The sequence below is a fragment of the Empedobacter tilapiae genome (assembly GCF_004785645.1).
Classification (GTDB): domain Bacteria; phylum Bacteroidota; class Bacteroidia; order Flavobacteriales; family Weeksellaceae; genus Empedobacter; species Empedobacter tilapiae.
The window spans coordinates 1-57,671 of the sequence record NZ_SRPE01000013.1; the positions used below are offsets into that span (position 1 = coordinate 1).

Below are 57,671 nucleotides of genomic sequence, written 5' to 3' on the forward strand. Positions count from 1 at the left end.
CTCGGAATCGGGTTGCAAAGGTAATACTTATTTCTAAACTCGCAAATTTTATTTTAAATAAATTTTTGTCGCTATATAAGCCCTTATGTCAACTACAATACTACTCGTCTTTCGTATTGGGATTGCAAATATACGGTTGGATTATTCGTTTTTCCAAACATACTTTACATTTATTTTACATTATTTCCTTAAGTGATTGGTATAACGCAAAATATTTTTTGAAAGTTTTATCAAATAGCTAAATTTTCCATACAAAAACTCAAGTTCAATCTAGTAAATGGATACTTTGTGGTTGTAAAATCAAGAAGAATTGTAGCGAAGCGAGAAGAGTTTATTCAAAAATAATTACAACTATTATATATACAACCAAAAAAAGGAGAACATTATGTTCTCCTTTTTTTGGTTGTATTTCATTAATGTGGTTCATCACCATTTTTATTTTTCTCTAAATCGGTATTCCAGATTTTGATTTTATCTGTCTTTTTCAATCCAGATTTTACTTGAACGTTAACACCATCTGTAATTCCAAGGGTAATGTATTTCTTTTCATACTTCGCATCTTGACCTTTACCAGAAATAAGAATCTCTACATATGGTTTTTGATTTTCGTCATAACGAACATGCGCCGATTTTACCAGCAACACATTTTTAGCTTCTTGCGTCACAACCTCAGCATTTGCAGAATATCCGGCACGAATAAAATTATCTGAATCTAATTGAACTGGTGCTTTGATCTCAAATTGTACTACTCCATTACTTGCAACTCCTTGAGGCGATATAAAATCAAGAATCGCTGTAAAAGTTTTATTTGGAATTGCACCAATTGATACATTAATTTTCATTCCTTCTTTTAATTTACCAACCTCAGCTTCATCAACTTTTCCTTGGAAAATCATTTTCTTTACATCTGCCATCGTAGCAATCGTTGTACCTGTAGAGAAATTATTAATCTCTTGTACCATATTTCCAACCTCAACAGGAATATCTAAAATCATTCCCGAAGTAGTTGCTGTAATACGCGTTGTAGCATAAGCTTCTAAACCAGGAGCAATACCTGTTTGCGCAACTTTGTAATCGTTTTCAGCTGCTTTTAATTGTTGTTGTGCTGATTTATATGTCGCATTTGCATTATCATAATCTGCACGAGGCAAAACACCTTGATTATATAAAGTTGACGTTCGATTGAAATTACGACGTTCTTGATCGACCGTAATTTGAGCAGCTTGAATAGACTGACGAGCTGCATTTAACGATTGAACATTTGGGACAACTTTCAGTTCACAAATCAATTGTCCTTTTTCTACATATTGTCCTTCAGCAACATTTATCGATTTTATAACACCTGAAATATTTGGCTTAATTTCAATTGTTTCCAACGGCTTTACTTCACCAGTTGCAACAGCTTTCACCTCGATATTTCCCATAAAAGGCGTTGTCGTTTCATAAACTTCATTGTCTTGGCTATTCTTTTTACCGAAATACGCAATCACACCGATTACAGCACCGATAAAAACGACAATCATCAAAATCTTTAGAAATTTTTTCATTCTTTTATATCTGTTAAGTTTTAGTTATTCATCTCTCAAAGCATCAATAGGTTTGATTTGAATTGCTCGTTGAGCAGGAATCAATCCTGCTAAAGTTGCCATAACCACCATCACCGCTAAAGCTGTAAAAAGTGTAAACAAATCGATTGACGCATTATATAAAGGTATGTTTTTATTTGATGGAATGATGACTTCGTTGAGAACCATTAGCAAAAGTGCTGCAAAAATAATTCCACCTAACCCTGCTATTAATGTTAAAACTACTGATTCTAACAAAATTTGTCCTCGAATTTGAGCAGGAATTGCACCTAATGCTCTTCGAATTCCAAATTCTTTTGTGCGTTCTGAAACTGTAATCAATAAAATACTTGCAATCGCAATAACTCCAGAAAATAATGTCATTCCTCCTACAACAATTGCTAAAAACTGCATGCCTTTTACGAATTTCATAATCTTTCCAAGCATTTCACCTAAATTAAAACCTCCAATTCCTTGGTCGTCTTCGGGTGCAATATTTTTAATCTGTTTCAGATATGTTTTTAATTCTTTTTCGAATGCAACAATATCATAATTATTAGGTAAACTCAAGCTTAAATATTGAATCGTTTCCCCTTGATTGTATATTTTTTGGAATGTTGTAAATGGAATAAACACTTGATCTTTACTCTCTACAGGCGAAGAAGGCGTGTCATAAACGCCGACAATTGTATAATAACTATCGCTAATTCTGATTTCTCTACCCAAAGGTTTTGGTTTATCACCAAAAAATTGTTCTGCAACTTCAATTCCGATGACACAAACTTTTGATTCGGTTTTAATATCATCTTCATTGATGAAACGACCTTGAATAATATCTTTTCCAAACATTCGGTTTTGGTCTGGATAATCTCCATTAACCGTGTAAAAATTATATTTTGTTCCGTAAGTTAATATTGAATTTGGTTTCGAATTTCGAGGTGCTAACAACGAAATTTGAGGAAAACGAGCCTGAATTTGACGAACATCGCTCATTTTCAATTCGATTGTACGACCTTTCTGAAATCCTTGATACGGCATTGATGTTGTTCCTCCCCAAACAAATAATGAATTGGTTGCAGCATCTGCTAAATTTCGGTCAAAACCATTTTGCAAACCACGTGTTACTCCTAACAATAATACAAATAAGAACATTCCCCATGCGACACCAATCATTGTCAAAATAGTGCGCAATTTATTTTTGCGAATTGCCGCGTAGACCTCGCTCCAAGCATCTGGATCAAAAACAAATTTTATAAAGTTCATTATTCGTCTCTTAAAGCATCAATAGGTTTAATACGCGCCGCATTCAAAGCTGGAATTAATCCAGAGACTGTACCTGCAACAAACAAAATAATACAAGCCATTACCAACGAATTGGTTTCTACGCCTGGATTATAAATAAAATACTCTTCTAAACTATCGCCAATATTTTCAACTAAAAGCGCAGCAAAAGCAATTCCGATAGCGCCAAAAATAATTGTAATCAAAATTGCTTCTTGTAAAATCAATCCCAAAACATTGGCTGGTGTAGCCCCCAAAGCCTTACGAATTCCAATTTCTTTCGTACGCTCTTTTACACTAAATACCATAATATTTCCGATACTTACGATTCCTGCAATCAAACTTCCTCCTCCAATTACAAATACAATAATTGTCAAAATCACGAAAAACTGATTGGTATCTTCCATTGCGTCAGCCGCATTTCGTACCCAAACTCCCCCATAATCTGTAGGAGCAACGTTATGTCGAACTCTCATATTGTATTCGATTGCATTAGCTAATTTAGAAATATCAGTTAAAGCCAATCCATCTTTTGGTGTTATAATAATAGACGAAACTTTATCCGTAGCATAAATCGTTCTAAACGTTGTAAAAGGTGCATATAAAGCACGCTCGGCATTATCACCACCATCTTTACTTTCGAAAACACCAACCACTTGATACATACTTGAACCTAATTGCAAATACTTACCGATTGCTATTTTATTTGGAAAAAAATCTTGCGCAACCAATCGTCCAATAACAATTGATTTAGACTGATTTTCCATATCTTTTTTATTGATAAATCGACCAAGCGTAACATTTTCATTAATCATTGATTCATACTCTGGATAAACTCCAGTAATCGAATAACTTCCTGAATTGGCTTCATTTCGAATCGTATCACTTTTTGAAATTGTACTTACAATCGATTTTATCTCATCTGGAAAAGAATGTTTTATAAAATTGGAATCTTTTACATCCAATTCTATTGTACGTCCTTGTTTAAAACCATTGTAAGGCTCTGTTGTTGTTCCTCCGTTAACAGTAATATTTAATGAATTTGCTTTGAAAAATTCTTGTTGAAATCCGTTCTGCAAACCATTTCCCAATCCATACAATGTAATAAACACAAAAAGCGCCAAAGCGATTGTCAAACCCGACAATGCTGTGCGCAATTTATTACTTGCAATGGACGACCATATTTCGCTCCAACGGTCTGTATCAAACATATTTAATATTTACAATTTTTGATTTAAAATTTCCAAAATTTGAAACTCGAAAATCACTAAACTCTTACTTGTTCTACTTTTTCGTCACTTACAATTACACCATCTTTCAGGCGAACAATACGTTTACACATATTTGCAATATCATCTTCGTGCGTCACCATTACAATTGTTTTACCTTCGTCATTAATCTCTTGAATCAAGTGCATTACTTCTTGTGAAGTTTTGGTATCCAATGCTCCTGTGGGCTCATCGGCTAATAACAATTTAGGTTTTGCAGCCAACGCTCGTGCAATTGCGACACGCTGTTTTTGTCCTCCCGAAAGTTCGTTTGGCATATGAGTAGCCCAAGGCTCCAACCCTACTCTTTCCAAATAACTAAGCGCTATTTTATTTCGATCCGAACGTTTTACTTTTTGATAATACAATGGCAAGGCAACATTTTCTAAAACATTTTTGAAACCAATTAAATTATACGATTGAAAAATAAATCCTAAAAATTTGTTTCGATAATTAGCCGCTTTAGTTTCGTTTAACTTCTCGATTCTAACACCGTCCAATTCATAAATGCCTGTATCATGCTCGTCCAACATTCCAATGATATTCAATAAAGTTGATTTCCCCGAACCCGAAGATCCCATAATCGCAACAAATTCACCTTCCGCAATCTCTAGGTTAATTCCTTTGAGTACGTGAAGTTTATTTTTTCCCATTATGTAGGATTTATTTAAATCTCGAATAGATATCATAGATTGTTGTAAATTTCAATAAAGATAACGGATAAGTCGAAATTATCAGAAAAATGTTACAAATAAAGATTAATGCAAAAAATGTAAACCTATATTATTTAAAGTAACATTAATAAATTGTTTAATTGTTAAGATTGACAATGTAATGAATATAACTTTTATGAATAATGGTAACTTGAATTTAAAAACAGAAAAATATTGATAGTAAAAAACATAAATATAAAAAAATGTAACTGCTATTGTTATGTATTTTATTGGATTTAAAAATATAGTAGGAGCAAATGTTAAAGCTACTTTTTGTATAAAATTAATTAATATCCAACCACCAACTAAATATGTATTCAAAACAAGATTCTCAGTATAATTTTGTTCACTTTTCCTGAAAATTAAATAACTACAAAATGCATAAAAAGGGATGGCTACGAAAGGAACAAATTTGGAGTAATCTTTCTGAAATTTATATAAACCTGTATAATCAGTTAAAAATACGTTTGTATCTACATGAAATAATTTCAAGAAAAAATATTCTATAGTCAAAATCAGAATAATCGTCGTAAAACTGTTAAAATGTTTCACTCTTTTTCCTTGAATATATTCTCGAATACTATGACCTGGTTGTGTAAAAAAGTTCTCTTATTGTAAAAATAAAACCTTTATCAAAATGAAAAATTCCATGAACAAAATCGTGAACAAAAAAATGTTTTAATGAAAATCGATGTGTTGATATGGATTGTCCACAATTCGAACAATAGTTCCCTTGTGTTTCTTTTTTACAATTCAGGCATTTGTTATTCATTTTACAGAAAAATAATTAGTTAAAATGTAGTTCATAATTAATTTTGTAAAACTAGAAATACATCTTAAAAAAGCAAACTTTATTTTCAGTTATTTAAAACTTTAAACGGGATCCACATCAACATCAATTCGTACCGAACGAAAAGCTGCTATCGTATGTAATTGATCTATTTTTGTTTGAATTAAGTCTTTTACTTTTTGAGGTGATTGATTTGGTCGAATTTTTATCATCACATCTGTAATATATAAATTATTGATTCGTCCAATCGAAGGCGCTTCTGGACCAAGTAAACATTTTGCATCAAAACTTGGTTTAAGCAAAACGACCAATTGAGCCGCTGTTTTATCCAAACGCTCTTTATTTTTATGCTTGAAACGTAACTTGATTAATCGCGAATAAGGCGGATACAAAAATTCTTTGCGCTCATACAAAATATCCTTCATCGTTGATGCATAACTGTAGGTTGTAACATTTTGCAAAATCTGATGTTCAGGTTGAAAAGATTGAATCAATACTCTTCCTTGTTCTTGACGACGACCTGCACGACCAGAAACTTGTGTTAACAATTGAAATGCTTTTTCGTGTGCTCTAAAATCAGGGAAATTTAATAAAGAATCTGCTCGAATAACACCAACAAAATTAACATTTCCGAAATCGAAACCTTTTGTAATCATCTGTGTTCCAATTAAAATATCAATTTCTTTGTTCTCAAAATCTTCAATTAATTTTTCATAAGCAAATTTCCCGCGCATCGAATCAACATCCATTCTTCGAACTTTTGCATCAGGAAAAATCGTTTGAACTTGCTGTTCTATCTGCTCCGTTCCCAAACCTTTTGTATTCAATTCGTGCGAACCACAACTTGGACAACGCAAAGGTTTCGCTTGCGCATAACCACAATAATGACATTTTAGTTGATTCGAAAATTTATGATACGTTAAACTGACATCGCAATTTGGACATTCGGGCGTATGACCACACGTATTACATTCCATAATCGGTGCATATCCACGACGATTCTGGAATAAAATGACTTGTTTTTTTTGATGCAATTGATCGAAAATTTCATCACGAAGTGTATGCGAAATATCTTCTGTAATTTCTTTTTCCTTTTGTGCTTTTTTGAGGTCAATCAAATTAATTTCGGGCAATTTTATATTCCCAAAACGCTCCGTTAATTCGACATAACCATATTTTTTATTTTTCGCATTATAATAACTTTCAGCCGAAGGTGTCGCCGAACCTAACAAAACTTTCGCGTTCATCATTCCTCCAAGCAACATCGCCATATCGCGTGCATGAAAAAATGGTTTCACATCCATTTGTTTATAAGACGATTCATGTTCTTCGTCGACGATAATCATTCCCAAATTATCAAAAGGCAAATAAAGCGCTGTTCGTGGACCAATGATAATATCGAAATCGCCATTCAAGGTTTTTTGCCATAATTCGACACGTTCATTTTGATTGAATTTTGAATGATAAACTCCTACTCTTTCTCCAAAATGCTTTTTAATGCGATGAACAATTTGCGTTGCCACAGAAATTTCTGGCAATAAATACAACACTTTATTTCCTTTTGCAATTACTTGCTCCATCAATTTCAGATAAATTTCTGTCTTTCCGCTTGACGTTACGCCATGTAACAAAACAGTAGATTTATCTTTAAAATCTTCTTTAATTTGATTTAGAGCTGCAGTTTGTTTCAATGTCAATTCAGAAATTTCAGTTACATCCTTTTCTTCTTCGTCTACACGAGACGTTTGATGTTGATAAATTTCGACAGCTCCTTTTTCTGCTAAAGATTTTAGTACTGCATTTGTCGCTCCTTGTTTTACAAATTCTGCAACTTTTAGCGGTTTTTCTTGTAATTGCGTTTCTAACGTAATCAATTGCAACAAGGTTTCGCGCTGTTTTGGCGCTTTATTTAATTGATTTAAAATCTCGATAAAAGCAGTTTCATTTCCTTTTAAATCTGGATGTAACCTGACATAATTATCAATTTTTGGCGTATATTTTTCGTTAAGTTTTTCATCTAAACGAATAATTCCTTTATCAATTAATAATTTAAGTGTTGGAATTGCTGATTTTTCATCCACAATTAAAGCAGCTTCTTCAACCGAAATGATTTCTCTTAATTTCAACGCTTCAAAAACTAAAAATTCATAATCATTTAATTCTTCAATTGTTTCGTAATTTGGATTAATTAATCGAACAAAAGTTTGAGATTCTAATTTTAACGCAGAAGGAAAAGCATTTCTGAAAACATCACCCAACGAACACATATAATAATTCGCCATCCACTCCCAAAAATTAATTTGCGTTTGCGTCACCAAAGGTTCGTCATCCAAAAAAGCATGAATTGCCTTTGTTTTGTATAACTCTGGTGCATTTTGATGAATAGAATGTACAATTCCTGTATATAATTTTTGCGTTCCGAAAGGCACGGAAACACGCTGACCAACTTTAATTTGCTGTAAATCAATTTCAGAAAGATGATACGTAAATGTTCCATTTAATGAAAGTGGTAAAATAATTTCGGCAAAATAATTAATTGTCATTCTATAATTTTAAACCAGCAAGTTAGTAAGATTTTTAAAAGAAATAAAAAGCTAATTTTGAAAATATTTTTGCATTTATTTAGCTATAATTAGGGATTTTATATCATTAATTAAAATCTTTAATTTAATTAAAAATAAAATCATGAACTCTTCTACCATATATAGTATCGAAAATAAATCGAAAACAAGAATGAATGAAACTATAACACAGTTAATCATTATAGCATTGATTATTTCTCTGATACTCATTATTTTTTCTACTTTCAGTCTTAAAATTTCAGGAATCATTGTTTTGTTTGTATGTTTATTATTTTGTGTTGCTATTTGTTTGATTGGAATCCCTTTTTATTTTTTACGTAAGAAATATGCAACTTCTATGATGGTAAATGAACTTGGGATTTTTACTTACAATAATAAAAATGAACCTGTTGAAACAATTTTGTACGAAAATATTCTAATAATACAATTATATGATGCGAGCGGAAGTGATAATTCTAACCCAAATCTTCGTATAAAAGTGAATAATAATGGAACTGCAATATGGAAAACCTTTCCAAAACTATACTACGTTGGATTAACAAATAAAAATGAGTTACACTTGCATTTCTTATTACAAGCGAAATCATCTCAAAAGAAAATAGAAATTGATCCAACTGCAATTATCTATTATCAATCATTAATTAAAGAATAAAATTTCACAAATTATTAATATTTCATTTTCAGATAGTTTGAAGAATTAATACTAATTTTAAGAGAATTCAAAAACTATCATTATGTTACATGCCATTTTAGATCAGATTTCGGAATCGGAAAAACCAATTATAAAAATCATTTTCAGAAATGATGATACGCGTGTTGTTGCTTTTGGACTGAAAAAAGGTTTGAAATTAATCGATCATCAATTACCTGTAAATGCAAAAATTTTGATGTTGAAAGGTGAAATAGAAATTGATTCGAAAATTGAGATTGTCAGTTTAAAAGAATTTGACGAATACATTCTTCCTCCAAAAGTTATTCATCAAGTGACCTCCTTACAAGATTCGATGATGTTGGTTATTCTAAATTTTAGTGAAAAAAGTTTTTAAATATTTTTATATATTTAAAAACTTTTTAAATATTAAAAACTTATGAAAAAATTTACTTATTTTTTAATGGTAACATTAGTTACTTTATTTACTTTTTCTTGTAGTAATGATGATGATTCTGGAAATGGAGATGTAAACAATCCTAAAAACTCTTACTTAAAAGCAACAATTGATGGTAAAGAAAAAACTTTTAATACAATTGTTGTAAATAAAAAATATATTGAATATAATGATGGTGAAAAAGTTACACTATTACAAGTAACAGCAAGTATTGATAATAATCCTACTGAAAAAATAACTTTTGCATTAAGAGAAGGTCAAATAGGTAGTGATGCATTAGGATATGACGGAGGAGATATGTTTGCTTACTACAAAGATAATATTCATTATACTAATATGGCAATTGGAGATTTTTCATATATTATAAATAAAAACTCTGATAATAAAATTGAAGGAACTTTTAGTGGTTTATTATATAATAATTACAACTCTTCTGATTTCAAAGAATTCACAAAAGGAGAATTTAAAATTCAATATTAATCTAATACTAATAAAAGCAATAAAAATACTATACTAAGAGAATTAATTCACTTTATATGAGAACACTATTTATATTAACTACTCTCTTTACCTTAGCGTTATCCTCTTGTAGTACAAGTATCAAACACGATCGATTATTTACAGGGACGATTGTGAGAGATTGTACAGGAACTTACATTCGTGTTGATGATAAAGAAGATTATTTGATTTGTAATGCTGAAATACTTTCTGAAAAAAAAGATGGTGAAGTGACAAGTGTTGTATATGATTATGAAAAAACATGCAAAGAGCTCGAAAATAAAGCAACTTGTATGATGTATCATGAACATAAAGGATTGATTAGAATCAAAAAAATACATTAAATAAAAAAAACCACTCGTTGAGTGGTTTTGTTTTAGTTCTTATTCTTATTAACAAAACGTGAATAAGAACAAAGCAATCTAACTTTTTCTGTAAGTATAGATCTTAGGTTCGGTTAAGTATATGTACTAAATTTATAAATATTTTTTTTTGAGAACAAATCTTTTTTAAGTTTAATAAAAACTTTAACACTTCTAAATTCAGAATATTATATCTAATCGAAAGATTTGAATAAACTTTTCATTAATATTATTTGCAACATATTGATTAAAATAGATTTTTTTTCTGTCATTAGAAAAATGAGGTATTCCTGTCAACTCATTATTGAAAAACCTAGAATCGTATAACAATTTAGATTCTTTATTTAATAAATCTGAGCATATAATCCTTTTATCACTAAAGTAAACAGCATATCTCCCATCTATTGATAAGTTAAATGGAGATTCTATTGATTTTTCTAAAAAAGAATATTGACAAATTTCATTTGATACTAAGTCAACTCCAAATAACTGTCTTATACTAAACTGATCTTCCATCAAAAAATAGACAATTCTTCCATCAGGAGAAGAACGTAACCAATGACGCAAATTACTAATTCCTTTTTTAGTAAAAGTGACTCTTTCTTGAAAAATACAACTCGGTACATTTGGCAAATTTGTATCTGTTCCTAATAAATTGTCATTTTCACTTAATATAATTTCATCAGGGATTTTGGCTACAAATATTTCTGTTTTTAAGTTTCCTTTTCCATCACGTACATTACCTTGAAAGGCAATATTATTTGTTGAATTTATCCAACATTCATCAAAAGCTTTCTCTATTTCATCGCTTCCATTTTTTGCATTTACCTCAACCTTAGAAATTATAATTGAAAACATTTCTCCAGAATTATTTTCCAATTTTTCATCTAATTCTACCTCTACTTTTCTTGGAAACATCATCCCAACAACGCGTTGATCTTTCACCAAAGAATTATACTTAGCTTCTTGCTCCAGAATATAATCGTTATAAGTAAAACTTATCCAATTCTTATCTTTTTTCCAAGAATGTGAATGCGTTCCTCCCCTTAAAGCTCCTTTTGTAAAAGGATATGTAATATTTCGAGCATCCATAAAAATAGGTATGTTAGAATATTTTAAATCAATTGCAACTCCTGTTCTTCTTGTAGCAGAATAATGATTAGATTTATTAGCATTTCTAATTCCATGAATAAATATAACCTTATCTTCTATTTGTGAAAAAGATGCAGCTCCTACTCCTGGTCCAAATTTTGTTTGTTTTTTTGTTTGGTAAATAATTTCACTTTCAAAAGTTTGCGTATTCAATAAACAAATAGTTGATGTTTCACCAATTTTTGTATCATCATTTCGTGTATCGTAAACTAAAAACAATCCATTCTGAGATTCTATCTGATAGTGATGTAATGTGTGACCACAACTTTCAAAAGTCAATTGAATAGGTTTACTTAATAGATTCTCCATATAAATACATTGAGAAGTAAAAGTAAAAAATCCTTTACTATTAATGATAATAGTAATTCTGTCAAAACTTTGTTTTTTTTTTAGAAAGAGTTATATCATTAACAAAATAATTATTTCAAATCCATATGCATAAAAACAATACCTTCGTTGTTCACAAGTAATAAGAATGCATTCAATTTTAATCATAGACGATGAAACAAAAATCAGAACACTCCTAGCTCGAATTCTCGAATTAGAAGGTTTTGAAATACATCAAGCTGAAGATTTAAAATCAGGGCTTAAGAAAATTAAAACACTTTCTCCTGAAATTATTTTATGTGATGTAAAATTACCTGATGGAAATGGTGTTGAGTTTGCAAAAGAAGTTAAAGAAAAATTTCCTTTGATAGAAATTATTCTGCTTACAGCTTATGGAAATATTCCTGATGGCGTTCAAGCCATTAAAAACGGAGCATTTGATTATATTACAAAAGGGGATGATAACAATCGTATTTTACCTTTGTTGTATAGAGCTTTGGATCGTGTGAAATACAATAAAGAGAATGAAGTTTCTCAAGAAACGACATCAACAAAATTAGACAGTAATTTATTATTGGGTAAATCTCCAATTTTTGAACAAGCTTTACAATTAGCTCAAAAAGTTGCACCTACAAATGCTACCGTTCTTTTAACGGGTGAAACAGGTACTGGAAAAGAAGTTTTTGCAACAGCTATACATCAATCAAGTTTGCGTAAAGACCAGAATTTTGTTGCTATTAACTGTTCAGCTTTTAGTAAAGACTTATTAGAAAGTGAATTATTTGGTCATAAAGCAGGTGCGTTTACAGGCGCAATGAAAGATCAAAAAGGCTTGTTTGAAGAAGCACATTCAGGAACTATTTTTTTAGATGAAATTGGCGAAATGGCGTTGGATTTACAGGCAAAATTATTGCGTGTTTTAGAATCGGGTGAATTTATTAAAATTGGCGAAACTAAACCTACAAAAGTTGATGTACGAATTATTGCAGCCACTAACCGAAATTTGGAAAAGGAAATTGCTAACGGAACATTTCGCGAAGATTTATTTTACCGAATTTCTGTGTTCCATATCGAGTTACCTTCTTTACGTGAACGCGCTTCTGATATCGAATTAATCGTGAATCAGTTTATAAAACACTTTAATCATTATTATCAAAAAAATATAAAATCTATCAATCAAGAAGCTTTACTTTTTCTAAAAAAATATTCGTGGCCAGGAAATATTCGTGAATTAAAAAATACTATCGAACGTGCTATTATTTTGTCGGAAAATGAAGAACTTTCCACAAATGATTTTCCTTCGTTTATTCAAACAAGCGAAATTGATCAGAACGAAAATTCATTAGAATTAGCTTTAATGGAAAAAAAACATATTCAGAAAGTTTTAAAATTTACAAAAGGTAACAAAACAAAAACGGCAGAATTATTAGGTATTGGCTTAACAACACTTTATCGAAAAATAGCCGAATATAAACTGAATTAATATAAAATACTTTATCATAATGAAAATGAACCCTTCCAAAATGGAAGGGTTTTTTATTTGAGTAAAAATCTATAAAAACATAACGTATTGATTTTGTTTCGTCTAATTAATTCTAATTGCTTTGGCATTTTGATTGGCTTATGTAGAGAAATTTAAAAATCTACAAAATGAAAATGAAACAAACGATTTCATTAGATGAAGTCAAAGAACTTAAAAGTAAAGTACTGCAAAACATTTTAGATAATAATCCAGCACGTGTAAAACAGCTATGTTATAGTGTAGGAAAATTGTTTTCAAAAACAAATGATTTGGGTAAAACATACATCAATAATCTGTTTATACTACCCGTTACTTTGATGATTGAAGCGGATTTCAAAAACCGAAAACAATTTTTGAATTTGTTTCCAATGAATTTGAAATCAGAATATGTTAAACAAATTTATCATTCAGGAATATGATAACAATTGTATTACTATTAGCTGGGATTTTATGTTTTGGAGTATTCTTCAAATCCATTGACTTTTTTGATAATATATAATTCTTCATCATGATTTTCTTATTACTCATCGCCATTGCCTTGTTTGTATACTTGGTATATGTGCTATTAAAACCCGAAAAATTTTAAACTTAATTATTCGTAAAAATGAATTCAGAAATATTTGGCGTTATCGTACAATTTTTAGTTGCGATCGCTCTTTCCATTCCGTTAGGAAATTATATTGCACGTGTTTATCTCAATAAACCAACTTTTTTAGACCGATTAATTTCCCCAATAGAAAAGTTGTTATTCAAAATATCAGGTATCAATTCAGAGGAACAGATGAATTGGAAACAACATTTAAGTGCATTGTTAACGATTAATTTGATATGGTTTATCATTGGATTTATCCTATTAATGACACAAGGTTTGTTGCCTTTTAATCCAGATAAAAATCCAAGTATGAGCCCTGATTTGGCTTTCAATACGATTATTTCGTTTGTGGTTAATTGTAATTTACAACACTATTCAGGAGAAACAGGCGTAAGTTATTTAGCACAATTATGGCTGATGTTTTTACAATTTGTGAGTGCAGCAACCGGTATGGCAGCAGCAGTGACATTATTTGAAGCTTTTCGACAAAAAACAACGACAACTTTAGGTAATTTTTATACCTATTTCATCAAATCTATTACGCGTATTTTATTGCCATTATGTGTAATTGTATCATCAATCTTGATTTTTCAAGGAACTCCAATGACATTTGAAGGAAAAGAGGAGATGATGACTTTAGAAGGAAATAAAGTAGAAGTTTCTCGAGGACCTGCAGCAGCTTTTATAGCCATAAAACATCTAGGAACAAATGGCGGCGGATTCTTTGGTACCAACTCAGCACACCCATTCGAAAACCCAACATATATAAGTAATATGACGGAAATGATTGCACAAATGCTGATTCCATTGGCCATGTTATTTGCCTTTGGCGTTTATACCAATCGAAGAAAATTCGCTTGGATGATGTTTAGTGTAATGACTGTAGGCTTTCTATGTTTAACGATTCCGAATGTTTACATGGAATCGCAAGGAAATCCAATGATTGAAAGACTCGGTATTGATAATTCATTAGGTGCAATGGAAGGTAAAGAAGTTCGAATTGGTTCTGCAACTTCAGGATTTTGGAGCATCGCAACAACCGTTATTTCTACAGGTTCAGTCAATTCTATGCACGATAGTACAATGACATTATCTGGAATGAATGAATTGTTAGCTATGATGATCAACAGTGTTTATGGAGGCGTGGGAGTTGGTATTTTGAACTTCTTTGTATTTGTAATTTTAGCGGTGTTTATTAGTGGTTTAATGGTGGGTAGAACACCTGAAATTTTCGGTAAAAAAATAGAAGCCAAAGAAATGAAAATCGCCATGATGATTACACTTTTACATCCTTTTTTGATTTTAGTAGGAACAGCTTTGGCTGCTGGAATACCAAGTGAAACATTATCAACCTTAAACAACTCTTCGTATCATGGATTTAGTGAAATGTTATATGAATTTACTTCATCTGCTGCAAACAATGGTTCTGGTTTTGAAGGATTAGAAGACAACACTCCTTTTTGGAATATAGCAACTGGTTTTGTATTGATTTTAGGACGATTCTTACCTATAATTGGTCCTGTTGCAATCGCAGGATTATTAGCAAAAAAACATTTTGTTCCAGAAGGTTCAGGAACTTTAGCAACCGATACAGCTACTTTTGGAAGTATTGTTTTTGCCATCATCTTAATTGTTGCAGCCTTAGCATTTTTTCCTGCTTTAACCTTAGGTCCCATTGCTGATTATTTTTCAACTCCAAAATTTTAGAAAATGACACGAGAAAATAAAACCAATTTATTTGAAAAAACATTGGTACAAACAGCTTTCAAAGAAGCTTTCATCAAACTAAATCCAGCAACTTTATATAAAAACCCTGTCATGTTTGCTGTAGAAATTGGAACTGCAATTATGTTAGGAGTTTGCTTTTGGATTCTTTTAGGTGAAACATCTCAAGGTAGTTTTGGGTATAATTTTTCAATTTTCATCTTACTCCTTTTTACATTATTATTTGCCAATTTTGCTGAAGCAATTGCTGAAGCAAGAGGAAAAGCTCAAGCCGACAGTTTACGTAAAACACGAGAAGAAACGCCTGCAAAATTAGAAAATGGAGAAACGATTTCATCCTCTGCTCTAATCAAAGATATGATTTTCATCTGTGAAGCTGGAGATATAATTCCAACAGATGGTGAAATAATAGAAGGTTTAGCAACGATCGACGAAAGTGCTATTACAGGAGAAAGCGCGCCTGTAATTCGTGAAGCTGGAGGTGATAAAAGTTCGGTTACTGGAGGAACAAAAGTTCTTTCGGATCGAATTAAAGTCAAAGTTACGACGCAACCAGGAGAAAGTTTTTTAGATAAAATGATTGCATTAGTTGAAGGTGCAAATCGTCAGAAATCACCAAATGAAATTGCTTTAACCATTTTATTAGCTGCTTTTACATTAGTATTTGTCATAGTTATGGTTACCCTAAAACCATTCGCTGATTATGCAAATGTTCCCATTACCATTGGCGCTTTAATCTCATTATTTGTATGCTTAATTCCAACCACTATCGGAGGTTTATTATCCGCAATCGGAATTGCTGGAATGGATAGAGCTTTGCGGGCAAATGTCATTACAAAAAGTGGAAAAGCAGTAGAAACAGCGGGCGATATAGATGTTTTATTATTGGATAAAACAGGAACTATTACAATCGGGAATCGCAAAGTAACAGCTTTATATCCTGCTATTAGAGTACAAATGGAAACTTTAGAAAAAGCGGCAGTTCTTAGTTCGATGAGTGATGAAACGCCAGAAGGAAAATCAATTATAGAATTAGTTCAGATAGATCCATTAAAATACGCAATTCAACATCCTATTTTCATCAATTTTAGCGCAGAAACACGTTGTTCAGGAATTGATTTTGATCAAATCCGTATTCGAAAAGGAGCTGTAGATGCTATCAAAAATTTGGTTGAAAATGCTGGAAATACTTTTCCGAACGAAATTCAAATGAAAGCTAATGAAATTGCTCAAAATGGAGGAACACCTTTAGTTGTTTCTCAAAATGAACAAGTTTTAGGAGTTATCGAACTACAAGATATTATTAAACCTGGAATTCAAGAACGCTTTGCTCGTTTACGCAAAATGGGAATCAAAACGGTTATGGTAACAGGTGATAATCCTATGACTGCAAAATTTATCGCAGAAAAAGCAGGGGTAGATGATTTTATTGCGGAAGCAAAGCCGGAAGATAAAATGAATTACATCAAAAAAGAACAAACCGAAGGTCGTTTGGTTGCGATGATGGGCGATGGTACAAATGACGCTCCTGCTCTAGCCCAAGCTAATGTTGGTGTAGCGATGAATAGTGGTACGCAAGCAGCAAAAGAAGCCGGAAATATGGTGGATTTAGATAATGATCCAACCAAATTAATTGAAGTTGTTGAAATCGGAAAACAATTATTAATGACGCGTGGAACCTTAACAACCTTTAGTATTGCCAACGATGTAGCAAAATATTTTGCCATCATACCCGCTTTATTTATTACAGCAATTCCAGCTTTACAAGGATTAAACATCATGAATTTACATAGTCCCGAAACTGCTATTTTATCGGCTGTTATTTTCAATGCGATTATTATTCCTTTCTTGATTCCATTAGCATTAAAAGGTGTTCCATACAAACCAATTGGAGCAAGTGCACTTTTGAGAAGAAATTTACTGATTTATGGAATTGGAGGAATCATCGTTCCATTTATCGGGATAAAACTAATCGACATCTTTATTTCCATATTTTTTTAATTAATGTAATGAGCTGTTTTGAAGGAGTTCAATATTCTATTAATAAAATTCAAAACAGCAAATTTTTAAAACTAATTCAAAATGAAACAAAATAGTATAAAAGCAATTTTACTAACATTTAGCTTAATGCTCCTTTTAATGGTACTATATCCGTTAGCTATGTGGGGAATTACCCAACTTTCTCCAAATCAAGGAAAAGGTTTTTTAGTTGCCGATAAAAACAATCAGTACTATTACGAAAATATTGGACAATCGTTTTCAAAAGATCATTATTTCTGGGGACGACCATCTGCTGTAGATTACAATGCAGCAGGCTCTGGAGCAAGTAACAAAGGTTCAAATAATCAAGAATATTTGCAAGAAGTTGAAAAACGCTTAAATGATTTTCTTCAAAAAAATCCAACGGTAAAAAAAGAAGACGTTCCTGTAGATTTAATTACGGCTAGTGGAAGTGGTTTAGATCCTAATATTTCAGTTCAAGGAGCAATTGTGCAAGTTGATCGAATTGCAAAAGCTCGAGGTTTAGATCACGAAAAAGTAAAAGAATTGATTGATAACCAAATTGAAAAACCTTTATTAGGAAGTTTAGGTCCTGATAAAATCAATGTCTTAAAACTGAATATCGAATTGGATAAATTATCGAAATAATGAAAAAAACACTTGCTTTTGGTGCTTTTATTTTGGGTTTAAATGTTCAAGCTCAAAACGATTCTATTCAGAAATTAAAACTTTCTGGCTATGCAGAAGTTTATTATACCTACGATTTTAATCAACCAAAAAACAATCAGCTTCCAAATTATTTGTATTCGTTTAATCGACACAATGAGGTGAATTTAAACTTCGGAACAATTCAATTGCAATACACTGATGAACGAGTTCGAGGAAATCTTGCTTTAATGGCAGGAACTTATGTACAATCAAATCTTGCTGCAGAACCTGATGGTTTAAGAAATATTTACGAAGCAAATATCGGTGTAAAACTTTCAAAGAATAAAAACTTGTGGCTAGATGCAGGTATTATGCCTTCTCATATTGGATTTGAAAGTGCGATTGGTTCTAATGTTGCAACACTTACACGAAGTATTCAGGCAGAGAATTCACCGTATTTTTCAACTGGCGTTAAGCTGAGTTATATTTCATCAAATAACAAATGGGCAATGAGTTTGCATTATTTAAATGGTTGGCAACGTATCAAGCGTCTTGATGGTAATTCTACACCAGCTTTTGGACATCAAATTACTTACACACCAAATGAAAAATTTTCGATCAACAGCAGTTCATTTATTGGTAGCGATACTCCTGATTCTTTGCGTCAAATGCGTTATTTCCATAATCTTTATGCTGTTTATAAACCTATTAAAAAGCTTTCAATAACCGCAGGATTTGATATTGGTGCACAACAAAAATCGAAAGGATCAGACAGTTATAATATTTGGTACAGTCCTATTTTAGTTGGGCAATATACATTCAATGAAAAATGGTCTGCAACTGCACGTGCCGAATATTATGCTGATGAGAAAGGTGTAATAATCTCAACTGATTCACAGAATAGTTTCAAAACAGTTGGCTTTTCTTTGAATTTAGATCATTATTTTACAAATAATTTGATGTGGAGAACAGAAATAAGAAGTTTTTCGAATAAAGATGATATCTATTTTCGAAATGATAAAAATGTATCAAATGAAACATTTTTCACAACTTCCTTAGCATTAAAATTATAAATGGAAAAAGAAACACAACATACAGCAGAAGACTTTCTTGCCTTGATCCGGAAATCGAAACGAGGCAAGTTTAAGGTGTATATTGGAATGTGCGCTGGCGTTGGAAAATCGTATCGTATGTTGCAAGAAGCACACGAATTGCAAAAAAATAAAATCGATGTAAAAATTGGATATATCGAAACGCATAAACGTGTCGAAACAGAAAATCTTGTTGTAGGATTAACCACAATTCCACGAAAAGTAATTTACTACAAAGGTAAATCTGTCGAAGAAATGGATTTGGAAGAAATCCTAAGACAAAGACCAGAAATTGTTATTGTGGATGAATTAGCACATTCTAATGTTTTTGGAAGCAAACATGCGAAACGCTGGCAAGATGTTATGGAAATTTTAGATGCTGGTATCAATGTTATTTCTGCTGTAAATATTCAACATTTAGAAAGTTTGAATAATAGTATTTCTGAAATTACAACAATTGATGTTTCGGAACGAATTCCTGACATAATTTTGGAACAAGCAGATGAAATTGTAAATATAGATTTAACTGCAGATGATTTAATTGAACGATTAAAAACAGGAAAAATTTATCCGAAAGATAAAATTCAAACGGCTTTAAACAACTTTTTTATTCCTTCAAATATTTTACAATTACGTGAATTGGCTTTAAAAGAAGTTGCTTCACATGTAGAAAAAAAGGTTGAAACTGAATATGTTTCGTCTGTTTATGCAAAACCTTCGCGTTTTCTGGCGTGTATTAGCACCAATGATAAAAATGCCAAAACTGTTATTCGAAAAACTGCTCGTTTAGCTGGATATTATAATTCACGTTGGTTTGTATTGTACGTAGAAACACCAAAAGAACATCCTAATAAAATTGCTTTGGACAAACAACGACATCTCATCAATAATTTAAAATTAGCTACAGAATTAGGCGCTGAGATTATTAAGGTAAAGAATCAACGGGTTTCTACAGCTATCATTCAACAAATTGAATTGCGTAATATCACCACTGTTTGTTTAGGAAAACCAAAGTTAAATTTAATCCAGATTATTTTGGCTACGAATGTATTTAATCAATTACTAAAAAAACTATCTTCGTTACATGTTGATGTGATTATTTTATCAAAATGAGAATTAAAACTAAACTTCGCTTAGGATTAGGCTTGCTGTTTTTATTGATTGTATTATTGGCAGCTGTAGCAACTACGTCTATTTATTCATTGAAAAATGATACACAAAATATTTTGCATGATAATTACAACTCATTGATTTATGCAAAAAGTATGATGCAAAATTTAAATGATGCGGAAAACTTTAATTCCAAATCGTTTGAAAAGCAATTAGCAAATCAAGAGTTAAACGCAACAGAACAAGGTGAAAAAGAATTGAATCAACAGATTCGAGATAAATTTGATGCTTATAAAGAAGGAAATCATTCTCCAGAACTATTAAAAGATGTTAGAATCTCACTTTTAGAAATGATGGAAATGAATATGCAAGCCATAGAAATTAAAAGTGAATTTGCTGAAAAGACCGCTAACCAAGCCATTTTATTAATCATTTTCACAGGTATCGCATGTATTTTTATTGCCTTTAATTCTTTAATTAAGATTCCGTCTAATATTGCAAATCCTATTCAAAAATTGACGAATAGTATCAAGGAAATTGCTTCAAATAATTACAAAGAGCGTGTGTATTTAGACAAAAAAGATGAGTTTGGGGATTTAGCGCAGTCTTTTAACACCATGGCTTCTAAATTAGAAGAATACAACGAAAGTCATTTAGCAACTATTCTAAAACAAAAAACAAGAATGGAAACGCTGATTAATAATATGCACGATGTTGTAATTGGTTTGGATGAACAAATGCAAGTTATTTTCGCGAATAATGAAGCTGTAAAAGTAACAGGATTATCTGCTAAACAAATGGTAAATAAGGCAGGTAAAGATTTGGCTTTGCACAATGATTTGATTCGATTGTTATTGCAAAATATCGAAACAGAAATTATAAAAGACGAAAAACCTTTGCAAATTGTAGTGGATGAAAAAGAACAATTTTTTACCAAAGAAATTTTTCATATCGAAATAATTCCAACAGGAGAAACGATAAAACAAGTTGTTGGGCATGTAATCATCCTTAGAAACATTACCGAATTTAAAGAACTAGATGCAGCCAAAACACGATTTATTGCTACAGTTTCGCATGAATTTAAAACGCCTATTTCATCTATGAAAATGAGTCTGCAATTACTTCGAAATAAGCAAATAGGAACATTAAACGAAGAACAAAATGATTTGGTAACCAGTATTGACGATGATGTACATCGTTTATTGCGAATAACAAAAGAACTTCTCAACTTAACACAGATAGAAAGTGGTACAATTCAAATGAATAAAACAGAAGTTTTCCCAATCGAAATTGTAGAAAATGCGGTTAAAGCCAACCAAACTTTAGCTGAACAAAAGCATTTAATTATAGAAACGAATATTCCAAATCACTTAGAATCTATAAAAGTTGATCTTGAAAAAACAGCTTGGGTTTTATCAAATCTAATCTCAAATGCAATACATTATTCTCACGAAAATGCTCGAATTTGGATTACTATTGAACAAACAACAACCGAAACATCCTTCAAAGTTAAAGACGAAGGAATTGGGATTCCAACCGAATTTTTACCAAAAGTTTTCGACCGCTATTTTCGTGTACCAGGCACTCACAAAGAAGGTACAGGTTTGGGCTTGGCTATTAGCAAAGAATTTATTGAAGCTCAAAAAGGAACACTAGATGTATTTAGCGAATATGGAGTTGGAAGCGAATTCGTGATGAGGTTATCACAAAAAGAATATTCATAAAATCTATTCTTTGAGTTATAAAAACAAAAAAGCTTGAACATAAGTTCAAGCTTTTGCGGAGAGTGAGGGATTCGAACCCCCGGAGGTGTGACCCTCAACAGTTTTCAAGACTGCCGCATTCGACCACTCTGCCAACTCTCCAATAACGCAGTTTATTGCGGTATTGCGAGTGCAAATATAGAACGCTTTTTCGAATTACCAAATTATTTTTTTCATTACTAAATAGTTTTTTAAATTTTAGTAAAACCTCTATTAAATAAACGTATATAGTACAACATATTACTACTATCAATACAACTTTAAAATATTTCTTTTTTAATAAAAAAACATCTATAAATCTAATAATAATTAGTTTTTAAAAAAGAGGTAGAAATCGTTATAATTGATTACTTTTGCCAGTATATTAATAATTTAAACACAAACAAACATTTTCTAAAATGGGACACTCTTCTTATGATCAGCAACTTGCATCATTTAATGAAATGAGCAAGAAGGTTGTAGAATTCATTAAAATTGTTTCTGATTTATGGTATGACCAATCTGTTGAATTGGTAATTTTCCGTAATCAATTAGTTGATAAAAACGTTAGCGATATTGTAAACTTACACCAATATGCTGAAGAATTTGTTGAAAAAAGAATTTCTATTGATGATACTTTAGCAATAGCAAAAGCTATTTTTCAAGCGAACTTACCTGCTTCAAGACTTGATGTTGGAAAGTTAGCAAAAGAATACACTTCAGGAAATTATGCTTCAGCAGAAGTTTTTGTTGAAGAAAAATTAGGAGGAAGTAGAAATATTAAGAGTGTTGAGCCAAAAGACGTTGTTTTATATGGATTTGGTAGAATTGGACGTTTATTAGCTCGTGAATTAGCTTCTCAAACAGGAAAAGGACAACAATTGAGATTACGTGCGGTTGTTACTCGAGATAAAAATGATCCTATATTATTAGAAAAACGTGCTTCATTATTACGTCATGATTCTGTTCATGGTGATTTTGACGGAAATGTTATTGCTGATCATGAAAATAATGCATTGATAGTAAATGGCGTAACAATACATATGATTTCTGCAGCTCAACCAGAAGATATAGATTACACTACTTACGGAATTAACAATGCTTTAGTCATTGATAATACAGGAGTTTTTAAAGATGAAGAAGCATTATCTCGTCATTTAAAATCTAAAGGAGCTGATAAAGTATTATTAACAGCACCAGGAAAAGGTGTTCCAAATATTGTATATGGAGTTAATCATGAAGAATATACTCCAGAAAATGTAAACATTTTCTCTGCTGCGTCTTGTACAACAAATGCAATTACTCCAATTTTAAAAGTTGTTGAAGATAATTTAGGAGTTGTAAAAGGTCACTTAGAAACTATTCATGCATATACAAATGACCAAAACTTGGTTGATAATATGCACAAAAAATACCGTCGTGGACGTGCAGCTGCTTTAAATATGGTAATTACTGAAACAGGTGCTGGAAGTGCTGTTGCAAAAGCTTTACCAAGCTTAGCAGGTAAATTAACTTCTAATGCCATTCGTGTCCCTGTTCCTAATGGTTCTTTAGTTGTTTTAAACTTAGAAGTTGGAAAAGAGACTTCTGTAGAAGGCATTAATAATATTATGAAAAATGCAGCTTTAAACGGAGAATTAGTAGAGCAAATTAAATATTCTTTAAACAACGAATTAGTTTCTTCTGATATTGTAGGGACTTCTGCTCCATCTATTTTTGATAGTAATGCGACTATTGTTTCTGCAGATGGTAAAAATGTTGTCATGTACGTATGGTACGATAATGAATATGGATATAGTCATCAAGTAATGCGTTTAGCAAAACATATTGCTGGTGTTAGAAGATATACATACTATTAATAGTATTTTTTCCCTTTATTTAAAATTAATCCACTAACTTTTTAGCTAGTGGATTTTTTTATAACATATTCGTTTAAAAACAGGTATATAAATTATATATATTACATTTGTTAATGTTATATTAATGCTAGTTTTAAAAATTAACATTATTTTTGAAGAACTAAAAAAACATTTTATTTATGAAGAAATTTTACTTTAAATCATCCTTATTAACATTATTGTTATCAGGATTTGCTTTTGGGCAAGGTTCTGAAAACTTTGAAAATATTCCTACTAATACACCAAGTAGTTATGGTAACAGAGAATGGATAGGAAATGATAATGTAACTTGGACAGCAACTAGTGCACGTACAGATCAAACTATTAATGGAAAAGCTATTGCTACAAATGACAACGGAAGTGTTAAATCTCCATTATACGCAGGAGGTATTGGAACATTGAAATTTAACTATTCTAGAGCCTTTACAGGAACTAAAAACAGAACTATTGATGTTTATGTAAATAATGCAAAAATAGGTAGTACAATTATTGTTGATCCTAATTCTAATAATATCGCAGAATATAATAATGAAATCAATATAGAAGGTGATGTTTTTATAGAATTAAGAACTAGTGGTACCCAAATTAAAATAGATGATATTTCTTGGACTGGATATAAGAAAGTAACGAATCAGCCTCCTGTTGTTTCTTCTAAAACAATAACAGGTACATATGGTGTGTTATTAACTGATGGTAATATTACAGCAACTAATAATCCTACATCTTGGACTCAAACAGGAATTTTACCTACAGGAATTTCTTTTGATAAAGGTGTATTTTCTGGAACTCCAACACAGGCAGGTAGCTTTATAGCACAAGTTACTGCTACTAATGATTACGGTACTTCTGATGCAGCAAATGTAACATTTGAAATAGCTAAAGCTAACCAAACCGTAAATTATACATTTGAGGATTTAACTCAAAACCGAGGAACTACTTTTTCTAGTTTACCAGCTCAAACAGATCAAGGGCAAAATATAGTTTATACATCTGCAGATAGTTCTATTGTTTCTGCAAATGGAAATACATTATCTTTTGATGGTATTGGTTCTACTACAATTACAGCTACATCAATTGGAGTAAATAATTTTAATGAGTATACAACGACTTTTAATGTAAAATCAAATGATCCTAATGCTACTTATTGTTTTGAAGAAACATTTGATGGACTAGAAGGTAATAATACAGATGGAAATGGATCTGCTAAGCTTTGGAATGGGAATGATAATTTTGTTTCGACTATTCAAGCCTATCAAGCAGGAGATGCTGTGAAGTTAGGTACAAGTAAATTAAATGGTTCAATTACGTCAAAAGCGTTAGATCAGATATCAGGTAATGTTACTGTAAGTTTTGATGTAAAAGGATGGTCTTCCGTAGAAGGTAGTATGAATATTACATTGGGTTCAGAAACTAAAAATGTTATTTATACAGCTAAAATGGCTGATGCTTTTGAGAATGTAACTGTAAGTTTTGAAAATGTTGCAGCAGGTTCTACTTTAAAATTAGAAACATCAGCAAAAAGAGCATTTATTGATAATGTAAGAATCCAATGTTCTTCTAGTAATAATTCTACAACTTGGGACGGAACAGCATGGTCTAACGGAACGCCGGATCTTACAAAAGATGTTATCATAAAAGGTGAAGCTACAATTGACACACAACTTGAAGCTAAGACGCTTACAGTTTCAGACGCTGGTGGTTCAGTTATTGTAAAATCAGGAGGTAATTTAATAGTTGATGGAAAAATAGATAACCAAGCTGGTTTAACTGGATTAATTGTTGAAAATGGAGCTAATTTAATTCAAAATCAAAATGTAGCTAATTCAGGTGCAATTACAATTAATCGTGATAGTAAATCAATGGTTCGTAATGATATGACATTTTGGTCTTCTCCAGTTCAACAAGAAACATGGCAACAAACAATACGTTCTTTCTCGCCAGAAACATTGTATAATCGTTTTTGGACATATAATGAAACTTCAGATGAGTTTAATCAAATCTTAACTTCAGATGCAGATTCTAAATTATTCGAAGCAGGTAAAGGTATTTCAATCCGTGTTAAAAATACTTTACCAACTGGACAGACTACAATTCATAACGGTTCATTCTTAGGTGTTCCATTTAATGGAGATGTAGCAGTTCCTGTTCAGTTCACAGCAAACGGATACAACCTTGTTGGTAATCCTTATGCATCAAATATTAATGTAGAGAAATTCTTAGCAGAGAATACAAATGTAAATTCATTATACTTCTGGACTCATCAGTTTCCAGTTGGTTCTTCTGAATACGCAAACAATTATGCTGCATTTAATGTTGTAGGAAGTGTTATTCCTGGATTAACTAATATTTCTGTTGGACAAGGATTTATCGTTGGACTTTCTCAAGCTACACCAACTGTCAACTTTAATAACACAATGAGAACAGCACAAGATGCATCGTTCTATAAAAATACAATTGCTGAGAAAAATAGAATTTGGTTAAGTTTATCAAAAGAAAATAAAACAATCAGTCAAATTTTATTAGCTTATATGGATGGAGCAACAAATGATGTTGACAATCAAATTGATGCTAAAGTTATGCAAAGAGGTTCATCTGCAATCTATTCATTAATTAATAATGAAGCATACGCAATCCAAGGTCGTAGTTTACCTTTTAAAACTGACGATGTCGTAAAATTAGGTTTCGAAGCTTTAGAACAAGGAAATTATACAATCAATATTGAACAAGTAGATGGTCTATTTGAGAATGATCAAATTATTTATTTAAGAGATAAAGAATTAAATAAAATCATTAATTTATCAGAGTCTGCTTATTCTTTTGCTTCTAATCTAGGAATATTCAACAATCGTTTTGAACTTGTTTATGTAGAGAAAACATTAGCTACAGATAATTTATCTAAAAATGATGTTGTAATATATAATGCTAATAATACTATTGTAATTGATGCAAAACAAAATAAAATTGTTGCAATAGAATTGTATGATATTCAAGGAAGAAAAGTTTTTGGTAAAGAAAATATTAATGCTAGTTCTTATAAAGTTCAATCTTCTGCAAAAGGAGTTTTAGTAATAAAAGTTCTTACTGAAGACGGGAAAGTGAAGACTCAAAAAATTGTAAATAAATAATTTAACATGAAAAATATAAAACAAATCTTATTAATAGCAGGCGCTTTATTTTGTACAGCAACTGTATCTGCTCAAAAAGATAAAACATCTTTCTTCAACTCAAAAAGTTCAGCTTTACCAGGACATGACGGTGGAGGAACAAATGAGCCAGATCCAGAACCAAATGCTCCGATCGACGATTATTTACCTTTATTGGTAGTTGGAGCAGGATTAGTTGCTTTACGTTTCAGAAAGCAATTACTTAAAAAGTAAATCATAAATTCATTTTAAATAAAAAAGCTTCTCAAAATTGAGAAGCTTTTTTTATTATTTTATCTGTTCCAAACTATCAGCAATCGCTTTATACAATATTTCTCCCATTGTAGAGCATTCTTCGTACGATTTATCTCTATAAAACTTTGTAAAACCTTTTTTCAATAAAACTATATTCTCTTCTTTGGAAATAGTATCATTCTTCATAATTTTCATTAAATCACGAAAACGCTTCGAACTATTTGATATTCTTTTTGAAATCAATGACTTAACTTCTTTACGATATTGATCAATTGAATTTGATTTTAATCTATTCATTACTAAATCAACCATAATCTTATTTTCCTTGAAATATTGTGGACGATAAATCTTTAAATTACCTTCATAGCATTGTTGATCAAAATCTATTGGTCGAATTCTATAAATCACCTGATCAAAATCGTGAATAGGAATTACAACATAATTATACGATCGCATATCTCCCAAAAGTCCTATAAAACAACGCTCATTGAATTTTACAAATTCTTTTGCAATCTGATTTTTTTCTAAATCGTTACATTTATCCAAATAATTTTTGATAAAAACATCTCCTGGAATTCCCAAAATATGCTCTTCTATTAATGTATTTTTATATACCAAGAAATTAATACGATGAGGAGATAAAATATCTTCTAGTTCTAAACCATAAATACGCGACGCATCTGCTTGTTTAATATAAAAATTAGTATAATTATCATTCAAAATATTTCGAACACGAATTCTAAAAGGTTTCGAATTCCCGAACGTACAATAATCTATAGAATCAACAACAAGATAAGGTAAAGATTCTTCATCTCCGTCAGAATGTAAATAGGTGTAAATTCTATTCAAACTGTCTTGAATTTCTTGATGTTCAGAATCCGTATAATAAACACCTAGCCAATGTGTATCATTTCCTTCTTTATCCTCTAAAGTAACACAGCCCGAAAAACGCATTAAATCATCATATTCAATACTTGCTTTTGTTTTACGATGATATTTCTCTAAATAATGATTCAATTCATCACTCACAGGATAAATAGGTTTCTTAAATTCTATTTTTACATCTCTCATTTCTCAATCATTATACGTTACGAAGATAGCCTTAAATTTATTTTTTAAAATTGTTTATTGGATTAATATTTGCTAAATTCAATCAGAATCTAAATTTTTATAAAATGAATATTCAGGTCAGAAATTTGACACTTGAAGATTATAGTGATTTAACAGAATCTACAAAAGAAGCTTATCACAATCAACTCGGAACATGGACCGTTGATGAAATTAAAGAACTATTAGCTATTTTTCCACAAGGACAGCTTTGTGTAGAAGTTGATGGAAAAGTAGTTGCTTCTGCATTAAGTATCATTGTAAATTCTAAAAAAACGAATATAGAATCTAATTATGATACAATTACTTCTAATGGTAAATTTTTGAAACATGATCCTGAAGGTGATGTAATGTATGGAATTGAAGTTTTTGTACATCCTAATTATCGACAATTGCGCTTAGGTAGACGTTTGTATGATGAACGAAAAGCTCTTTGCGAAGAAATGAATCTTAAATCTATTGTTGCAGGAGGAAGAATTCCTAATTATTATAAATATTCAAAAGAATTATCTCCTCGTCAATATATTGAAAAAGTTAAAAGTAAAGAAATTTATGATTCTACTTTAGCTTTTCAAATTTCGAATGATTTTAACGTAAAAAAAATTCTGAAAAATTATTTGAAGGATGATAAAGAGTCATTAGAATATGCCACTTTATTAGAATGGAATAATATTTATTATGAACCTGAATTAAAATCTAATTCGCCTACAAAACGTACAATTCGTCTTGGATTGGTACAATGGCAAATGCGATTATTTAATGGTTTACAAGATTTTTATGATCAAATAGAATTCTTTGTAAATGCTGTAAGTGATTATGGTTCTGATTTTATTATGTTCCCAGAATTTTTCAATACTCCGTTAATGAGTCCTTATAATCATTTGAAAGAGATTGAAGCAATGCATCAATTAGCTACAATGACAGATGATATTGTAAAGAAAATACAAGAATTTGCTATTACTTACAATGTTAATATTATTTCTGGATCTATGCCTCATCTGAAAGATGGAAAATTATATAATACTTCTTTTTTATGTCATCGTTCAGGAAAATTAGACTCTTATAGTAAAATTCATATTACGCCAAACGAATTTAAATATTACGCATTAAACGGAGGTGATGAAATAAGAGTTTTTGATACTGATTGTGGGAAAGTAGGTTTGTTAATTTGTTATGATGTTGAATTTCCAGAGTTAAGTAGAATATTAGCAGATCAAGGAATGGAAATATTGTTTGTTCCTTTTATGACAGATACACAGAATGGTTATACTCGTGTAAGAAGTTGTGCGCAAGCTCGTGCTATAGAAAACGAATGTTATGTTGCAATTGCTGGATCTGTAGGTAATTTACCTCGTGTTAATAATATGGATATACAATATTCACAATCTGCAGTTTTCACTCCTTCTGATTTTTCTTTTCCTAACAATGGAGTAAAAGCAGAAGCTACACCAAATGCAGAAATGGTTTTGGTTGCTGATGTAGATTTATATCTTTTAAAAGAATTACACGAATATGGAACTGTAAAAACGATGAAAGATAGACGTAAAGATTTATATGAAGTAAAATTATTTAAATGATAAATTAAATAGAATAAAAAAAGCCACTCTTTTTAAAAGTGGCTTTTTTATTAAAATATAATTATTTTGATTTCTTACGACGTTCTAATTCTTTTTCAATTAGCATCAACTCTCGTCCAGTCTGCCCTGCAACAGATGTGTTTTCTTGCGCACGACGAACTAAATAAGGCATAACTTCTTTAATTGGCCCATAAGGTAAATATTTTGCAATATTATAACCTAAATGCCCTAAATTAAAAGAAATATTATCACTCATTCCATATAATTGACCAAACCAGAAATTAGGATCATTTTTTTCAATTCCATTTTCGTTCATTAATTTAATCAATAACTCACAACTCTTTTCATTATGCGTTCCTGCAAATAGACCAAAACGTTCTTTATGTGAAGTAATAAACTCTAATGCTAAATTATAATCTCTATCTGAAGATTCTTTATTTGGTTGAATTGGAGACGGGTATCCTTCTGCTTGAGCACGTTCACGTTCTTTTTCCATGTATGCTCCACGTACAATTTTAAAACCTAAATAATAACCTCCGCGTTCTGCTTTTGCATACATTTCTTTCAAATAAGCCAAACGATCATGACGATACATTTGCAACGTATTCCAAACTAACGCACGTTTTGTATTATATTTCATCATCATTTCATCTGTCAAATCATCAGCAGAATCTTGCATCCAAGTATCTTCTGCATCAATCATGATATTTACATCTAAATCATATCCTTTTTGACAAACAGCCTCGAAACGTTGACGAATATTTATCCAAGATTTCTCTTCTTCAGCTGACAAAGTTTGTTTTTTTCCAACTTTTTCAAATAATTCAATTCGTCCAAAAGCTGTTGGTTTAAAAACTACAAAAGGAATTGATGAATTTGATTTTGCTAAATCAACAAGATGTAGCATAACATCGCGAACTTCATCAAATTGTTTTTCTTCTGTCAAGCCTTCAATAGAATAATCTAAAATTGAACTTACATGATATTTAAACAATTCTTTTGCTACAACAACTGCCTGCTCTGCAGTTTCTCCTCCTACAAACTGCTTATAGATCGTTTCTCGGATTGCAGGTTTTACAAATGGTAAATCTACTGCAAATGGTAATTTGAAAAACTTCGTTCCAAAATTTGTTAACACGGGACTTCCGATTAACTTATATAAATAATAGGCTTTCTTTAAATCTTTATCTGATTTTGATTCAAAAGCAAATTGTGTATTGTCGAATAATGACATGTGAGTAATTATTTTTTGTGTTATAAAACATTTACAAATTTATAATTAAAACCTAATTAAACTAAAAAAACCTACAAGAATTTCTTGTAGGTTTTGATATATTTTAATGAATTCAAATAGTTTCCTATTATTATCCTTTTTTAGCATATTTGCTTCTAAATTTATCAATACGTCCTGCAGTATCAACCAATTTAGATTTACCTGTATAGAAAGGGTGAGATGTAGAAGAAATCTCCATTTTGATTAATGGATACTCTACTCCGTCAACAACCAATGTATCTTTAGTATCTGCACAAGATTTTGTGATAAATACTTCTTCATTAGACATATCTTTAAACGCTACTAAACGGTAATTTGTTGGGTGGATATCTTTTTTCATTTTTTTAATCTTCTTTGTTAACTTTATTTGGAGTGCAAAGATAATACTATTTTGAAAATGTTCAAATCAATTTTATTGAAAAAACATTAAAACAATACGTTAAGCTAATTTAATTTCGAGTGTAATGGACTTCTTAAAATTAAATTAACACTTCTTAAACACATTCTTTCGTTGTGCAAATATAAACATTTTAGTAATTTGTACAAATATTTTATTAGAATCTCTTTATGAAATTCTAATTTTTATCTTTGTTTTATAAACAATAAATCCCTGTATTTGCTGTTTACCTATTATCAATGAATCTTAATTCTATGAATATAAAAACATTTATCGCTACACTTGGTATCGCTTCTTTGATTGGATTTCAATCTTGTCGTGATGATTTTGACTATGATCCTATTAGTTCTGAATTACGCTATAGTAAAGATACCGTTTCCGTAGATACTGTATATAATTTTTCAAAATCAGAAACATACCTCTTAAAAATTTATAATCCTGAAAATGATGATCGTGTTATTCCAAAGATTTATTTAACACGTGGAGATAAATCTTATTTCAATATTAATGTTGATGGAAAAGCAGGAACAACTTTTGAAAATGTACCAATTAGAAAAAAAGATAGTTTATTTATTTTTGTAGAAGTAAATGCAAAAGAAGCCCCTCTTAATCCTCTTTATGATGATGAGATTAATTTTGAAACGACTAATTCTTCTAAAAAAATCAAACTACTTTCTTGGATTGAAAAAGCTAAAATTCATCCAAAAGATGCGACAATTTCTACAGCAAATTGGAATGTTAATGAAGCTCAAGTTATTGATGGGAATTTAACTGTTACAAATGATTTAACAATTGATAAAGGTTCAAAAATTTATTTCAAAAAAGGAGCTACTTTAACAATAGGAAATAATGCTAAATTTACAGTAAATGGAGCTTTAAATGAAGAAGTTAAATTCCGTTCGGCTCGTCATGATAATAAATATGATTCGATTCCAGATCAATGGAATAAGATAGAACTATTACCAAATAGCACATCGAAAATCAATTATGCAAAAATTATTGGAGCTGACACTGGTTTACATGTAAATAATTCAAAATTAAACATTAGCAATACTAAAATTGTAAATAATCAATCATATGGAATTTTAGCTACAAATGCTACAATCATCGGTTATAATTTAGTTATGAATAATAGTAATTTAGCTACTTTGGCAATAGAATATGGTGGTTCATACGAATTCTATCATTCTACTTTTGCTAATTACTTCAATTTTTCGACAGCTGTTGGACCAGCTTATTCACTTTTTTTAAGTAACGAAAACAATGACAAAAATGTTTCTGCTTTAACAAAAGCTACATTCGGAAATTGTATTTTTTATAATGAACGTACACCAAATGCTATTTTATTGGATAAAAAAGATGGTGCTGCTTTTAATTATTTATTTGACACTAATATTATTCATAATGCAGATACTTCAACATTAAATGTAACAACAGCTCCAAATTTCTTGGCAAGTATTACATTAGATCCAATGTTTGAAAATACAAATTATTATGCGAATAAATTGTCTCTAAAAAATGAATCGCCTGCAAAAGGAAAAGGGAAACTAGATTTTGCACAACAATTTCCATTTGATTACAATGGACAACCACGAGGAACAACTCCTACAATTGGAGCATTTCAATAAAATAAATAAAAGCGCTAAAAATTAATTTTAGCGCTTTTATTTATAAATCTTATTCAATTCTATTTAGTAAAATATTAATTTTTCCTCTATAATTTTCTTCAGAATTAAACTTCAAATAATAATCTCCAGCTTTGTCAAAATCTATAATTTCTATTCTATTCTTATGACGATTTCCGTTTGATTTTAAGCTAAAAAATTCTTTTTTATCCTTATCAACAATTGAAGCTTCTATCGCGCTATTACTATTTTTAACGCTCAATTCAAAACGAACTTTCATCGGCTCTTTAACTGTTATTACATAATAAAAACCTCCCGAAGAATTCTCTATTTTAATTTTCAATTCATTTCTTCCTACGTATTGTTTTTTTGTAGCAATTTTAGAATTTTTATTCATTCTCATATTCGAAATACTCAAACCAGAAATTGAAGACTTTTCATAACTCTGATTATTATATTTCTGATAATAAGGATCTTTATTTATATCAATTGTCACACAAGATTGCGCCAACATCACCGCAAAACATAATAAAATAAATTTTCTCATATTCGTATCTTTTTTATAAAGATGCATATTTTACAAAAAAGTTACAATAAAGGTTAAATTCTATTACTTTTTTCTCTTACCAATACACCTACAACACCTAAAATAACAACCTCATCGCTTTCATTAATTTGTACACAATTTTTATAATTTTCATTAAGAGCTATTAATTTATTATTCACTTTATCAAAACGTTTCAAGGTATAATCATCATTGTTTACCGAAACTATAATATCATCATTATGTAATGGAATTAAATCTGTTCGAATCACCAAAATATCATTTTTTTGATAAACAGGATACATTGATTCACCGCCAACTATAATTAAAAAAGTAGATTCAGGATGTGTTAAATATCGTTCATCCAAACTTATTTTATCATCCACAAAATCTTCTGCTGGCGAAGGAAAACCTGCATTTACATAACCAAAATTCGGAATGTAATATTTAGCTTTATCAGTATCTACTGCAAAAACATTTAGCTCTTTATCTATTATTTTTATTTCTCGATTCATTCTTATTATTTTAATAAACTACTAACAAATCTTTCCATTTTGTCGTATAACAAGGTGATAATTTATTCTGACGCATTTTCCATGTTTTATTCAAATCTTGAGAAGCTAATTTTATTTTTGCCCCTCCAAATTTTTTATTTATCAAATCAATGGTTTTCATTAAATTAGGATGATGACAATTTTCTTCTTCAAAAAGTGACAATTGTTTTTGATTAGAAGAAATGATTCCCGAAACTATTACTCCTGCCTTCTTATATTCATACCCCTCTTTATAAATCTGCTCAAAAGCTCTTATTGCAAATTTAGATAGTGTGATACTAGAGTTTGATTCGTAAGGTAAATGAAACGATATTGTGCGATAATATTGTGGTTTACTTTTATCAAAATTATTGGTTTGAATAAATACTGTAATCAAATTACAAGAAGAGTTTTGTTTACGAAGTTTTTCTGCACATGAAACTGCAAAAGTTGAAACTCGCTCTTTTACATACTCAAAATTGCTAGTATACTCTTCAAAACTTCGAGTTGTAGCAATACTTTTTTTCTCTGAAGTAATATTTAAATCCAATACAGATTCTCCTAGTAAATCCTTTTTTAATCTTAGACCTATAATTGAAAATTCTTTCCGTATAAATTCATCTTTCAATTGAACAAAATCCAACGCTTTATTAACATCCATCAACTTCAGACGCCGAGACATTCTCCGACCAATTCCCCAAACATCTTCTATATTTAACCATTTTAAAGCTTTATGAATTTGTTCTTGCGTTTTAATAACATAGACACCCTGATGAACTTCAGGAAATTTTTTCGCTATATGGTTTGCTAATTTTGCTAATGATTTTGTTGGCGCAATACCTACACAAACAGGTAATTTTGTAAACTGATAAATTTTAGATTTTATTTCTTTTCCATAATTTTTCAAATCAAAATGATCAAATCCAGTTAGTTTTAAAAAACATTCATCTATCGAGTAAATTTCTTGTTCAGGTGAATACAGTGACAAAATCGACATGACGCGATTGCTCATATCAGCATATAATTGATAATTTGACGAAAAAACTTCAATCTTTTTTTGTTCAAAAACTTGTTGAAATTGATGAGCAGGTGCACACATTGGAATTCCTGCTAACTTTGCCTCTTCCGAACGCGAGATCACACAACCATCATTATTAGATAATACTACAATTGGTTGATGAATAAGCTTCGGTTGAAAAACACGATGACAACTGGCATAAAAATTATTACAATCTATCAATGCAAACATATTGCAAAATTGAGAAGATAAAACGCCACATTGTGTCATCGAAAATGTTAATTTATTTCCAAATTACAAAACCACGCAAATTTGAGTGGTTCTAGCATTATTTCATTTTATACTTTTTATGTAAATCTTTAATTACAACATTTGGTTCATAAACAGTTTGATATTTCAAAGGTTTATTATTTTTAAAATATTGTACTTTCAACCAAGTATCGTTACTATCTAATTTCGTATAACTATTACTTTTTTCTAAAATTTTATCATTTACTGTACTCAAAACAGTAAAATAATCAAAATTATTTCGTTGGCCAATTTCAGCAGCTCTTAATAAAGCATAATCAAATGTTTTATTTTTTTTATTATACTCATTCCCATCAAAAGTTACGATATAAGTATTGCTATTTACTTTTTCTTCTCTATAACCTCCACTCCCATTATCTTTCTGATATGCAATAGATTTACTATTATTACAACTTGCTAAAATCAAAACAAAAACTCCAGCAAATAAAATTTGAATTGCTTTTTTCATATTAATACAATTTGATTTGTCAACATAAACAAAAGTTATTCCTTTTATGATATTTTTTAAGTTTTCTAAACATTATCTTAATTTTTTTTCCTGAAAATTTTATAAATAAAATTAACTTTTTTTTATAGCATTAAAAATCAGAATAGTTACCTTACTATTGATTTAAATCAATTAACATTACATTAACTAATACATTCTAATAAAAATCATTTAAGTTTTAATACTTTATCTGATAAACTCGACTATTTTTGTAACATCAATTATAAGTAATGAGTAAATTAGAGAAATATTTATTTTCTACCAGAACTATGACGGTTTTGCTTTTCATATATGCAATCGCCATGGGGTATGCCACTTTCATTGAAAATGATTATGATACAGCTACTGCAAAAGCTGTTATTTATGAAGCAAAGTGGTTTGAGGTTTTAATGGTTTGGTTAATCGTTTTATTCTTAATGAATATTAAACGATACAAATTATGGTCGAAGGGAAAACTTCCTTTATTAGTTTTTCACTTAGCATTTTTGTTTATTTTTATTGGAGGAGGAATTACTCGTTACATCAGTTTTGAAGGAGAAATGCCTATTCCCGAAGGAGGAACAAGTAACGAAATTACATCATACAAATCTTATTTTAAAATGATGGTTGATGATGGTACACAACGCTTAGCGTATGATAATCATCAATACAACATGACGTATTTTGATAGAAAAGATAGTACAAATGCTTTATTTCGTAGACATTTTGAAGGAGAATATCAATTTAAAGATAAAGTTATCAAATTAAAAACATTTGATTACGTTCCTCACGCTTTAGATACGATTGTAAGACGTGCTGATGGAATAAATGTTTTAGAAATTGTAACTGTTGGACAAGGAGGACGTAATTCTGTATTCATCAGAAATGGTGAAATAAAAAGTATTAATGGAACTCTTGTTTCTTACAATAGGCCACAAGATGGTGCTGTACAGATTACAGGTGAAGGAGAAAACTTAGTTATAAAATCACCTTTTGAAGGAGAATACGTACAAATGGCTGGTCAACAAATTGGACAAATTACAGATATGCAAAAACTGCAAGAAGGTGCTGGAAAAGTTCAATTTAATGTACCTACTCCATTAAAATTGCGTTCATTATATACAATCAATGGTGCTCAATTTGTAGTCCCTAACCCTGCTTTTAAAGGAGAAGTTTTATATAGACAAGGTTCTAAATTTAAAGCCGAAGAAAAAAATCTTCCTGGAGCAATTAAAGCCGAAGTTATTGTTGGAGACAAACGCGATACTGTAACTATAGTTGGAGGAAAAGGAACAACAAATTATACTGCTGATGTACAAATCGATGGAATGAATATCTCGTTAGGATATGGATCTAAAATGGAAAAAGTACCATTTAGTATCCGTTTGGACGATTTCATTTTAGATCGTTATCCAGGTTCTACAAATCCTTCTTCTTTCGAATCTAATATTACAGTTATTGATGAAGGAAAAGAAACAAAACATCATATTTATATGAACAATGTAATGGATTACAAAGGTTATCGTTTCTTTCAATCTAGTTATTTCCCTACTGAGGATGGAACTATTTTATCAGTTAATCAAGACTGGTGGGGAACTAATATCACTTATTTAGGTTACTTCTTATTATTTGGAGGTATGTTTGTTTCTCTATTTTGGAAAGGAACTCGTTTCTTACAATTAAACTCGTTACTAAAAAGTTTACACACTAAAAAAGTAAATATTTTAATACCATTATTTTTACTTTCTGGATTAACATTTGCACAAAACCCAAGTACAACAGGTGGCGGAAAAAATGGACATCAAAAAATTCAAACTGATTCAGAAAGCGGTAATGTTCATTCATCAGAACATATCGGAAGCTTTTCTACGAAAATGGCCGATGGAGATGAATTAGCAAAAAATGTGAAAATTCCCGATGAACATGCAGAAAAATTTGGTCATTTACTTACACAAGATATTGAAGGACGTATAAAACCTTTAAATACTCAAGCACTAGAAATCCTTAGAAAAGTTTATAAAAAAGATAAATTTCACGGACTATCTGCAGACAAGTGGTTTATCTCTTTGCAATTAGATCCAGCTTATTGGGTAAATGCTCCTATGATTGAAGTTGGTGAAAAAGGAGGAGAACGATTGGCTAAAATAACAAGTGCAAATGAGGATGGTTACACATCTTTAATGAATTTGATTGATCCCAAAACAACACGTTTTAAATTAGATAAAGCTTATAATGAAGCTTTCTCAAGAAAACCTTCTGAACGTTCTAAATTTGATGAAGAAGTAATAAAAGTTACGGAGCGTTTCAATATTTTAGATCAAACAGCAAAAGGTTATCAATTAAAAATAATACCTGTTCAGAATGATCCTTCTGAACGTTGGACATCTTGGATTTATCAAACACAAGAGAATCCTGTAGAAATCGATACAATGGCACTTGGTATGATAAGTGTTTATTTCAATATGGTTTCGAAAGGAATAGAAAATGGAGATTGGACGCCTGCTGATAATGCGGTAGATTATATCGACAAATACCAAAAAAAATGGGGTAAAAATGTTGTGCCTTCTCCAACAAAAGTTGAGATTGAAGTTTTATATAACAAATACAATGTTTTCTTCTGGGTAATGATTGCTTATTGTATGATTGGTGGAATTTTAATGATCTTATCATTCATTCAATTATTCTCAGAAAGTAAAGTTCTTCATCGAATTATCAATGTTTGTTTAGGATTAATATTTATAATTTTTATTATACAAGCAGCAGGTCTTGGAGTTCGCTGGTATTTAACAGGGCACGCACCTTGGTCAAACGGATATGAAGCAATTGTATTTATTTCGTGGATCAGTGTTTTAGCTGGACTATTATTATACAAAAACAGAAATGCTTTTATTCCAACAACTGGTGCAATGGTTGCTGTAATTATGATGGGGTTCGCACACGGAGGTTCTATGTTAGATCCACAAATTACACCTCTTGTACCTGTACTAAAATCTTATTGGTTAATTGTACATGTTGCCATTATTGTCTCGTCTTATGGTTTCTTTGGTTTAAGTGCTGTTTTAGGATTTTTCTCATTAATTATCATGATTATTAAACCTAATAAAAAGATTGAAATTTCTTTAAAAGAAATGACCTACGTTTCTGAGATGTCTTTAACAATTGGTATTTACTTACTTACCGTCGGAACATTTTTAGGAGGTATGTGGGCAAATGAATCTTGGGGACGCTATTGGTCTTGGGATCCAAAAGAAACTTGGGCTTTCGTTTCTGTTATTATTTATGCTGTTGTTTTGCATATGCGTTTAGTTCCAGGTTTAAGAGGGAAATTTGCTTTCAATGTAGCTGCTCTATGGGCTGTATGGTCTATAATCATGACATATTTCGGAGTAAATTATTACTTATCTGGATTACATTCATATGCTGCAGGAGATCCTATTCCAATTCCTTTCTGGGTTCCTGCAACAGCAGTCGGAATGTTAGTTTTATCTATAGCTGCTTGGTATTTTCAAAACAAAGTTTATCATATAAAAACTAAAGAATAACCTTTAAAAAAGGTATAAAAAAAGCTCATCTTTCGATGAGCTTTTTTTTATATAATTCATTATTAAAGATTTGATGTACATCTTAAATACTAGCGATAACTTCCTTTTCAGGAAAAGAGAATCTTATACAAAATACAATAGTTATAATACTTTTTTAATCTATGTTAGATATATAAAAAAAGGCAATCCAAAAACTCGGATTACCTTTTCAATTTGAAAAATATTTAAAAGAATTGTTTCTATTTAAAATCAGCTTCAGTTACATTTTTATTTACTTCTACTGTATCGATTATAACTTTCATAACCTGCGGTCCAGCTTCAAGAGACATCTCTGTTGGAACTAAAATTCCATCAAAAGCTTTATAGCCTTTATTTGTTGTAGTAGCGATCATATCTCCTTGTGGAGTCTTCTGTTTTTGCTCTGATTTCATTAACAAACCTGTTTTTACATCATAAAAGTCAGCTCTGTCTAACTCTGCTACTATTACTTTATAATAATCTACTCCATTCTCAAAAACTATTCCATCTACTTTAGCTGTTTTATATCCTTCTGATAAAGGAATAAATAGGGAATTTGTCTTTATTAATGGAGCTATCATATCAGCAGGCAAATCCATTTTTTGCCCAGCCTGTGACATATATCCTTTCTGTCCATCAAAAACTTGCTTAATTGTCATTCCCATAATCGAAAATTCTGTCACGGTTTTATTTGGTGTTGCATCTTTCTTCGTATATGCTCCACTCATCCCCATAGTTTCAATCTTTCCTTTCTGAACCAATGATTTCACAGCTTTTACTTTATCAGAACCACCAATAGCTTTGAAATAGTTATCTGTAATTTGTGCAACAGTAGTTGTTGTTGTTTTAGCCCCTGAAACAGGTTTTTCTGTTTTATTACCATAAGAATCATAATAATTTACAGGATAACCTAATTTTTCTAACGCTGGTGCAATTTGCTCTAATTTTCCTGTTACATTAATTTTTGCTTGATCTGGTCGGAAATATTTCTTGGAAACTCTTAAAACATCATCTACAGTAACTGCATTGATATTTTTTATATAATCTGCATAAAAGTTATCTGATAATTGATTTGTCTTTTTTGTCAATGCTTGATTAGCAACCGTTTCTGGACGTTCTAATGTTAAAATAAAGTTTCCTAAGAATTTCGCTTTAACATCATCCAAAACTTTTTGGTCGATTTTATTCAACGTCATTCCTTTTATTTCTTTCATCGTTTCTATAACTGCAGAATCTGTTACTTCGTTACGAACAGTTGCATTTGTATTAAAACGACCAATATAACGAGAATCAGAAACTCCTCCACGTGCACCATATGTCCATCCATGAGCTTCACGAAGATTCATATTTAACTTTGAGTTAAAATCACCTCCTAATATTGAAGATGCAATCAATGCTGCATAATAATCAGGATCTTTTTTTGTTAAATGAACTGGATAAGAAACTGAAACTACAGACTGAACTGCGTTTGACATATTAATCGCGTTCAATTCCGTTTTTGTTACTTCGTCTACTTTTGGAAAAATAGAAATATTTAACTTTCCTGTTTGCCAAGAGTTAAAATTTTTCTCTGCTAATGCTTTAACGTCTTTTGTTGAAATATCTCCAACAACAATTAAATAAGCATTATTTGGTTTATAATAAGCATTATAATAATCTTTTACATCTTGTAATGTTATTTTCTCGATTTGTTCTGGTGTATCAAACTCTGAGAAAGGATTATTTTTTCCGTATACTAATATATTAGAAACTCGTGAAGCTGCTCTCTCAACAGATTTCTCATCTGCTTTCAACCCTTCTAAGTAACGTTTCTTAACATCAGTGAATTCTTTTTCTGTAAAATTTGGATTCATTGCTCCATCAGCCATATATCCAAATATTTCGTTGAAATATTTCGTTAATGAACTTGCTGAAGCTCCTTCTTCCCAGAAATTAACACGTGCACCTAAAAACTCAATTCTTTTATTGAAATCGTCTTTAGATTTTGTCTTTGTTCCTGTTCCTAACATCTCTCCTAATAAAGATTCTGCACCTTTTTTTGCTCCTAAAGCAAACGGAGGATTATCAATTGTTAATGTTGCAGAAACACGAGGTAGTTTATGGTTTTCTACTACAATAACTGTTAAGCCATTTTTTAGTTTAAATTCATTTGGTTTTCCTAAGTTAACCGTAGGTACTGGACCTGGTTTTGGCATAGGAATTTTAACTTGTGCATTTAAGCTAACTGCCATAAAAGCAATAGCAAGAGATAATATCTTTGTTTTCATAATTGAGTCGTTTTTTATTTTGCAGCTTTTTTAGATTCTGGTAAATAGTGGATAATTACACGTTGATTTTTGTTAAGATACTTTTTAGCAACATTTCTGATATCTTCTCTTGTAATAGATTGATAAATTTTCAATTCGTTGTTAATTAAATTTGTATCTCCTCCCAACATATAAGCATCTGCCAAAGCATGCGCCAAATTTTCTACGCCCGATTTTGAAGCAACAAAACTATTTTCAATTCCATTCAAGATTTTTTGGTAATCTTCTTCTGAAATTAAAGTTGTTTGTACTTTTTCGATATCTTGTTGTAATTCATTTTCTAATTTATCAAAAGGTACTTCCCCTTGTGGTAAAATTCCGATTGAATAAATTCCATAATCTTCCATTTGACGATTAAAAGCAAAAATTTGTAATGCTTCTTTTTTCTCATCAACATATTTTTTATATAAAATAGAAGACTTCCCGCCTGTTAAATAATTTGATAACATTTCTAATGCATACGCATCTTTTGATTTATTATCTGGTGTGCGATAATTAATTGCTAATAATGGAATTTGAATATTTGCATCATATTCAGTTGCACGAACTTCAGAAGTAATAGGATCTTCTTTTATTACTGTTTTAACAACATCTTTTCCTTTAGGAATGACACCAAAATATTTTTCTATTAACTTCTTTGCTTCGTCTTTATTAAAATCACCTGCAACAACTAATACCGCATTATTAGGTACATAATAGGTTTGACTAAAGTGTTTGAAATCGTCTAATTTAGCATTACTCAAATCTTCGAAAGAGCCAATTACACTCCAACGATACCCACTTTTTTTGAAAACATGTGGATTAACCGCTTCTCCATAAGAAAACTTTCCATAAGGCTGATTATCTAAACGAGAACGTTTTTCTTCTTTTACAACTTCTTTTTGTGTATCAACACCTATTTGATTTATTATTGGTTGACGTAAACGATCAGATTCCATCCACAATCCCAGTTCTAAATTATTTGATGGAAAAGTTTCATAATAATAAGTTCTATCTGTAGTTGTATTTGCATTATTAGAACCTCCATGAGCAGAAACAATTTTAAACCATTCTCCCCTATTTATATTTTCAGTCCCTTCAAATAACAAATGCTCAAAAAAATGTGCAAATCCTGTTTTTCCAACTTGTTCATCTTTAGATCCTACATGATACATAACACCTGTTGTAATAACTGGTGCAGAATTGTCTTGATGAAGGATTACATGTAATCCGTTTGGTAAAGTATACTCATCAAATTTTATTTGCTGACCAAATAATGCAGATCCGGCAAATAATATAGACATAAAAAATTTCTTCATTTAGTAGTTTTTTAAGTTTTTATCGATTTTGCTTATGTAACATTAGTAGCATAATTTTAAAAAATGTTACATGAAATTTGCATTAAATTTAAAATGTAAAATAATAACATGTCTATTGGTTTAGTAGGCATTCCTTATAATTTACAACATTATTTGATAATATTCCTATAGTAAATGTTTTAGTATTTACTATAGATTTGTAAAAATCGAGAAAGAAAAAAAATGGATTTTATAGAATTTTTTGGTTTTGTAGGTGCTTTTTTTATTGGATTAATCATGGGAGTTCTTGGTGGTGGAGGTTCTATATTAGCAGTACCTATATTAGCTTATATTTTTCATTTCGATGAAAAAATTGCAACTGCCTATTCTTTATGTATCGTTGGTTCTACAGGATTAATTGGAGGAATAAAACAAGCTTTTCAAAAAATGGTTGATTGGAAAGTTGTTTATCAGTTTGGATTGCCTGCTGTAATAGGAATTAGTTTGGTAAGAGCTTTTCTTATTCCTGCTCTCCCTAGTAATTTATTTTCTATTGGTGACTTTGTAATTACACGTAGAATGGCAATGTTTGGACTATTTGCAATTCTAATGGTGTTTGCAGCAATTTCAATGTTAAAAGGCAAAAAAGAAACAAAAACTATTCAAAAAAAGGATAAACTTAACCCTGTATTACTTATTCAAGGATTTTTAATTGGTGGGTTAACAGGAATGGTTGGTGCTGGAGGTGGATTTCTGATTGTTCCAGCGTTAATGATGGTAGCAAAATTAGACATGAAGAAAGCTTCTGCTACTTCATTAGTTATTATTGCAATAAACTCATTAATAGGCTTTTTTATTGGTGATGCACTTCATATTAAAATAGATTGGAACTTTTTAAGTATTTTCATCGGAATTTCAATGTTAGGGATTCTTGTTGGAACATACATTAATAAATTTTTACCCGTACAATTTTTAAAACGAACATTTGCAATTTTCATTATTTTGATGGCTATTTTTATGTTCATAGAAGAATTTATAATTCAATAATTTACATCATGAAACTGAACGAAAATTTTTGGAACAACAAATACATCAACAATGAAACAGGTTGGGACCTAAAAGCTCCATCAACTCCTCTGAAAGAATATATTGATCAATTAGAGAACAAAAATATCCGAATCTTGATTCCTGGTTGTGGAAACGCTTATGAAGCTGAATACCTTTTGAAACAAGGTTTTATTAATATCACATTGATTGATATTTCTGAAGTTATAGTGGAAAAGATTAAAGAAAAATTTAAAAACAATCCCCATATACAAGTTCTTCATCAAGATTTTTTTGATTTAGAAGGTCAATATGATTTGATTTTAGAACAAACTTTTTTCTGCGCTTTAGATCCTGAATTACGTCAAAAATACAGCATCAAAATGAACGAACTATTAGCCGAAAACGGGAAATTAGTTGGCATTTTATTTAATAGAGAATTCGGAAATAATACGCCGCCTTTTGGAGGTGATAAAACTGAATATGAGACATATTTCAACGATTATTTCGATTTCAAAGTGATGGAAAACTGTTACAATTCAATTACTCCTCGAAAAGGAACTGAATTGTTTATCAATTTAAAAAAGATTAGAAAATAACCAATGATTTCATTCATAGTTTTTAATATAACTATCAATGTTATTTGAGTTTAAATAGATGAAAAGTATAAGAATTAGTCCAATTGTGGAAAATTCTAATTTTAATTATTTGTATTTTTACAACCTAAATTCATTTTTATGAAAATTGAACAAATTTACACTGGATGTCTTGCACAAGGTGCTTACTATATAGAAAGCAATGGTGAAGTTGCTATTATTGATCCATTAAGAGAAACTCAATCTTATATTGATCAAGCAACAAAAGACAACGCTAAAATCAAATATATTTTCGAAACGCATTTCCATGCAGATTTCGTTTCTGGACATGTAGATCTAGCAAAAAAAACAGGAGCTACTATTGTATATGGACCAACTGCGGAACCTAGTTTTAATGCACACATTGCAACAGATGCAGAAATCTTTCCTTTAGGAAATATTACTATTACAGCTTTACATACACCTGGCCATACAATGGAAAGCACAACTTATTTGTTGAAAGATGAAAATGGTAAAGATTATGCTATTTTTACTGGAGACACTTTATTTATAGGAGATGTTGGACGTCCTGATTTGGCTCAAAAATTAAATTCTGATTTAACTCAAGAAAAACTAGCTGGATATTTATATGATTCTTTAAGAAGTAAAATTATGCCTTTGGCAAATGAAATCATTGTTTATCCTGCACATGGAGCAGGTTCTGCTTGTGGGAAAAATATGAGTAAAGAAACTTTTGATTCTTTAGGTCATCAAAAAGAAGTAAATTACGCTTTGAATCCAAATATGACAAAAGAGGAATTTATTACCGAATTAACTTCAGGGTTAATGCCTCCTCCATTTTATTTTCCAGAAAACGTAATGATGAATAAATTAGGTGTTGAATCTTTGGATATTGTAAAAGAACGTGCAAATAAAGCATTATCTCCTGACAAATTTATTCAAGTTGCCGAAGATACAAATGCTTTAATTTTAGATGTTCGCGATCCTCAAACTTTTGCAGCTGGTTTTATTCCAAACTCAATAAATATTGGTATCAAAGGAAATTTTGCACCTTGGGTAGGAACATTAATCACAGATATCAAACAACCTATTTTATTAATTGCAGAAGTTGACACAGAAGAAGAAGCCGTAACACGTTTAGCTCGCGTTGGATACGATAACGTTATTGGTTTTTTAAACAATGGTTTTCAGGCTTGGCTTGATGCGGAAAAAGATTTTGACGAAATAGTGTCTGTTTCTCCAGAGGAATTTGTTGAATTAGTTGACGAAACTGAACTAAAAGTTTTAGATGTTCGTAAGCCAGGAGAATATGAAACTTCCCATATCGAAGGTGCAATTACTGCTCCTTTAGATTTTATCAACGAATCAATGAAATTAATCGATTCAGAAGAAACTTATTTAGTACATTGTGCTGGAGGTTACCGTTCTATGATTTTCGCGTCTATTTTACGCGCTCGTGGTTTCGAAAATTTAATTGATGTCGCTGGAGGTTTTGGTAAAATAAAAGATGTAGAAGGAGTTAAAATTGTAGAAGGAGTTTCACCATGTCAATTAGGTAATAATTCTTGTTCAACAAAATAACAATTTTTAAACATAAATAACGTTATAGCCTTGGAACACCAAGGCTATTTTCGTCTTTGTCAATTCAAATTCTATTCATGAAAAATTTATTATTCATTTGTACCTTACTCTTTTGCTCAACATTATTTGCTCAACAAAAAATATATGGAGCAGAATCGTTTACACTAACTATTCCAAAAGGTTTTCAACGTACAATTGGATTAAATGATTATGCAACCATTCAATTTGAAAGTGTTACCCCTAAACCAAATTCGTATGGATTCTTAATCTTTGAACATAAAGATGAACTAAAGTTGACAGACTCTAATTTGGATATGATTGATTATACACTAAATTCCATCGAACCATATACAACTCAAAATGGCTTTAACTATCTAAAAAAACCATATGTCTCTTACGAACAAGGTTTCAATTACGCCTATGCAGAATTTGAAACAAATGACTCAGAATCTGGACATATTTATTTTTTACAGACTGTTGTCGAAACAAAAAATTTTGTGTATCAAATTTTACAATATTGTAGCTTCGAAAATCAAGAAATAATGAAAAGCGATTTTGTTAAAATTGTAAATAGCTTCAAAGTAGAATAAACCTATAATAAAAAAACAATATTTTATATGAAGAAAATTTTATTGACTTTTACGCTAATGTTATGTTTAATGAACAATACAAATGCGCAGTCAACAATAATTGGTTCAGAAAATTTTTCAGTAAACTTACCAGTTGGATATCAACGTACAATTGGTACAAATGATTTTGCAACTGTGCAATGGGAAAATGAAGAAACTAGTTCTTATGGATTTATCATTATTGAAAATCTTGATGAATTAAAAATAAGTAATATCGCTGATGATTTCGCTTCTTATATGGATATAAGTGTTGCAAATTATTCAAGTAATCCTAAGTTTAAATCTTTAAATTCTAAACAATTTAAAACAAGTAAAGGAAGAGAAACTTTACAAAAACAAATTAGTTATTACAACGAAGAATTAGAAGCAACCATTTATCTACAAATCAATATTTTTAAGACAAAAAATTTCATCTACCAAGTAGTCAATTTTGGTAATGACGATTTCCTTAAAAACTCAAAAGAACATACAGATTACATTGTAAATAATATTGATTTACCACTTTAAAAATCATAAAAAAACCTTCTTATTTCAGAAGGTTTTTATTTTTCTGTTCAATCCAAAGCGACATATATTTTGTACTTTGATGATGATGATGCTGCAAAAGTTGCCCAATAAAATTTTGATTTCGATGCTGGATTAAATCAGCTTCTATAGATTTTATTTTCTCTAATAAGTCAGCTTCAAATTTAGTTTTATTGTAATTTTTATTCAGAATTTTTATTCCATTTTGTTGAGCAATTTTCCACTCACTCTCATTATTGCAAAGCAAAACAGCTTTCTCTACAAAAGCTTCAAAATTATCTTCTACAAAACCATTCCAATCAAAACTTTCTTTCATTGCTTCTACTCCAATCGTTGTTGTAACCGAAGGAGTTCCTGTTTGCATTGCATCTATGAATTTACCTTTTACTCCAGCTCCAAAATTAATCGGAGCCAACAATACTTTATAATTTGACATTGTTTTTCGCGCATTTTCAGCTCTACTTTTGATAAAAAATCGTTCAGAAGAATTATTCAATTGCAAAACTTTTTGTGTTGCATATGCACCATAAATATGTAATTCAGCTTTCGGAAGTTTCTTTCTCAAAATTGGCCAAATTTCTTTTTTTAAGGTTTGAACACAATTAAAATTAGGTTCATGAATAAAATTTCCGATAAACATAAAATGTTCTCTTTCTTCAAAATTTTTCCAAGAATTTATTTTTTCTTCTGTAATTTCATTTTCTAAAAAAGGCAAATAATACAAGATTTTTTCATCAATTTTAAATTGATTTTGTAGAATTTCTATTTCCTTTTTAGAAATTATCAATGATAAATCACAACGTAAAATGGAAGCAATTTCTCGTTTTGCCAAATCAGAAAACAATAAATCTTCTGTAAATTCTATCCCTTTTTTAGTTGCTTCTTGTCGCGCATTTCGTAGAAAATGTAAATCTTCTGTGTCCAAAATTTTCAATGCATTTGGACATTCTTTCGAAACGCGCCAACCATATTGTTCTTCAATCATAAAACGATCAAAAAGAACAATTTCAGGATTTAATTCTCTTGCAAAATCATCAAAACTTTCATCATTTAACTGAATTTCAACTTCTTTTATTCCTTTCGAAATCAAATCAAAACTATAATCAGATTTTGAAGCAGCACACGCAAAAGTTATCTCAAATTCAGCTTTTTTGAAACAATCAATTAACTGAATCATTCGAGTTCCTGCGGCAGAAGAAGTAGGCTCTGGCCAAACTTGACCAATGATTAATAGTTTTTTCATTCAACAAAATTACGCTTTCTGTTTGTTAATCGGAAGATTAAATATAATGCGCCCAATTGGCTTATTTTAATGTAAATTTGCAGCTAAAATTATATAAAATGTCTTATCAAACTGTTTTTGAAGAATTTTTCGAGCAAGTAAAATCAAGTATCAAAGAAGGAACTTTTGCAAAACTTACAATGGCCAAAACTATTGGAGATACTGATCTTAAAAATATATTTGTTCGTTTACATCTTTTAGAAAATAATGAGTATAATTTCGCCTTCACTTTTCGTTATAAAACCGAAGAAGTTGAGCAATTTCATAGTGTTGAACAGACTTTTTTGATTTTGAGTTCTTACATTAAAAATCCATTTACAAACGCTTTATTATTTACAACAGAAAAAGATTTAATTTTTAAAGTCAATAAAAAAAATGCTGCAAGCTTGACGGAACAAGCACCAACATTTAAACACGCTTCGGATGTGATGTTAGAAATGATTGAAAAGAAAATCGTTTAATTAAAATATTGTATATTTTTCTGATTCTTCATATTACTGATAAGAATCTTGATGTTCATTTTAAACAATTTAATTTCGTAAATTTGGACTTAATATTTTTCGAAAATGCTTGGATTAAAACTTTTGACAGACCCACGTTGGGCTGATATTGCGGAAAGAAATTTAGAAGAAATTTTAACAGATCATGCTTGGTGTGAGCAAAAAGCAGCAACAAACGCAATTACAATGATTGCTTATAATTCTGAACATGACGAATTTATTCAGGAAATGTCAGATATTGCAATCGAAGAAATGCAACATTTCAAAATGGTTGTAGAAATTATCGAGCGTCGTGGATACAAGTTAGGTCGTGAACGCAAAGATGATTACGTTGGTCAATTGATGAAATTTTGTAAAAAAGATGGTTCTCGTAATATGGCTTTTGTAGATCGTTTGTTATTCGCAGCGATGATTGAAGCCAGAAGTTGTGAGCGTTTCAGAACATTATCTCAAAATATTAATGACGAAGAATTAGCAAAATTTTACTATGATTTGATGGTTTCGGAAGCAAATCATTACACAACTTTCTTAAATTTTGCTCGAAAGCTTTCAACTGATGTTGATGTAGACAAACGTTGGAAAGAATGGTTGGATTTTGAAGGAAATTTGATTCAATCTTACGGAAATAAAGAAGCTATACACGGATAAACAATCCTAGAAAATAATAAAAAAAGAGTTAATTCAAATTTATCGAGTTAACTCTTTTTTTCATATCCTACATCAATTTAAATCTTAAATACTATACTTAAATTTGACTAAATCTAAAATAGTATGGAATTAGGAATAGGAATGTTTGGCGATCTACATATTGATCCTAAAACTGGTTATACGCAAACTCCTCAACAACGTATGAGTGAGATTATAGAAGAAGTAAAATTGATGGACGAAATTGGATTAGATTTCTTTGGAATTGGAGAACATCATCGTCCTGATTATGCAGTTTCTTCTCCAGAAATTATGTTGGCTGCTTTGTCTACAGTTACAAAAAATATTAAGTTGGGAAGTGCCGTTTCTGTCATCAGCTCTACAGATCCTGTAAAGTTGTATCAAGATTTTGCAAGTGTTGACAATTTATCGAATGGTCGTGCTGAAATTATGGCTGGACGCGGTTCATTCATCGAATCTTTCCCTCTTTTCGGTTATGATCTAAACGATTACGATGCTCTTTTTGATGAAAAACTTCGTTTACTTTTAGATTTAAATAAAAACGAAATAATAAATTGGCGCGGAAATTTTAGAATACCAATTATTAATCAAAGTGTTTATCCAAAACCTGTGCAAGAAAAACTGCCTATTTGGATCGCTGTTGGCGGAACAAAATCATCAATTATACGTGCTGCAACTTTAGGTTTACCTATTATTTTTGCGATTATTGGAGGCAATCCAGCCGATTTTAACTATCTGTTCGAAATTTATAAACAAGTTTATATTGAAAACGGGCACGATATTAAAACGATGCAAATTGGTGTTCATATGCATTCTTTTTTTGGAGAGGATAGCGAAAAAGTTGCTGAAGAATATTTTCCAATTTATGGCACACAAATGAATAGAATTGGAACAAGTAGAGGCTGGCCAAAATATACAAAACAACAATTTGATTATGGACGTTCTACAAATGGACATTTGATTGTTGGAGACGCTTCTTTGGCGGTTGATCGTATTTTGAAATATCAAGAAATGTTTGGTTTAACTCGTTTTTCTGCTCATATGGATGTTGGAGCACCAAATCATTTGGATATGATGAAATCTATCGAAATTTTTGGGAAAGATATTTTACCAAAAGTTAAAGAGGCAACAAAATAAATTTTATATATACTGACAAAAGACACGAATCGTTTTCGTGTCTTTTTTTATTTTCGTTAAAATTGAATGAATGAAGAAAATATTAGCCAGTTTTATTGTTTTAGCCAACTTGGGTGTGCAAGCACAAGAAAGTAATTTTAGGACTTGGAATGTCTTAAATATCAATCAAAAAATCAATAAAGATTTTAATTTTCAATCGGATATTCAATATCGTTCGTACGAAGAGTTAGATCAATTACAACAACTTTTGATTCGTGGAGGAATTGGTTACAACTTAACAGAAAATAACAATACAGTGTTAGCTGGTTACGCCTACATTCAGAACAGAACACCTACTTCTACCGATGATTACGCACATAGTCACGAGCATCGTTTGTATCAACAATTCAATACAAAACATGCTTTACAACGTTTTAATTTTGCGCATCGCTTTCGTATCGAAGAACGCTTTTTAGAAAATGATACACAATTTAGATTTCGTTATCAATTGACTGCAACTGTTCCGCTGAATAATGCAAAATTGATCGAAAATACGTGGTATTTGAAAGCCTATAATGAGGTGTTTTTACAAGCTGTAAAAGATAAAACGTTTGACAGAAATCGATTAGGTTTAAGTTTAGGATATGTTATCTCGCCTACTTTTAGTTTAGAAGTTGGTTACATGTTACAAAGTCTTAAAGCATCTCATACTGATCAATTGATGATTGGATTAACGGTAAATAATCTGATAAAATAATCTTATCTTAGTTAGGATAATTTACAATTGATAATATGAAAATTTTGATTGGTTGCTTACCATTATTTCTTCTTTTTTCTACAAAAATAGCTGCGCAAAGTGTTTTTAGTGTTGACCTAAAAAATAAGGCTGATGTAAAAGTATTTGTTGTAAAAACAGAAGCGCAAGCAGATTTAAAGGTTTTCAAATTAAATTCTTCTTCCAAAGCAGACAGTAACAACGGAAAATGGTTTTTCACAAAATATGAAAGTCAAGCAAAATTCAACATCTACTTTGTAGATTTAGCCAGTCAAGCAGACGTAAAAGTTTTCTTTGTAAAGTATGAAAGTCAAGCTGGATGGAGAAACAAAAGTAAAATGCATTATTTTTATTGATGAATCAATAACTTTATTAAAAATAGCTTACTAATTACTCTATAAAATAAGACCAAGGTATATCAAATCTTCCTCGTCTTTCTGCTACTTTAAGCCTTTCTCCTTCAAAACTTGAGTAATACTTTTTATAATCTACTTTAATCTCTTTTTCTATAAATGTATTGTTCCAATCTTCAATAATTAAATAATAGTTTGTTCCTCCTTTTACTCTATGTTCATTTTTTCTCAAAATCGGGATTTCATAAATTTGAGGAGTCGATATATCATACTTACAATTAATGAATATGACAGAATAAAAAGAAAATACTTCAATTAATATTATGATAAAAACATTATAAACGAAAATTTTCTTATTGAAAATCAATCTTTTAAATTGATTTAAATAATAGATTGTTAAAATTAATAACGCGATAACAATGGAAGGAATCCATATATTTTTATAATCTAAAATATTATAATCTATAGCGGTTCTAATGATTAATCCAAAACAAGAGAACATAAAACCTATAGAAATTGTTGGAAGATTTGGTCTAATTTCAGGCTCAATTGAGATCAAACCTCGATAATATCTAACTAAAATGATGCAAAAAATAGGGTAAACAAAAGATAAATAAATTAAAATCTCATTGAAAAACTGAGAAACTAATGTACTAAATCCTAAAATGCATCCAATAATATTAATTAATAAAGCCGTTTTTTTCAACGACTTTAAATCAGTAAATTTTTGTTCGATAATAATTAAATTTTAAAATTCATAAAATCTAAAAATCCGCTCAAAAGAGCGGATTTTTGTTTGTAATAAAATATATCATTTACTATTAAGCTTCACAAGAAGAACAAGAAACTAAGTTTGCAACTAGTTCTTTTGATACAGATTGTGAACGCTGATAGTACAACGTTTTAACTCCTAATTGCCAAGCTTCAATCATCAAACGGTTTACTTCTTTAACAGGCAAATCTGGTGGAATATTTAAGTTTAATGATTGTGATTGATCTACATATTTTTGACGAATTGCTGCTTGTTGAACAATTTCTAATTGAGAAATTTCTTTAAATGTTTTAAATACATCTTTCTCCTCTTTTGTCAATTCATCTAAATGTTGAACAGAACCTCCATTCAACATGATTTCGCGCCAAACATCTTCATTATCAATACCTTTTTCTTGTAATAATTTAGTCAAATACTTATTCTTACGCATAAAATTACCTTTTGATAATCCTGCTTTATAATAATTAGAAGCAAAAGGCTCAATTCCTGGAGATGTTTGTCCTAATATAGCAGAAGAAGATGTTGTTGGTGCAATTGCACAAGTTGTTGTATTACGGCGCCCATAACCTTTTAACACTTCTGGTTCACCATAAATACGTGCTAATTCTTCCGAAGCTTTATCTGCTTTAGATTGAATATGTTTAAATATTTCTGTTGTACGTAATTTAGCTTCCATTCCTTCGAAAGGAATCATATTTCGTTGTAAATAAGAATGCCATCCTAATACACCTAAACCTAATGCACGATGACGTTTTGCAAAACGATTGGCTGACGCTAAGTAATAGTTTCCTTCTGTTTTCTCAATGAACTCTTGTAAAACTGCATCTAAGAAGAAGATAGCTAAACGTACTGCTTCTGTATCTTTCCATTCGTCATATAACTCCAAATTCATAGAAGATAAACAACAAATAAACGATTCGTCCGCAGAAGAAGGTAACATAATTTCTGAACAAAGATTAGAAGCATTAATAGACATTCCTAAGTCTTTGTAAACTTGTGGTTTATTTTTATTTACGTTATCCGTAAAGAATAAATATGGTAATCCTTTTTCTTGGCGAGATTCTAAAACTTTCGCCCAAATTTGACGTTTTTCTGTATCTCCATCAATCATTTCTTGCATCCAATAATCTGGTACACAAACACCATAAAATAAATTCTGAATTGGATTACCAATTGATTTTATTTTTAAAAATTCTTCAATATCATCATGATCAATATCTAAATAAGCTGCAAATGCGCCACGACGTGTAGAACCTTGAGAAACTACATTCATTGCTGAATTAAACAATTCCATAAATGAAACTGCACCACTACTCTTTCCATTATCTGTAATTGTAGCTCCTCGTTCACGCAATTCTCCAAAATAACCAGAAGTACCACCACCAATTTTAGTTTGCATAATTACTTCTCCTAATTTGTGCGTAATTCCTTCTATACTATCTGGAATATGAACATTGAAACAAGAAATTGGTAAACCACGCTCAGTTCCCATATTTGCCCAAATTGGAGATGATAAACTCATCCAACCTCTTTCAATCATTTCCTTAAAAGACTCTTGTAATTCAGGTTTATATAAACGTTTTGCAGCAGCAGCTGTGATACGATCTATAGCTCCTTCAACAGTTTCTCCTTTCAACAAATAACCTCTATTCAAAATTTGCTCAGATTCAGAGTTTTTCCACCATAATTTTTGTGTTTCTCCTTCAAAAAATGCATTCTGATTATCGTCGTGTGGTATCGGATTGTCCATAGTTTTAGAATTTATAATGATTTGATATTGTGTAAAATATTTTTTTATAGTTGTTATTGAAAAAAAGTTCTCGAGTATTAAAATAAATCATCTGCCGAGATACTTTTATCATGTTTAGTATAATCTACTGGTCTTTTTGCAAAGAAATCATCTAAGCTACTTGCAAAAACTTCTTCTTCAAACCATGCCATTGGTTTATATTCTTCTTGCGAAATATGATATATTTTCTTGAAACCTATTTTAGCAATTGCTTCATCAATACGATACTTCATATAATTCAATAAATCAGCTTTTGAATAATATCCAAATTCACCTTTTTCGAAAATCCAATCCAACATCATCTCTTCTTGATTAATATAGCCACGAACAGCCGTTTCTATCCAACTCTGATCTAATTCATCTGGTAATAAACCTTCTTCACGAATTTTGTTAATTAGATAAATTCCTGCATTTGCATGAATTTGTTCATCTGTAGAAGTCCAAGCAATAATATTTGCTGTGTTTTTCATTAAACCATCAAAGCGAGTAAAGGCCAAAATGTTTGCAAATTTCGAGAATAAAGAGCTATCTTCTATGACCAACGCAAAAAACAATAGTTTCTCAACAATTGATTTGCTCTCATCGCGCATAATTTCTCCTACAAATGTGTTATAACTTTTAAAAATAGGGTTTTGTAAAGCTATATTAAACTCATCTAAATAACCATTTACCTCTAAAATACGCGAATATGCTTCGCTATGTCTAAATTCACATTCTGCAAAAGTAGCTCCTAAACCATTTAATTCTGGTTTTGGAAAATAGTGATACAAATCTCCCCAAAAACCTTTCACAGCAACTTCAATTTGAGCAATTGATAAAATTGAACGTTTGTGAATTTCACGTTTGACATCATCTAAATTTGCATGATAATCTTGGATATCTGACGTAAAATCAACTTCGCTATGTACCCAATATGCTTTTTGAATTGCTTCTGTAAAGGTTAAAATTTCAGGATATTCAAACGGTTTATAATTTACTCTTTTATCAAAAATAGACATAGTTTTTCGGACTTTTTAGATTAATAAATATTGGTAAAAACGATTTTACTTGAAGAAAAAAAATAAAGTTGGTTGTTCTATTTTTTTTACAAATTGAACCTCAATAGGGTTACATTTTCGTTTCAATTACTCATCGATTCTTTCAAAATTAAGATAAGATTTTACAATTAAAAATTTTCGAATCTTAAAAATTAAAAAGGTTATTAACAAGTTGTTAATTACTTGTATATCAATAAATTATTTTCTTTTTTTTATTCGTTATAATTTAATAATTTTTATCAAAATAATAACTATAACTTCTATTAATTTTCTATAATTTAACATAAAAAAATAAGCAAGCCTTGTTGTAGACTTGCCTAAAAGAATATAATTAAATTCTAAATTTTATCTTGCAATATTAACTGCTCGGGTTTCACGAATTACAGTCACACGAACTTGACCTGGGTAAGTCATCTCGTTTTGAATTTTATCAGAAATCAAGAAAGATAATTCAGCTGCTTTTGTATCATCAACTTTATCACTTTCTACAATCACACGCAACTCACGACCAGCTTGGATTGCGTATGCTTTTTCTACACCATCAAAATTAAGAGCCGTAGCTTCTAAATCTTTTAGACGTTGCATATACGATTCCACAACTTGACGACGAGCACCTGGACGAGCACCAGAAATCGCATCGGCAACTTGTACAAGTGGAGAAATTAAAGAAGTCATCTCTACTTCGTCGTGGTGAGCTCCAATTGCATTAATTACATCTGGATGTTCTCCATATTTCTCTGCCCATTGCATACCTAAAATTGCGTGAGGCAATTCAGATTCTTGCTCCGGAACTTTACCAATATCGTGTAATAAACCTGCACGTTTCGCTAACTTAGGATTCAATCCTAATTCTGCAGCCAAAGTTCCTGCTAAATTTGCCACCTCGCGAGAGTGTTGTAACAAGTTTTGACCATAAGAAGAACGATATTTCATACGTCCAACTATACGAACCAAATCTTTGTGTAAACCGTGGATTCCTAAATCTAAAATTGTTTTCTTACCAACTTCAATGATTTCGTCCTCGATTTGTTTTGTTGTTTTCGCAACAACTTCCTCAATACGAGCTGGATGAATACGTCCATCTGTTACTAAACGGTGCAAAGATAAACGAGCAATTTCACGACGAACAGGATCGAAACAAGAAAGGATAATCGCTTCTGGCGTATCATCTACAATCACCTCAACACCTGTTGCAGCCTCGATTGCACGAATATTACGTCCTTCACGACCAATAATACGTCCTTTGATTTCATCAGACTCTATATTAAATACAGAAACAGCATTTTCAATTGCTTGCTCTGTTCCAATACGTTGAATAGAAGAAACGACAATTTTACGAGCTTCATTTTTTGCATCCAATTCAGCCTCTTCCATAATTTCTTGGATATGAGCTTGCGCTTTTGTTCTCGCTTCATCTTTTAAGACTTCAATCAGTTCAGCACGAGCTTCATCAGCAGAATAATTCGAAATTTTCTCAAGGATTTCTACTTGTTTTTTATGCATCGTATCCACTTCTTTTTGCTTAATATTAAGCTTTTCTGTACGTGCTTGTATATTTCCTTTCTCAGATTTAATCTGATCTTTTTGTTTCTGAATTTCTGCTAAGTCCGTTTTGATTCTCTCTTCACGTTCTTTTACTTTAA

General features: G+C 30.5%; 49 protein-coding genes and 1 tRNA gene (1 of these 50 running past the window's edge). 29 read left to right on the forward strand and 21 right to left on the reverse strand.

Annotated elements, in window-relative coordinates; genetic code table 11:
• Positions 1 to 413: 413 nt before the first annotated feature.
• The 5 genes from E4J94_RS15415 to priA all read right to left on the reverse strand — a co-directional run bounded on the left by E4J94_RS15415 (position 414) and on the right by priA (position 8,160).
• The gene (locus E4J94_RS15415; RefSeq protein WP_135836684.1) at positions 414 to 1,547 is read right to left on the reverse strand and encodes an efflux RND transporter periplasmic adaptor subunit; all 1,134 of its coding nucleotides are present in this window, start codon (positions 1,545 to 1,547) and stop codon (positions 414 to 416) included.
• Between the two features lie 24 nt (positions 1,548 to 1,571).
• Positions 1,572 to 2,828 (reverse strand): ABC transporter permease, encoded by a 1,257-nt coding sequence (locus E4J94_RS15420; RefSeq protein ID WP_135836685.1) that lies wholly within the window; start codon positions 2,826 to 2,828, stop codon positions 1,572 to 1,574.
• Entirely contained in the window at positions 2,828 to 4,057 is a 1,230-nt protein-coding gene (locus E4J94_RS15425) for an ABC transporter permease (RefSeq protein WP_135836686.1), read from the reverse strand. The genes E4J94_RS15420 and E4J94_RS15425 overlap by 1 nt, the downstream gene beginning before the upstream one ends.
• Positions 4,058 to 4,113: 56 nt before the next feature.
• The gene (locus E4J94_RS15430) at positions 4,114 to 4,803 is read right to left on the reverse strand and encodes an ABC transporter ATP-binding protein (RefSeq protein WP_135836687.1); all 690 of its coding nucleotides are present in this window, start codon (positions 4,801 to 4,803) and stop codon (positions 4,114 to 4,116) included.
• 897 nt (positions 4,804 to 5,700) lie between these two features.
• Positions 5,701 to 8,160 carry a replication restart helicase PriA gene (gene priA, locus E4J94_RS15440; protein WP_135836688.1) on the reverse strand — a complete coding sequence of 820 codons (2,460 nt, stop codon included), beginning with the start codon at positions 8,158 to 8,160 and terminating at the stop codon, positions 5,701 to 5,703.
• 142 nt (positions 8,161 to 8,302) lie between these two features.
• On the opposite strand from priA, the gene E4J94_RS15445 reads away from it, so the two are divergent.
• From E4J94_RS15445 to E4J94_RS15460, 4 genes are all read left to right on the forward strand, one after another.
• The gene (locus tag E4J94_RS15445; protein ID WP_135836689.1) at positions 8,303 to 8,851 is read left to right on the forward strand and encodes a hypothetical protein; all 549 of its coding nucleotides are present in this window, start codon (positions 8,303 to 8,305) and stop codon (positions 8,849 to 8,851) included.
• Between the two features lie 82 nt (positions 8,852 to 8,933).
• On the forward strand, positions 8,934 to 9,245 hold the full coding sequence (locus tag E4J94_RS15450; protein WP_135836690.1) for a cupin domain-containing protein: 312 nt from the start codon (positions 8,934 to 8,936) through the stop codon (positions 9,243 to 9,245).
• Positions 9,246 to 9,287: 42 nt separating this feature from the next.
• The gene (locus E4J94_RS15455) at positions 9,288 to 9,785 is read left to right on the forward strand and encodes a hypothetical protein (RefSeq protein ID WP_135836691.1); all 498 of its coding nucleotides are present in this window, start codon (positions 9,288 to 9,290) and stop codon (positions 9,783 to 9,785) included.
• Between the two features lie 56 nt (positions 9,786 to 9,841).
• Positions 9,842 to 10,147, forward strand: coding sequence for a hypothetical protein (locus E4J94_RS15460; RefSeq protein ID WP_135836692.1), 306 nt, complete (start codon positions 9,842 to 9,844; stop codon positions 10,145 to 10,147).
• Between the two features lie 198 nt (positions 10,148 to 10,345).
• Here E4J94_RS15460 and E4J94_RS15465 read toward each other — a convergent pair whose 3' ends face one another.
• The gene (locus tag E4J94_RS15465) at positions 10,346 to 11,626 is read right to left on the reverse strand and encodes a DUF3748 domain-containing protein (RefSeq protein ID WP_135836693.1); all 1,281 of its coding nucleotides are present in this window, start codon (positions 11,624 to 11,626) and stop codon (positions 10,346 to 10,348) included.
• Positions 11,627 to 11,792: 166 nt separating this feature from the next.
• On the opposite strand from E4J94_RS15465, the gene E4J94_RS15470 reads away from it, so the two are divergent.
• From E4J94_RS15470 to E4J94_RS15510, 9 genes are all read left to right on the forward strand, one after another.
• Positions 11,793 to 13,127 (forward strand): sigma-54-dependent transcriptional regulator, encoded by a 1,335-nt coding sequence (locus E4J94_RS15470; RefSeq protein ID WP_135836694.1) that lies wholly within the window; start codon positions 11,793 to 11,795, stop codon positions 13,125 to 13,127.
• A 167-nt stretch (positions 13,128 to 13,294) separates the two neighbouring features.
• A complete protein-coding gene (locus E4J94_RS15475) occupies positions 13,295 to 13,585 on the forward strand; it encodes a DUF7674 family protein (RefSeq protein ID WP_114999274.1) in 291 nt (96 codons plus the stop codon).
• A gap of 89 nt (positions 13,586 to 13,674) precedes the next feature.
• The gene (gene kdpF, locus E4J94_RS17980) at positions 13,675 to 13,752 is read left to right on the forward strand and encodes a K(+)-transporting ATPase subunit F (RefSeq protein WP_084106879.1); all 78 of its coding nucleotides are present in this window, start codon (positions 13,675 to 13,677) and stop codon (positions 13,750 to 13,752) included.
• A gap of 18 nt (positions 13,753 to 13,770) precedes the next feature.
• Entirely contained in the window at positions 13,771 to 15,465 is a 1,695-nt protein-coding gene (kdpA, locus tag E4J94_RS15485; RefSeq protein ID WP_135836695.1) for a potassium-transporting ATPase subunit KdpA, read from the forward strand.
• A gap of 3 nt (positions 15,466 to 15,468) precedes the next feature.
• Positions 15,469 to 17,484, forward strand: coding sequence for a potassium-transporting ATPase subunit KdpB (gene kdpB / locus E4J94_RS15490; protein WP_135836696.1), 2,016 nt, complete (start codon positions 15,469 to 15,471; stop codon positions 17,482 to 17,484).
• 81 nt (positions 17,485 to 17,565) lie between these two features.
• On the forward strand, positions 17,566 to 18,132 hold the full coding sequence (kdpC, locus tag E4J94_RS15495; RefSeq protein ID WP_135836697.1) for a potassium-transporting ATPase subunit KdpC: 567 nt from the start codon (positions 17,566 to 17,568) through the stop codon (positions 18,130 to 18,132).
• A complete protein-coding gene (locus E4J94_RS15500) occupies positions 18,132 to 19,205 on the forward strand; it encodes a porin (RefSeq protein ID WP_135836698.1) in 1,074 nt (357 codons plus the stop codon). The genes kdpC and E4J94_RS15500 overlap by 1 nt, the downstream gene beginning before the upstream one ends.
• Positions 19,206 to 20,336, forward strand: coding sequence for a sensor protein KdpD (locus E4J94_RS15505; RefSeq protein WP_135836699.1), 1,131 nt, complete (start codon positions 19,206 to 19,208; stop codon positions 20,334 to 20,336). It begins immediately after the preceding gene.
• Complete coding sequence (locus E4J94_RS15510; RefSeq protein WP_135836700.1) at positions 20,333 to 22,057, forward strand: HAMP domain-containing sensor histidine kinase; 1,725 nt, start codon at positions 20,333 to 20,335, stop codon at positions 22,055 to 22,057. Before E4J94_RS15505 ends, E4J94_RS15510 begins: the two co-directional genes overlap by 4 nt.
• A 56-nt stretch (positions 22,058 to 22,113) precedes the next feature.
• Here E4J94_RS15510 and E4J94_RS15515 read toward each other — a convergent pair.
• Positions 22,114 to 22,198 (reverse strand) — tRNA-Ser (locus E4J94_RS15515).
• A gap of 296 nt (positions 22,199 to 22,494) precedes the next feature.
• Here E4J94_RS15515 and E4J94_RS15520 point away from each other — a divergent pair.
• From E4J94_RS15520 to E4J94_RS15530, 3 genes are all read left to right on the forward strand, one after another.
• Positions 22,495 to 23,934 carry a glyceraldehyde-3-phosphate dehydrogenase gene (locus E4J94_RS15520; RefSeq protein WP_135836701.1) on the forward strand — a complete coding sequence of 480 codons (1,440 nt, stop codon included), beginning with the start codon at positions 22,495 to 22,497 and terminating at the stop codon, positions 23,932 to 23,934.
• A gap of 179 nt (positions 23,935 to 24,113) precedes the next feature.
• Positions 24,114 to 27,098, forward strand: a complete 2,985-nt coding sequence (locus E4J94_RS15525) for a T9SS type A sorting domain-containing protein (RefSeq protein ID WP_135836702.1) — start codon at positions 24,114 to 24,116, stop codon at positions 27,096 to 27,098.
• 6 nt (positions 27,099 to 27,104) lie between these two features.
• On the forward strand, positions 27,105 to 27,350 hold the full coding sequence (locus E4J94_RS15530) for a hypothetical protein (protein ID WP_135836703.1): 246 nt from the start codon (positions 27,105 to 27,107) through the stop codon (positions 27,348 to 27,350).
• 54 nt (positions 27,351 to 27,404) lie between these two features.
• Here the strand turns inward: E4J94_RS15530 and E4J94_RS15535 are convergent, their stop codons facing one another.
• Positions 27,405 to 28,442 carry a hypothetical protein gene (locus E4J94_RS15535; protein WP_135836704.1) on the reverse strand — a complete coding sequence of 346 codons (1,038 nt, stop codon included), beginning with the start codon at positions 28,440 to 28,442 and terminating at the stop codon, positions 27,405 to 27,407.
• Positions 28,443 to 28,546: 104 nt separating this feature from the next.
• Here E4J94_RS15535 and E4J94_RS15540 point away from each other — a divergent pair, with 104 nt between their 5' ends.
• On the forward strand, positions 28,547 to 30,055 hold the full coding sequence (locus E4J94_RS15540) for a carbon-nitrogen hydrolase family protein (RefSeq protein ID WP_135836705.1): 1,509 nt from the start codon (positions 28,547 to 28,549) through the stop codon (positions 30,053 to 30,055).
• Between the two features lie 61 nt (positions 30,056 to 30,116).
• Here the strand turns inward: E4J94_RS15540 and E4J94_RS15545 are convergent, their stop codons facing one another.
• Entirely contained in the window at positions 30,117 to 31,289 is a 1,173-nt protein-coding gene (locus E4J94_RS15545) for a proline dehydrogenase family protein (protein WP_135836706.1), read from the reverse strand.
• Between the two features lie 130 nt (positions 31,290 to 31,419).
• Entirely contained in the window at positions 31,420 to 31,668 is a 249-nt protein-coding gene (locus tag E4J94_RS15550) for a type B 50S ribosomal protein L31 (protein WP_135836707.1), read from the reverse strand.
• A gap of 311 nt (positions 31,669 to 31,979) precedes the next feature.
• Here E4J94_RS15550 and E4J94_RS15555 point away from each other — a divergent pair, with 311 nt between their 5' ends.
• Positions 31,980 to 33,353, forward strand: coding sequence for a hypothetical protein (locus tag E4J94_RS15555; protein WP_135836708.1), 1,374 nt, complete (start codon positions 31,980 to 31,982; stop codon positions 33,351 to 33,353).
• 49 nt (positions 33,354 to 33,402) lie between these two features.
• Here the strand turns inward: E4J94_RS15555 and E4J94_RS15560 are convergent, their stop codons facing one another.
• The 4 genes from E4J94_RS15560 to E4J94_RS15575 form a co-directional block, all read right to left on the reverse strand.
• Complete coding sequence (locus tag E4J94_RS15560) at positions 33,403 to 33,897, reverse strand: hypothetical protein (protein WP_135836709.1); 495 nt, start codon at positions 33,895 to 33,897, stop codon at positions 33,403 to 33,405.
• Between the two features lie 53 nt (positions 33,898 to 33,950).
• Positions 33,951 to 34,409, reverse strand: coding sequence for a LexA family protein (locus E4J94_RS15565; RefSeq protein ID WP_135836710.1), 459 nt, complete (start codon positions 34,407 to 34,409; stop codon positions 33,951 to 33,953).
• Between the two features lie 10 nt (positions 34,410 to 34,419).
• The gene (locus E4J94_RS15570; RefSeq protein WP_135836711.1) at positions 34,420 to 35,676 is read right to left on the reverse strand and encodes a Y-family DNA polymerase; all 1,257 of its coding nucleotides are present in this window, start codon (positions 35,674 to 35,676) and stop codon (positions 34,420 to 34,422) included.
• Between the two features lie 97 nt (positions 35,677 to 35,773).
• On the reverse strand, positions 35,774 to 36,202 hold the full coding sequence (locus E4J94_RS15575) for a CC0125/CC1285 family lipoprotein (RefSeq protein ID WP_135836712.1): 429 nt from the start codon (positions 36,200 to 36,202) through the stop codon (positions 35,774 to 35,776).
• Positions 36,203 to 36,471: 269 nt separating this feature from the next.
• Between E4J94_RS15575 and ccsA the strand changes: the two genes are divergently transcribed.
• The gene (gene ccsA, locus E4J94_RS15580) at positions 36,472 to 39,762 is read left to right on the forward strand and encodes a cytochrome c biogenesis protein (RefSeq protein ID WP_135836713.1); all 3,291 of its coding nucleotides are present in this window, start codon (positions 36,472 to 36,474) and stop codon (positions 39,760 to 39,762) included.
• Between the two features lie 239 nt (positions 39,763 to 40,001).
• Here ccsA and E4J94_RS15585 read toward each other — a convergent pair whose 3' ends face one another.
• Together E4J94_RS15585 and E4J94_RS15590 are read right to left on the reverse strand one after the other, a co-directional pair.
• Entirely contained in the window at positions 40,002 to 42,047 is a 2,046-nt protein-coding gene (locus tag E4J94_RS15585) for a M16 family metallopeptidase (protein WP_135836714.1), read from the reverse strand.
• A gap of 14 nt (positions 42,048 to 42,061) precedes the next feature.
• The gene (locus tag E4J94_RS15590) at positions 42,062 to 43,384 is read right to left on the reverse strand and encodes a M16 family metallopeptidase (protein WP_135836715.1); all 1,323 of its coding nucleotides are present in this window, start codon (positions 43,382 to 43,384) and stop codon (positions 42,062 to 42,064) included.
• A gap of 222 nt (positions 43,385 to 43,606) precedes the next feature.
• Between E4J94_RS15590 and E4J94_RS15595 the strand changes: the two genes are divergently transcribed.
• From E4J94_RS15595 to E4J94_RS15615, 5 genes are all read left to right on the forward strand, one after another.
• Positions 43,607 to 44,410 (forward strand): sulfite exporter TauE/SafE family protein, encoded by an 804-nt coding sequence (locus E4J94_RS15595; RefSeq protein ID WP_135836716.1) that lies wholly within the window; start codon positions 43,607 to 43,609, stop codon positions 44,408 to 44,410.
• A gap of 8 nt (positions 44,411 to 44,418) precedes the next feature.
• Complete coding sequence (locus E4J94_RS15600) at positions 44,419 to 45,006, forward strand: methyltransferase domain-containing protein (RefSeq protein WP_135836717.1); 588 nt, start codon at positions 44,419 to 44,421, stop codon at positions 45,004 to 45,006.
• Positions 45,007 to 45,144: 138 nt separating this feature from the next.
• Positions 45,145 to 46,584: an MBL fold metallo-hydrolase gene (locus E4J94_RS15605; protein WP_135836718.1), complete on the forward strand. Its 1,440-nt coding sequence runs from the start codon at positions 45,145 to 45,147 to the stop codon at positions 46,582 to 46,584.
• A 77-nt stretch (positions 46,585 to 46,661) separates the two neighbouring features.
• Positions 46,662 to 47,174 (forward strand): hypothetical protein, encoded by a 513-nt coding sequence (locus tag E4J94_RS15610; protein ID WP_135836719.1) that lies wholly within the window; start codon positions 46,662 to 46,664, stop codon positions 47,172 to 47,174.
• A 27-nt stretch (positions 47,175 to 47,201) separates the two neighbouring features.
• Positions 47,202 to 47,720: a hypothetical protein gene (locus E4J94_RS15615; protein ID WP_135836720.1), complete on the forward strand. Its 519-nt coding sequence runs from the start codon at positions 47,202 to 47,204 to the stop codon at positions 47,718 to 47,720.
• Between the two features lie 19 nt (positions 47,721 to 47,739).
• Here the strand turns inward: E4J94_RS15615 and E4J94_RS15620 are convergent, their stop codons facing one another.
• Positions 47,740 to 48,981: a glycosyltransferase gene (locus tag E4J94_RS15620; RefSeq protein WP_135836721.1), complete on the reverse strand. Its 1,242-nt coding sequence runs from the start codon at positions 48,979 to 48,981 to the stop codon at positions 47,740 to 47,742.
• 98 nt (positions 48,982 to 49,079) lie between these two features.
• On the opposite strand from E4J94_RS15620, the gene E4J94_RS15625 reads away from it, so the two are divergent.
• The 5 genes from E4J94_RS15625 (at position 49,080) to E4J94_RS15645 (ending at position 52,433) form a co-directional block, all read left to right on the forward strand.
• On the forward strand, positions 49,080 to 49,481 hold the full coding sequence (locus tag E4J94_RS15625) for a hypothetical protein (protein ID WP_135836722.1): 402 nt from the start codon (positions 49,080 to 49,082) through the stop codon (positions 49,479 to 49,481).
• A gap of 105 nt (positions 49,482 to 49,586) precedes the next feature.
• Positions 49,587 to 50,168, forward strand: a complete 582-nt coding sequence (gene miaE / locus E4J94_RS15630) for a tRNA-(ms[2]io[6]A)-hydroxylase (RefSeq protein WP_115001228.1) — start codon at positions 49,587 to 49,589, stop codon at positions 50,166 to 50,168.
• 123 nt (positions 50,169 to 50,291) lie between these two features.
• Entirely contained in the window at positions 50,292 to 51,323 is a 1,032-nt protein-coding gene (locus E4J94_RS15635) for an LLM class flavin-dependent oxidoreductase (RefSeq protein ID WP_135836723.1), read from the forward strand.
• A 70-nt stretch (positions 51,324 to 51,393) separates the two neighbouring features.
• The gene (locus tag E4J94_RS15640) at positions 51,394 to 52,059 is read left to right on the forward strand and encodes a DUF2490 domain-containing protein (protein ID WP_135836724.1); all 666 of its coding nucleotides are present in this window, start codon (positions 51,394 to 51,396) and stop codon (positions 52,057 to 52,059) included.
• A 35-nt stretch (positions 52,060 to 52,094) separates the two neighbouring features.
• Complete coding sequence (locus tag E4J94_RS15645; protein ID WP_135836725.1) at positions 52,095 to 52,433, forward strand: DUF6150 family protein; 339 nt, start codon at positions 52,095 to 52,097, stop codon at positions 52,431 to 52,433.
• Between the two features lie 34 nt (positions 52,434 to 52,467).
• Here the strand turns inward: E4J94_RS15645 and E4J94_RS15650 are convergent, their stop codons facing one another.
• From E4J94_RS15650 to rny, 4 genes are all read right to left on the reverse strand, one after another.
• Positions 52,468 to 53,136, reverse strand: coding sequence for a hypothetical protein (locus E4J94_RS15650; protein ID WP_135836726.1), 669 nt, complete (start codon positions 53,134 to 53,136; stop codon positions 52,468 to 52,470).
• 115 nt (positions 53,137 to 53,251) lie between these two features.
• Complete coding sequence (locus E4J94_RS15655; protein WP_135836727.1) at positions 53,252 to 54,952, reverse strand: ribonucleoside-diphosphate reductase subunit alpha; 1,701 nt, start codon at positions 54,950 to 54,952, stop codon at positions 53,252 to 53,254.
• A 77-nt stretch (positions 54,953 to 55,029) separates the two neighbouring features.
• A complete protein-coding gene (locus E4J94_RS15660) occupies positions 55,030 to 55,989 on the reverse strand; it encodes a ribonucleotide-diphosphate reductase subunit beta (RefSeq protein ID WP_135836728.1) in 960 nt (319 codons plus the stop codon).
• Between the two features lie 384 nt (positions 55,990 to 56,373).
• Positions 56,374 to 57,671, reverse strand: the 3' portion of a protein-coding gene (gene rny, locus E4J94_RS15665) for a ribonuclease Y (RefSeq protein ID WP_135836729.1). It continues 277 nt past the right edge of the window; the window shows 1,298 of its 1,575 coding nt (coding positions 278-1,575); the start codon falls outside the window, past its right edge — the gene reads right to left on this strand; it ends in the stop codon at positions 56,374 to 56,376.

What these genes read in the sequence shown, in the direction of transcription:
- E4J94_RS15645 (WP_135836725.1), top strand. Translation starts at nt 52,095, where the DNA reads ATGAAAATTTTGATTGGTTGCTTACCATTATTTCTTCTTTTTTCTACA.
- priA (WP_135836688.1), bottom strand. Translation starts at nt 8,160, where the DNA reads ATGACAATTAATTATTTTGCCGAAATTATTTTACCACTTTCATTAAAT.
- E4J94_RS15610 (WP_135836719.1), top strand. Translation starts at nt 46,662, where the DNA reads ATGAAAAATTTATTATTCATTTGTACCTTACTCTTTTGCTCAACATTA.
- E4J94_RS15460 (WP_135836692.1), top strand. Translation starts at nt 9,842, where the DNA reads ATGAGAACACTATTTATATTAACTACTCTCTTTACCTTAGCGTTATCC.
- E4J94_RS15475 (WP_114999274.1), top strand. Translation starts at nt 13,295, where the DNA reads ATGAAAATGAAACAAACGATTTCATTAGATGAAGTCAAAGAACTTAAA.
- E4J94_RS15520 (WP_135836701.1), top strand. Translation starts at nt 22,495, where the DNA reads ATGGGACACTCTTCTTATGATCAGCAACTTGCATCATTTAATGAAATG.
- E4J94_RS15535 (WP_135836704.1), bottom strand. Translation starts at nt 28,442, where the DNA reads ATGAGAGATGTAAAAATAGAATTTAAGAAACCTATTTATCCTGTGAGT.
- E4J94_RS15575 (WP_135836712.1), bottom strand. Translation starts at nt 36,202, where the DNA reads ATGAAAAAAGCAATTCAAATTTTATTTGCTGGAGTTTTTGTTTTGATT.
- E4J94_RS15640 (WP_135836724.1), top strand. Translation starts at nt 51,394, where the DNA reads ATGAAGAAAATATTAGCCAGTTTTATTGTTTTAGCCAACTTGGGTGTG.
- E4J94_RS15525 (WP_135836702.1), top strand. Translation starts at nt 24,114, where the DNA reads ATGAAGAAATTTTACTTTAAATCATCCTTATTAACATTATTGTTATCA.
- E4J94_RS15505 (WP_135836699.1), top strand. Translation starts at nt 19,206, where the DNA reads ATGGAAAAAGAAACACAACATACAGCAGAAGACTTTCTTGCCTTGATC.
- E4J94_RS15615 (WP_135836720.1), top strand. Translation starts at nt 47,202, where the DNA reads ATGAAGAAAATTTTATTGACTTTTACGCTAATGTTATGTTTAATGAAC.
- E4J94_RS15510 (WP_135836700.1), top strand. Translation starts at nt 20,333, where the DNA reads ATGAGAATTAAAACTAAACTTCGCTTAGGATTAGGCTTGCTGTTTTTA.
- E4J94_RS15595 (WP_135836716.1), top strand. Translation starts at nt 43,607, where the DNA reads ATGGATTTTATAGAATTTTTTGGTTTTGTAGGTGCTTTTTTTATTGGA.
- E4J94_RS15600 (WP_135836717.1), top strand. Translation starts at nt 44,419, where the DNA reads ATGAAACTGAACGAAAATTTTTGGAACAACAAATACATCAACAATGAA.
- kdpC (WP_135836697.1), top strand. Translation starts at nt 17,566, where the DNA reads ATGAAACAAAATAGTATAAAAGCAATTTTACTAACATTTAGCTTAATG.
- E4J94_RS15625 (WP_135836722.1), top strand. Translation starts at nt 49,080, where the DNA reads ATGTCTTATCAAACTGTTTTTGAAGAATTTTTCGAGCAAGTAAAATCA.
- E4J94_RS15620 (WP_135836721.1), bottom strand. Translation starts at nt 48,981, where the DNA reads ATGAAAAAACTATTAATCATTGGTCAAGTTTGGCCAGAGCCTACTTCT.
- E4J94_RS15425 (WP_135836686.1), bottom strand. Translation starts at nt 4,057, where the DNA reads ATGTTTGATACAGACCGTTGGAGCGAAATATGGTCGTCCATTGCAAGT.
- E4J94_RS15455 (WP_135836691.1), top strand. Translation starts at nt 9,288, where the DNA reads ATGAAAAAATTTACTTATTTTTTAATGGTAACATTAGTTACTTTATTT.
- E4J94_RS15530 (WP_135836703.1), top strand. Translation starts at nt 27,105, where the DNA reads ATGAAAAATATAAAACAAATCTTATTAATAGCAGGCGCTTTATTTTGT.
- E4J94_RS15420 (WP_135836685.1), bottom strand. Translation starts at nt 2,828, where the DNA reads ATGAACTTTATAAAATTTGTTTTTGATCCAGATGCTTGGAGCGAGGTC.
- E4J94_RS15500 (WP_135836698.1), top strand. Translation starts at nt 18,132, where the DNA reads ATGAAAAAAACACTTGCTTTTGGTGCTTTTATTTTGGGTTTAAATGTT.
- kdpA (WP_135836695.1), top strand. Translation starts at nt 13,771, where the DNA reads ATGAATTCAGAAATATTTGGCGTTATCGTACAATTTTTAGTTGCGATC.
- E4J94_RS15590 (WP_135836715.1), bottom strand. Translation starts at nt 43,384, where the DNA reads ATGAAGAAATTTTTTATGTCTATATTATTTGCCGGATCTGCATTATTT.
- E4J94_RS15545 (WP_135836706.1), bottom strand. Translation starts at nt 31,289, where the DNA reads ATGTCATTATTCGACAATACACAATTTGCTTTTGAATCAAAATCAGAT.
- E4J94_RS15415 (WP_135836684.1), bottom strand. Translation starts at nt 1,547, where the DNA reads ATGAAAAAATTTCTAAAGATTTTGATGATTGTCGTTTTTATCGGTGCT.
- E4J94_RS15465 (WP_135836693.1), bottom strand. Translation starts at nt 11,626, where the DNA reads ATGGAGAATCTATTAAGTAAACCTATTCAATTGACTTTTGAAAGTTGT.
- kdpB (WP_135836696.1), top strand. Translation starts at nt 15,469, where the DNA reads ATGACACGAGAAAATAAAACCAATTTATTTGAAAAAACATTGGTACAA.
- miaE (WP_115001228.1), top strand. Translation starts at nt 49,587, where the DNA reads ATGCTTGGATTAAAACTTTTGACAGACCCACGTTGGGCTGATATTGCG.
- E4J94_RS15635 (WP_135836723.1), top strand. Translation starts at nt 50,292, where the DNA reads ATGGAATTAGGAATAGGAATGTTTGGCGATCTACATATTGATCCTAAA.
- ccsA (WP_135836713.1), top strand. Translation starts at nt 36,472, where the DNA reads ATGAGTAAATTAGAGAAATATTTATTTTCTACCAGAACTATGACGGTT.
- E4J94_RS15585 (WP_135836714.1), bottom strand. Translation starts at nt 42,047, where the DNA reads ATGAAAACAAAGATATTATCTCTTGCTATTGCTTTTATGGCAGTTAGC.
- E4J94_RS15605 (WP_135836718.1), top strand. Translation starts at nt 45,145, where the DNA reads ATGAAAATTGAACAAATTTACACTGGATGTCTTGCACAAGGTGCTTAC.
- E4J94_RS15445 (WP_135836689.1), top strand. Translation starts at nt 8,303, where the DNA reads ATGAACTCTTCTACCATATATAGTATCGAAAATAAATCGAAAACAAGA.
- E4J94_RS15660 (WP_135836728.1), bottom strand. Translation starts at nt 55,989, where the DNA reads ATGTCTATTTTTGATAAAAGAGTAAATTATAAACCGTTTGAATATCCT.
- E4J94_RS15470 (WP_135836694.1), top strand. Translation starts at nt 11,793, where the DNA reads ATGCATTCAATTTTAATCATAGACGATGAAACAAAAATCAGAACACTC.
- E4J94_RS15655 (WP_135836727.1), bottom strand. Translation starts at nt 54,952, where the DNA reads ATGGACAATCCGATACCACACGACGATAATCAGAATGCATTTTTTGAA.
- E4J94_RS15550 (WP_135836707.1), bottom strand. Translation starts at nt 31,668, where the DNA reads ATGAAAAAAGATATCCACCCAACAAATTACCGTTTAGTAGCGTTTAAA.
- E4J94_RS15540 (WP_135836705.1), top strand. Translation starts at nt 28,547, where the DNA reads ATGAATATTCAGGTCAGAAATTTGACACTTGAAGATTATAGTGATTTA.
- E4J94_RS15430 (WP_135836687.1), bottom strand. Translation starts at nt 4,803, where the DNA reads ATGATATCTATTCGAGATTTAAATAAATCCTACATAATGGGAAAAAAT.
- E4J94_RS15555 (WP_135836708.1), top strand. Translation starts at nt 31,980, where the DNA reads ATGAATATAAAAACATTTATCGCTACACTTGGTATCGCTTCTTTGATT.
- E4J94_RS15450 (WP_135836690.1), top strand. Translation starts at nt 8,934, where the DNA reads ATGTTACATGCCATTTTAGATCAGATTTCGGAATCGGAAAAACCAATT.
- kdpF (WP_084106879.1), top strand. Translation starts at nt 13,675, where the DNA reads ATGATTTTCTTATTACTCATCGCCATTGCCTTGTTTGTATACTTGGTA.
- E4J94_RS15565 (WP_135836710.1), bottom strand. Translation starts at nt 34,409, where the DNA reads ATGAATCGAGAAATAAAAATAATAGATAAAGAGCTAAATGTTTTTGCA.
- E4J94_RS15570 (WP_135836711.1), bottom strand. Translation starts at nt 35,676, where the DNA reads ATGTTTGCATTGATAGATTGTAATAATTTTTATGCCAGTTGTCATCGT.
- E4J94_RS15560 (WP_135836709.1), bottom strand. Translation starts at nt 33,897, where the DNA reads ATGAGAAAATTTATTTTATTATGTTTTGCGGTGATGTTGGCGCAATCT.